Source organism: Streptosporangium carneum (assembly GCF_027922005.1).
Lineage (GTDB): Bacteria > Actinomycetota > Actinomycetes > Streptosporangiales > Streptosporangiaceae > Streptosporangium > Streptosporangium carneum.
In genome coordinates this window covers 283,253-338,336 of the sequence record NZ_BSEV01000007.1, presented here as the reverse complement: position 1 = coordinate 338,336, position 55,084 = coordinate 283,253, and the positions used below count along the sequence as shown (strand labels likewise).

The 55,084-nt window shown below is 72.8% G+C and carries 54 protein-coding genes (2 of these 54 cut by a window edge); 28 read left to right on the top strand and 26 right to left on the bottom strand.

Features of this window, described 5'->3' with window-relative positions; translation table 11 throughout:
* Together PKF00_RS18510 and PKF00_RS18505 are read right to left on the bottom strand one after the other, a co-directional pair.
* Positions 1–588, bottom strand: the 5' end (the start) of a protein-coding gene (locus PKF00_RS18510; protein ID WP_271218795.1) for a diaminobutyrate--2-oxoglutarate transaminase. 810 nt of this gene lie to the left of the window's left edge; only the first 588 of its 1,398 coding nucleotides appear in the window; its start codon is at positions 586–588; its stop codon lies off the left edge, out of view.
* A 201-nt stretch (positions 589–789) separates the two neighbouring features.
* Complete coding sequence (locus PKF00_RS18505) at positions 790–2,028, bottom strand: type III PLP-dependent enzyme domain-containing protein (RefSeq protein ID WP_271218794.1); 1,239 nt, start codon at positions 2,026–2,028, stop codon at positions 790–792.
* Between the two features lie 1,141 nt (positions 2,029–3,169).
* Here PKF00_RS18505 and PKF00_RS18500 point away from each other — a divergent pair.
* A complete protein-coding gene (locus PKF00_RS18500; RefSeq protein ID WP_271218793.1) occupies positions 3,170–3,622 on the top strand; it encodes an Rrf2 family transcriptional regulator in 453 nt (150 codons plus the stop codon).
* A gap of 111 nt (positions 3,623–3,733) precedes the next feature.
* Positions 3,734–4,933, top strand: a complete 1,200-nt coding sequence (locus PKF00_RS18495; protein ID WP_271218792.1) for a globin domain-containing protein — start codon at positions 3,734–3,736, stop codon at positions 4,931–4,933.
* On the opposite strand, the gene PKF00_RS18490 is transcribed toward PKF00_RS18495, so the two are convergent.
* The 8 genes from PKF00_RS18490 to PKF00_RS18455 form a co-directional block, all read right to left on the bottom strand.
* Entirely contained in the window at positions 4,882–7,500 is a 2,619-nt protein-coding gene (locus tag PKF00_RS18490) for a PEP/pyruvate-binding domain-containing protein (protein ID WP_271218791.1), read from the bottom strand. The two genes, PKF00_RS18495 and PKF00_RS18490, sit on opposite strands and share 52 nt — an antisense overlap.
* Complete coding sequence (locus tag PKF00_RS18485; RefSeq protein ID WP_271218790.1) at positions 7,497–8,249, bottom strand: TetR/AcrR family transcriptional regulator; 753 nt, start codon at positions 8,247–8,249, stop codon at positions 7,497–7,499. Before PKF00_RS18485 ends, PKF00_RS18490 begins: the two co-directional genes overlap by 4 nt.
* A 200-nt stretch (positions 8,250–8,449) precedes the next feature.
* On the bottom strand, positions 8,450–11,176 hold the full coding sequence (locus PKF00_RS18480; RefSeq protein ID WP_271218789.1) for a condensation domain-containing protein: 2,727 nt from the start codon (positions 11,174–11,176) through the stop codon (positions 8,450–8,452).
* A gap of 75 nt (positions 11,177–11,251) precedes the next feature.
* Positions 11,252–11,899 (bottom strand): isochorismatase family protein, encoded by a 648-nt coding sequence (locus tag PKF00_RS18475; RefSeq protein ID WP_271218788.1) that lies wholly within the window; start codon positions 11,897–11,899, stop codon positions 11,252–11,254.
* A gap of 5 nt (positions 11,900–11,904) precedes the next feature.
* Positions 11,905–13,410 carry a (2,3-dihydroxybenzoyl)adenylate synthase gene (locus PKF00_RS18470; protein WP_271218787.1) on the bottom strand — a complete coding sequence of 502 codons (1,506 nt, stop codon included), beginning with the start codon at positions 13,408–13,410 and terminating at the stop codon, positions 11,905–11,907.
* Positions 13,397–14,509, bottom strand: a complete 1,113-nt coding sequence (locus PKF00_RS18465; RefSeq protein WP_271218786.1) for an isochorismate synthase — start codon at positions 14,507–14,509, stop codon at positions 13,397–13,399. The genes PKF00_RS18470 and PKF00_RS18465 overlap by 14 nt, the downstream gene beginning before the upstream one ends.
* Positions 14,510–14,524: 15 nt before the next feature.
* A complete protein-coding gene (locus PKF00_RS18460; RefSeq protein ID WP_271218785.1) occupies positions 14,525–15,289 on the bottom strand; it encodes a 2,3-dihydro-2,3-dihydroxybenzoate dehydrogenase in 765 nt (254 codons plus the stop codon).
* Positions 15,290–15,615: 326 nt separating this feature from the next.
* Positions 15,616–16,941, bottom strand: coding sequence for an NAD(P)/FAD-dependent oxidoreductase (locus PKF00_RS18455; RefSeq protein ID WP_271218784.1), 1,326 nt, complete (start codon positions 16,939–16,941; stop codon positions 15,616–15,618).
* 304 nt (positions 16,942–17,245) lie between these two features.
* Here PKF00_RS18455 and PKF00_RS18450 point away from each other — a divergent pair, with 304 nt between their 5' ends.
* The 6 genes from PKF00_RS18450 (at position 17,246) to PKF00_RS18425 (ending at position 22,973) form a co-directional block, all read left to right on the top strand.
* Positions 17,246–18,484, top strand: coding sequence for an amidohydrolase family protein (locus PKF00_RS18450; protein ID WP_271218783.1), 1,239 nt, complete (start codon positions 17,246–17,248; stop codon positions 18,482–18,484).
* On the top strand, positions 18,477–19,004 hold the full coding sequence (locus tag PKF00_RS18445) for a DUF4440 domain-containing protein (RefSeq protein ID WP_271218782.1): 528 nt from the start codon (positions 18,477–18,479) through the stop codon (positions 19,002–19,004). Before PKF00_RS18450 ends, PKF00_RS18445 begins: the two co-directional genes overlap by 8 nt.
* Before the next feature lie 98 nt (positions 19,005–19,102).
* Positions 19,103–19,423 (top strand): TIGR04076 family protein, encoded by a 321-nt coding sequence (locus PKF00_RS18440; RefSeq protein ID WP_271218781.1) that lies wholly within the window; start codon positions 19,103–19,105, stop codon positions 19,421–19,423.
* Positions 19,424–19,507: 84 nt separating this feature from the next.
* Positions 19,508–20,530 carry an LLM class flavin-dependent oxidoreductase gene (locus PKF00_RS18435; protein ID WP_271218780.1) on the top strand — a complete coding sequence of 341 codons (1,023 nt, stop codon included), beginning with the start codon at positions 19,508–19,510 and terminating at the stop codon, positions 20,528–20,530.
* A gap of 145 nt (positions 20,531–20,675) precedes the next feature.
* Entirely contained in the window at positions 20,676–21,566 is an 891-nt protein-coding gene (locus PKF00_RS18430) for a tryptophan 2,3-dioxygenase (RefSeq protein ID WP_271218779.1), read from the top strand.
* 72 nt (positions 21,567–21,638) lie between these two features.
* Positions 21,639–22,973: an FAD-dependent oxidoreductase gene (locus PKF00_RS18425; RefSeq protein ID WP_271218778.1), complete on the top strand. Its 1,335-nt coding sequence runs from the start codon at positions 21,639–21,641 to the stop codon at positions 22,971–22,973.
* Positions 22,974–23,018: 45 nt separating this feature from the next.
* Here PKF00_RS18425 and PKF00_RS18420 read toward each other — a convergent pair whose 3' ends face one another.
* Both PKF00_RS18420 and PKF00_RS18415 read right to left on the bottom strand, forming a co-directional pair.
* Complete coding sequence (locus tag PKF00_RS18420) at positions 23,019–23,636, bottom strand: helix-turn-helix domain-containing protein (protein WP_271218777.1); 618 nt, start codon at positions 23,634–23,636, stop codon at positions 23,019–23,021.
* Positions 23,637–23,776: 140 nt separating this feature from the next.
* Positions 23,777–25,006: an acyl-CoA dehydrogenase family protein gene (locus PKF00_RS18415; protein ID WP_271218776.1), complete on the bottom strand. Its 1,230-nt coding sequence runs from the start codon at positions 25,004–25,006 to the stop codon at positions 23,777–23,779.
* 387 nt (positions 25,007–25,393) lie between these two features.
* Between PKF00_RS18415 and PKF00_RS18410 the strand changes: the two genes are divergently transcribed.
* The 4 genes from PKF00_RS18410 (at position 25,394) to nhaA (ending at position 29,534) form a co-directional block, all read left to right on the top strand.
* Entirely contained in the window at positions 25,394–26,011 is a 618-nt protein-coding gene (locus PKF00_RS18410; RefSeq protein ID WP_271218775.1) for an NADPH-dependent FMN reductase, read from the top strand.
* A gap of 46 nt (positions 26,012–26,057) precedes the next feature.
* Positions 26,058–26,747 (top strand): TetR/AcrR family transcriptional regulator, encoded by a 690-nt coding sequence (locus PKF00_RS18405; RefSeq protein WP_271218774.1) that lies wholly within the window; start codon positions 26,058–26,060, stop codon positions 26,745–26,747.
* Positions 26,748–26,804: 57 nt separating this feature from the next.
* A complete protein-coding gene (locus PKF00_RS18400) occupies positions 26,805–27,521 on the top strand; it encodes a maleylpyruvate isomerase family mycothiol-dependent enzyme (RefSeq protein ID WP_271218773.1) in 717 nt (238 codons plus the stop codon).
* Positions 27,522–27,695: 174 nt separating this feature from the next.
* Positions 27,696–29,534, top strand: coding sequence for a Na+/H+ antiporter NhaA (nhaA, locus tag PKF00_RS18395; protein WP_271218772.1), 1,839 nt, complete (start codon positions 27,696–27,698; stop codon positions 29,532–29,534).
* Here the strand turns inward: nhaA and PKF00_RS18390 are convergent.
* Both PKF00_RS18390 and PKF00_RS18385 read right to left on the bottom strand, forming a co-directional pair.
* Complete coding sequence (locus PKF00_RS18390; RefSeq protein WP_271218771.1) at positions 29,524–29,982, bottom strand: cytidine/deoxycytidylate deaminase family protein; 459 nt, start codon at positions 29,980–29,982, stop codon at positions 29,524–29,526. The two genes, nhaA and PKF00_RS18390, sit on opposite strands and share 11 nt — an antisense overlap.
* Positions 29,983–29,998: 16 nt before the next feature.
* Positions 29,999–30,673, bottom strand: coding sequence for a RibD family protein (locus tag PKF00_RS18385; RefSeq protein ID WP_271218770.1), 675 nt, complete (start codon positions 30,671–30,673; stop codon positions 29,999–30,001).
* Positions 30,674–30,966: 293 nt separating this feature from the next.
* Here PKF00_RS18385 and PKF00_RS18380 point away from each other — a divergent pair, with 293 nt between their 5' ends.
* The gene (locus PKF00_RS18380; protein WP_271218769.1) at positions 30,967–31,344 is read left to right on the top strand and encodes a hypothetical protein; all 378 of its coding nucleotides are present in this window, start codon (positions 30,967–30,969) and stop codon (positions 31,342–31,344) included.
* A 113-nt stretch (positions 31,345–31,457) separates the two neighbouring features.
* On the opposite strand, the gene PKF00_RS18375 is transcribed toward PKF00_RS18380, so the two are convergent.
* A complete protein-coding gene (locus PKF00_RS18375) occupies positions 31,458–31,835 on the bottom strand; it encodes a hypothetical protein (protein ID WP_271218768.1) in 378 nt (125 codons plus the stop codon).
* 203 nt (positions 31,836–32,038) lie between these two features.
* On the bottom strand, positions 32,039–32,986 hold the full coding sequence (locus PKF00_RS18370; protein ID WP_271218767.1) for an endonuclease/exonuclease/phosphatase family protein: 948 nt from the start codon (positions 32,984–32,986) through the stop codon (positions 32,039–32,041).
* Between the two features lie 255 nt (positions 32,987–33,241).
* Here PKF00_RS18370 and PKF00_RS18365 point away from each other — a divergent pair, with 255 nt between their 5' ends.
* The 3 genes from PKF00_RS18365 (at position 33,242) to PKF00_RS18355 (ending at position 35,494) form a co-directional block, all read left to right on the top strand.
* Entirely contained in the window at positions 33,242–33,910 is a 669-nt protein-coding gene (locus PKF00_RS18365; protein ID WP_271218766.1) for an AIM24 family protein, read from the top strand.
* Positions 33,911–34,119: 209 nt separating this feature from the next.
* Positions 34,120–34,302 (top strand): hypothetical protein, encoded by a 183-nt coding sequence (locus PKF00_RS18360; RefSeq protein ID WP_271218765.1) that lies wholly within the window; start codon positions 34,120–34,122, stop codon positions 34,300–34,302.
* Positions 34,303–34,522: 220 nt separating this feature from the next.
* On the top strand, positions 34,523–35,494 hold the full coding sequence (locus PKF00_RS18355; protein WP_271218764.1) for an alpha/beta hydrolase: 972 nt from the start codon (positions 34,523–34,525) through the stop codon (positions 35,492–35,494).
* Between the two features lie 32 nt (positions 35,495–35,526).
* On the opposite strand, the gene PKF00_RS18350 is transcribed toward PKF00_RS18355, so the two are convergent.
* The 4 genes from PKF00_RS18350 to PKF00_RS18335 all read right to left on the bottom strand — a co-directional run bounded on the left by PKF00_RS18350 (position 35,527) and on the right by PKF00_RS18335 (position 38,314).
* A complete protein-coding gene (locus PKF00_RS18350) occupies positions 35,527–36,201 on the bottom strand; it encodes a DUF6766 family protein (protein ID WP_271218763.1) in 675 nt (224 codons plus the stop codon).
* Between the two features lie 95 nt (positions 36,202–36,296).
* On the bottom strand, positions 36,297–36,683 hold the full coding sequence (locus tag PKF00_RS18345) for a hypothetical protein (RefSeq protein WP_271218762.1): 387 nt from the start codon (positions 36,681–36,683) through the stop codon (positions 36,297–36,299).
* 30 nt (positions 36,684–36,713) lie between these two features.
* Positions 36,714–37,697, bottom strand: coding sequence for a glycosyltransferase (locus tag PKF00_RS18340; protein WP_271218761.1), 984 nt, complete (start codon positions 37,695–37,697; stop codon positions 36,714–36,716).
* Positions 37,694–38,314 (bottom strand): D-glycero-alpha-D-manno-heptose-1,7-bisphosphate 7-phosphatase, encoded by a 621-nt coding sequence (locus PKF00_RS18335; RefSeq protein ID WP_271218760.1) that lies wholly within the window; start codon positions 38,312–38,314, stop codon positions 37,694–37,696. Before PKF00_RS18335 ends, PKF00_RS18340 begins: the two co-directional genes overlap by 4 nt.
* 200 nt (positions 38,315–38,514) lie before the next feature.
* On the opposite strand from PKF00_RS18335, the gene PKF00_RS18330 reads away from it, so the two are divergent.
* The 9 genes from PKF00_RS18330 to PKF00_RS18290 all read left to right on the top strand — a co-directional run bounded on the left by PKF00_RS18330 (position 38,515) and on the right by PKF00_RS18290 (position 48,260).
* On the top strand, positions 38,515–40,155 hold the full coding sequence (locus PKF00_RS18330) for a carbamoyltransferase family protein (protein ID WP_271218759.1): 1,641 nt from the start codon (positions 38,515–38,517) through the stop codon (positions 40,153–40,155).
* Complete coding sequence (locus tag PKF00_RS18325; protein WP_271218758.1) at positions 40,152–41,186, top strand: glycosyltransferase; 1,035 nt, start codon at positions 40,152–40,154, stop codon at positions 41,184–41,186. The genes PKF00_RS18330 and PKF00_RS18325 overlap by 4 nt, the downstream gene beginning before the upstream one ends.
* Before the next feature lie 11 nt (positions 41,187–41,197).
* Positions 41,198–42,409: a glycosyltransferase family 9 protein gene (locus PKF00_RS18320; RefSeq protein WP_271218757.1), complete on the top strand. Its 1,212-nt coding sequence runs from the start codon at positions 41,198–41,200 to the stop codon at positions 42,407–42,409.
* On the top strand, positions 42,406–43,599 hold the full coding sequence (locus tag PKF00_RS18315; protein ID WP_271218756.1) for a glycosyltransferase: 1,194 nt from the start codon (positions 42,406–42,408) through the stop codon (positions 43,597–43,599). The genes PKF00_RS18320 and PKF00_RS18315 overlap by 4 nt, the downstream gene beginning before the upstream one ends.
* A gap of 2 nt (positions 43,600–43,601) precedes the next feature.
* The gene (locus PKF00_RS18310; RefSeq protein WP_271218755.1) at positions 43,602–44,153 is read left to right on the top strand and encodes a D-sedoheptulose-7-phosphate isomerase; all 552 of its coding nucleotides are present in this window, start codon (positions 43,602–43,604) and stop codon (positions 44,151–44,153) included.
* Complete coding sequence (rfaE2, locus tag PKF00_RS18305) at positions 44,150–45,508, top strand: D-glycero-beta-D-manno-heptose 1-phosphate adenylyltransferase (protein ID WP_271218754.1); 1,359 nt, start codon at positions 44,150–44,152, stop codon at positions 45,506–45,508. Before PKF00_RS18310 ends, rfaE2 begins: the two co-directional genes overlap by 4 nt.
* A 64-nt stretch (positions 45,509–45,572) precedes the next feature.
* Positions 45,573–46,253, top strand: a complete 681-nt coding sequence (locus PKF00_RS18300) for an SDR family oxidoreductase (protein WP_271218753.1) — start codon at positions 45,573–45,575, stop codon at positions 46,251–46,253.
* Positions 46,254–46,269: 16 nt separating this feature from the next.
* Complete coding sequence (locus PKF00_RS18295) at positions 46,270–47,298, top strand: glycosyltransferase family 9 protein (protein WP_271218752.1); 1,029 nt, start codon at positions 46,270–46,272, stop codon at positions 47,296–47,298.
* Positions 47,295–48,260: a UDP-glucuronic acid decarboxylase family protein gene (locus PKF00_RS18290; RefSeq protein WP_271218751.1), complete on the top strand. Its 966-nt coding sequence runs from the start codon at positions 47,295–47,297 to the stop codon at positions 48,258–48,260. Before PKF00_RS18295 ends, PKF00_RS18290 begins: the two co-directional genes overlap by 4 nt.
* Here PKF00_RS18290 and PKF00_RS18285 read toward each other — a convergent pair.
* On the bottom strand, positions 48,257–48,748 hold the full coding sequence (locus PKF00_RS18285; RefSeq protein WP_271218750.1) for a GNAT family N-acetyltransferase: 492 nt from the start codon (positions 48,746–48,748) through the stop codon (positions 48,257–48,259). The two genes, PKF00_RS18290 and PKF00_RS18285, sit on opposite strands and share 4 nt — an antisense overlap.
* Positions 48,749–49,121: 373 nt before the next feature.
* On the opposite strand from PKF00_RS18285, the gene PKF00_RS18280 reads away from it, so the two are divergent.
* Positions 49,122–49,334: a hypothetical protein gene (locus PKF00_RS18280; RefSeq protein ID WP_271218749.1), complete on the top strand. Its 213-nt coding sequence runs from the start codon at positions 49,122–49,124 to the stop codon at positions 49,332–49,334.
* Positions 49,335–49,404: 70 nt separating this feature from the next.
* On the opposite strand, the gene PKF00_RS18275 is transcribed toward PKF00_RS18280, so the two are convergent.
* Both PKF00_RS18275 and PKF00_RS18270 read right to left on the bottom strand, forming a co-directional pair.
* A complete protein-coding gene (locus PKF00_RS18275) occupies positions 49,405–50,844 on the bottom strand; it encodes a hypothetical protein (protein WP_271218748.1) in 1,440 nt (479 codons plus the stop codon).
* A 319-nt stretch (positions 50,845–51,163) separates the two neighbouring features.
* Complete coding sequence (locus PKF00_RS18270; protein WP_271218747.1) at positions 51,164–52,123, bottom strand: LysR family transcriptional regulator; 960 nt, start codon at positions 52,121–52,123, stop codon at positions 51,164–51,166.
* A gap of 150 nt (positions 52,124–52,273) precedes the next feature.
* On the opposite strand from PKF00_RS18270, the gene PKF00_RS18265 reads away from it, so the two are divergent.
* Both PKF00_RS18265 and PKF00_RS18260 read left to right on the top strand, forming a co-directional pair.
* Entirely contained in the window at positions 52,274–52,489 is a 216-nt protein-coding gene (locus tag PKF00_RS18265) for a DUF6158 family protein (protein ID WP_271218746.1), read from the top strand.
* Between the two features lie 281 nt (positions 52,490–52,770).
* A complete protein-coding gene (locus PKF00_RS18260; protein WP_271218745.1) occupies positions 52,771–53,013 on the top strand; it encodes a helix-turn-helix domain-containing protein in 243 nt (80 codons plus the stop codon).
* Positions 53,014–53,335: 322 nt separating this feature from the next.
* Here the strand turns inward: PKF00_RS18260 and PKF00_RS18255 are convergent, their stop codons facing one another.
* From PKF00_RS18255 to PKF00_RS18245, 3 genes are all read right to left on the bottom strand, one after another.
* Positions 53,336–53,950 carry a P-loop nucleotide/nucleoside kinase family protein gene (locus tag PKF00_RS18255; RefSeq protein ID WP_271218744.1) on the bottom strand — a complete coding sequence of 205 codons (615 nt, stop codon included), beginning with the start codon at positions 53,948–53,950 and terminating at the stop codon, positions 53,336–53,338.
* Positions 53,951–53,955: 5 nt separating this feature from the next.
* Complete coding sequence (locus PKF00_RS18250; protein WP_271218743.1) at positions 53,956–54,780, bottom strand: patatin-like phospholipase family protein; 825 nt, start codon at positions 54,778–54,780, stop codon at positions 53,956–53,958.
* A 92-nt stretch (positions 54,781–54,872) separates the two neighbouring features.
* Positions 54,873–55,084, bottom strand: partial view of a PPOX class F420-dependent oxidoreductase gene (locus PKF00_RS18245; protein ID WP_271218742.1) — the 3' portion only. 187 nt of this gene lie beyond the right edge of the window; 212 of the gene's 399 nt are visible here — the last part of the coding sequence; its start codon lies off the right edge, out of view; its stop codon occupies positions 54,873–54,875.

The window sequence follows — 55,084 nt, the reverse complement described above, 5'->3', positions numbered from 1 at the left end:
CGGGCAGCGGTAGTCGTAGGGGTACGGCAGTCGCGTCACGTCCGCGGCGATCCCGGCCACCGGCTCCTTGACCGCGACGCTGCCGGTGACGGCCAGCGCGCCCGTCGTCATGCCGTGGTAGGCGCCGGTGAAGGCCAGCATGCCGCGCCGCCCGGTGGCGGTCTGGGTCAGCTTCAGCGCCGCCTCGACCGCGTCGGTCCCCGCGGGCCCGCAGAAGTGGACGCGGGCGTGGTCGGCGAACGCGCTGGGCAGGGTGGCGAACAGCGCCTCGGTGAAGTCGTCCTTCTGCGGTGTGGCCAGGTCCAGGACGTGCAGCGGGGCTCCGCTGTCGATCGTGCGCCGGACGGCCTCGGTGACGACGGGGTGGTTGTGGCCGAGGGCGAGGGTGCCGGCGCCGGAGAGGCAGTCGAGGTAGCGGCGGCCGTCGGCGCCCTCGATCGTCATGCCCTGTGCGCGGGCCGGGACGATCGGGAACGAGCGGGCGTAGGTGCGCGCCGAGGACTCCCGGGCGTTCTGCCGCCGCAGGATGGCCTCGGCCTCGACGGAGGGGTCATCGGTGTCGACGAGGTCGATCGGATGCGCGGTCATGGATCGGACTCCAGGTGGCGTGGGGGGACGACGTGGGAAGCGGCCCAGGGCGACACAGCCCGCTGGTCGTGCTGTCTGGCGCGGTGCCGTACAGCCCACGGGCCGTGGGGATGTCATGGAGATCTCGGAGAGACGGCTTCGGGACGTCGTGAGGTCGCGGTGGGACGGGGGCGGGGACGTCTCTCCCGGACGGAGAGACCGTCAGAGCAGGTGGCGTTCGGCGACGGGATGTCCTAGGAAGCGGTGCATGGCGAACTCCCACCCGTAGGAGCCCGCGTAGGGGAAGACGACCAGGTCACCGGCGCGCACGCGGTCCACCCGGACGTCGCGCAGCAGTGTGTCCTCCGGCGTGCACAACTCACCGACGACCGTGACCCGCGCGTTCTCGACGGCCGGGCGCGTGCCCTCCTGCCACCGGTCCACCGGCAGCACCGCCATGTTGTGCACGATGTCCCACGAGGTGGGGAGCTGGAAGTGGTTGATGCCGCCGCGCAGCATCACGAACCACGAGCCGTAGGAGGACTTCACGTCGACCACCTCGGCGGCGTACCAGCCGCAGTCGGCGGCCAGGAAACGGCCGGGTTCCAGCAGCACCCGCACGCCCGCGGGCGGTTCGACCTGCCCCGCCAGCTCGCCGAAGCGGGCGACGTCGAAGGGCTTCTCCCCCTCGAAGGCCACGCCGATGCCACCGCCGACGTCGATGTGGCGGAGGTCGACGCCGTTCTCCGCCGCGGTCCGCGCACTCCACTCCACGCACCAGCGCAGGTAGGCGGCGTGGGAGTCGGCGTCGAGGTTGCCGGAGGCCGCGTGGACGTGGAAGCCGACCACGTCCAGGCCGGGCAGTCGCACGGCCTCGCGCAGCACCTCCGGCACGTCCGGCTCCGCCACGCCGAACTGGGACGGGACGCCGCCCATGAGCAGGGAGCCGGTGACCGGGATCTCGGCGGGGTTCACCCGCAGCGCGACCCTGGCCCGCACGCCCTCGGCGACCGCGATCCGGCTGATCCGGTGGAGTTCGAGCAGGCTCTCGGCGTTGATCGCCTCAGCTCCGGCCCGGACGAGGGCGGTCAGGACGGGGACGGACTTCGCCGGCCCGGCGGCGACGACGCGAGCCGTGCCGTCCAGCGGGGGGCGGACCTCCAGGGCGAGGTCGAGCTCCGTCAGGGAGGCGACCTCGAACCCGTCCACGTGGGGAGCGAGGGCCCGCACCACGCCGGGGAAGGAGTTGGCCTTCATGGCGAAGTAGACGGCCGCCCACCCGGGGAGCGCCGCGCGTAGTTCGCGGGCGCGTTCCGCGGCGACCGATCCGTCGTACACGTACGCCGACACCGGTGTCCCGGCACGGGTCAGGTCGAGGAGGCGGCGCCGGAGCGCCGCGGGAAGCACGTCCGTCGGGTAGGCGGAACGAGGGGCCGCCGAGGGCGGGAGCTGGATGGACACGGGTCTGCCTTTGGGCGAAGGGAACGGGGCGTATCGTCTAAGCCGACGGGTCGCCTGTGGGCGCCGGCCGTACGGGCATGACAAAGGTTCCTGAGTGGTCTTCGGACATCGGAAGATCCGGACATGGGGGCTGATTGAGGTAAGGCTAACCTAATGTCGGATAAAAGCTTTTGCAAGCCGTGAGGCTTTGCCGCCCATGAGGCGTGAAGATCGTAAGAGAGGCGCCGCCCGGCGGGCAATGGCGGGGAGGCGCCGCCCGGCGGACGGCCGTCCTCGCCGGGCGGGGAGCGCGGCGTCACGACATCCGGCTCCGGCGTCATCCGGGCCTCGCCGCGGGCTCGGCCCGCGCTCGCGGTCCCGCGCCGATCTCGCCGCGGTGCCCCCGCGGCCCGGGGGACGCGTGATCCTGGCGGTGGCCGTCCTGTCGGCGCGGGCGGGCGCGCGCCCGCGCGCGACGCTTGTCCGGACGGCGGGAACGAATGCGCCCCCGCTCGTTCCGCCGAACAACTCGGCGCCGATTTCCCGCTCACCGCGCAGGGGTGCGGCGCGGACTCCGTTCATCCCGTCCATGACGGACGCCGGCCGGTGGTGAACGGCAATGGGCGGCGGTTTGTCGCTTGATTCGAGAAGCGACCGCCAATGGTCGTGGTTCGTTCCCTCCTGCCGCGGGGAATTCCCGGGGGCGGTGAGGTGGCCGGTGTGAAGGCCGTCGGGAGGCCGTCGGAGTCAACGATGCCGGGGGCGTTGAGGGTGGACCCTCCGACCGTGCCGCCTTTCAGAAAGCTCTGCGTCGAAGTCTCTCCCCGAGGAGACTGCGCGTAAGCCGGGAACGCCGACGAGGGGCGGCGTCAAGGCGTTCGGAAATGTCGCCTCATGGCGACCTTCGGCATCTTCTTCGCGAACGAGAACCAAGTCGCAGCGGAAAACAGGCCGTACCAAATCTCATTTACTGGAGCTTGTCAGGTTCGTCATTCATCATGGTCGAGGCGATTCGCGTTCGTCGTTGACGGCCTCGCCTGCGCGACGGGCTTCGTGACGCCGTGTGACGGCTCTCGTGCGGGCCGTTCGGGCGTCCTCGCGCGGCCCGCTCGCGTCGCCCGCCCAGGGCTGCGAAAGGGCTCGGCGGGCCTACGGTGAAGACATGCGCCTGACCGCTTTCACTGACATCTCGCTCCGCATCGTCATGCGGCTGGCCGTGGCGGGCGAGGAGGAGCTGCCCACGACCCGCTCGGTCGCCGGGACGCTGGCCGTGCCGTACACCCATGCGGCCAAGGCGGTGGCGCGCCTGGGCGAGCTGGGGCTGGTGGAGACCAGGAGGGGGCGCGGGGGCGGGTTGCGGCTCACCGGCGCCGGTCGTCGGGCGTCGGTCGGCGGCATCGTCCGCACCCTGGAGGGGGAGGGCGACCTGGTCGGCTGCGAGGACGACCCGCCGTGTCCGCTGCGGACCGCCTGCAGGCTCCGCACGGCGCTGGCGCGGGCCAGGGAGGCGTTCTTCGCCTCGCTCGACCCGATCACCGTCGACTCCCTGGTGGCGTCGCCGACCGGGCCCGCGCTTGTCATGCTCCTGCCTCCGGCGAAGGACCTTGGTCCCTAGGGGATGTGGCCTTCGACCCTCAGGAGCATGCCGAGCCGTGGGGTTGAATATGCATATCAGATGCAAATTTGACCGGATCTTCCCCTTCCGCTTCCCATAACTGGAGGTCACGTGCTCTCCCCGGAGTCCGCCGAGATCGTCCGCGCCACACTGCCCGTCGTCGGCGCGTCACTCGACGCCATCACCACGAAGTTCTACGGCACGATGTTCGCCGAGCGTCCCGAGCTCCTCGACGGCCTGTTCAACCGTGGCAACCAGGCGAACGGCGAGCAGCGCAGGGCACTGGCCGGCTCCATAGCGGCCTTCGCGGTCGCCCTGCTGGAGCGTCCGGACGAGCGCCCCGACCGGCTGCTCGCCCGCATCGCCCACAAGCACGCCGCCGTCGGGGTGACCCAGGACCAGTACGTCATCGTGCACAAGTACCTCTTCGGCGCGATCGCCGAGGTGCTCGGCGACGCGGTCACCCCGCAGGTCGCCCAGGCGTGGGACGAGGTGTACTGGCTGATGGCCGGCGCGCTGATCGCCATGGAAGCCCGTGTCTACGCCGAGGCCGGGGCGGACGAGGGACGCACCTGGCGGCGCTGGCGCGTCGTCGGGCGGCGCGAGGAGACGGCCGACGTGGTCTCCTTCCAGCTGAGCCCGCTCGGCGACGACCCGGTCCCGCCGGCGCGCCCCGGCCAGTACGTCAGCGTCAGGGTGCGGATGCCCGACGGCGTTCACCAGCTCCGCCAGTACACCCTGTCGAGCGGCGAGCGGGACGGCCTGCGCAGGATCACCGTCAAGCGGGTGCGCGGCGGCGACAGCCCTGACGGGGAGGTGTCCACCCTGCTGCACGACACCGTGGCCGTGGGCGACGAGCTGACCCTGTCGGCGCCGTTCGGCGAGGTGACCCTGGAGGACGGCGACGCGCCGCTCGTGCTCGTCTCCGCGGGCATCGGCTGCACCCCGATCGCCGCGATGCTGGAGCACCTCGCCGCCACCGGCTCGACGCGCCGCGTCCTGCTGCTGCACGCCGACCGCTCCCCGGTCGACCACGCGCTCCGTCACGAGGTGAACGGCCTCCTCGACACGCTGCCCGGCGCGGAGAGGGTTGTCTGGTACGAGTACGGAGCCTCGGGCGACGCCCGCGAGGGGTGGATGGACCTGACCGGTGTCGAGGTTCCCCCCGGGGCGCTCGCCTACCTGTGCGGTCCCGTGCCGTTCATGCGCCAGGCGCGCTCCCAGCTCATCGGGGCGGGGGTCGCGGCCCGCGACATCCGCTACGAGGTCTTCGGCCCCGACCTCTGGCTGGGCGAGGACGCCGCGGCCTGAGCCGGATCCGGTGCCGCGGTCTGGGCCGGATCCGGCGGAGCGGCCGTCCGGCCGCCCGCCAGGAGCTCGACGGTCCCGCGCTCGCCGTCGACCCTGATCCTGTCGCCGTCGCGCAGACGCATGGTCGCGTTGCCCGTGCCGACCACCGCGGGGATGCCGAGCTCGCGCGCCACGATCGAGGCGTGCGACAGGGGCGCGCCCATGTCGGTCACGACGGCGGCGGCGCGGGGGAACATCGGCGTCCAGCCGATGTTGGTCAACGTCGTCACCAGGATCTCGCCGGGGGCGAGCAGCCCGCCGTCCTCGGGGCTCGCGATGATCCTGGCCACGCCCTCGACGACGCCCGGCGCGCCGGGGAAGCCGGTGACCGTCTCGCTCACCGGGGCGCTGCCGCCCCTGGCGTCGAAGATGTCGCCGCGCCGGTCGGGGGAGGCGGCCCAGCGGACCGGGTCGAAACGGCCGACGATCAGCGTGGGGTAGGCGGGCAGGGCGGCGTACCGCTCGTAGGTCGCACGCCTGACCGCCACCTCGGCCAGCGGGCCCTCGTCGCCGCGCAGGACGGTGAGGATCTCCTGGATCGACAGGAAGAACAGGTCGTCCCCGTGGCCGGTGAGCCGCCCCGCCCGCAGGACGAAGGCGCGCACCGCCCAGAAGGCGCGGATCGACTCGGAGCGGGTCGTCTCCCGGTCGCGGACGATCGCGTTCCACCGCTGGACCCGCGACCGCATCCTGGCGGCCCTGCGGGGGTGACGCCGCTCGAACCGCTCCCAGGCCGCCTCGCGCGCCTCCTCCTGGCGGGCGAACAGCGCGTCCGTGCGGTGCGCGCCGCCGGCCATGGCCGCGAGCTGCGCGTCGATCCACTCCGGGTCCTCGCCGGGCCTGGCGATCGAGATCTCGAACTCGTGCGGCCCCCTGTGCCCGTAGAGGCGGGCGAACGTCTCCCGGTCGATCTCCCCCCGGGCGAGCCTGTCCAGGCCGACGATCGGGCCGAGGCTGGCCAGCTCCCCGTCGGAGCCCGCCCCGGTGAGCATGGCCTCCGCGTCGGCCTCGCCGACCAGCCTGCGCAGCCTGTCGCGGGTCCACACCAGGGAACTGCCGCCCTGGCGTCCCGCCGCCTCCAGCATCCGGCAGGCGTCGGCGAAGTACGGCGCCAGCTCCTCCTCCCACAGCCGGACCAGCTCGGCCGCGGTGGGCGCGGCGGAGGCCCGCTCGCGCAGCTCCGTGCAGCGCTCCTGCGCCGTGGCGAGGAAGCCGGGCATCCTCTTCAGGTTGGCCGCGACCTTCTTGCGGAGGGTGAGGGCGAGCGGCAGCACGCTCCTGATGATCCGCCGGCGCGAGGCGGGCAGCAGCGGCACGTCGAGGCCGGGCGGGAGCTTGCCGAAGACCTGCTCGGTCGCGCTGAGCCTGCCCTGCATGCCCAGGGCCCTGGCTATCGAGACCACGACGCTCAGGTTCATGTAGAACCGGCCGCCGATGTTGCCGACCAGGTCGAAACCGGGCATGGCCGAGGCGGACATGGCCTCGTGGATGAAGGTCCGCACCAGCGACCACGTGCACGGCGTCATCACGTCGGGGATGGCCTCGCCGAGATTGGCGGAGGTCCACAGGTAGTCGCCGCCCAGGCTGTCGTTCCACTCCTCGGTCCGCTGCCCGAGGCCGGTGACGGGGCGCGCCTGCACCACGAAGAAGGCCCCGTCGCGTCTGGCCCACTCGACGTCCACGGCCGTGCCGTACAGCTCCTCGATCCGCGCTCCCAGCTCCGCGAGCCGTACGGCCTGCGCCCCGTCGAGCACGGGACGGCGGCGCAGCTCCTCGGGCGCCGGCTCCTCGCGCGTGCCGCCGGGAGTGCGGACCGTCATGACGGCCTTGTCGCCGACGTGCTCCTCGACGATCTCGTGCCCGGCCTTGCCGACCACGACGGTGTCCGGGGTCACCTGCCCGCCGACGACGGCCTCACCCAGGCCCCAGGAGGCGTTGATCACCGTCTGGTCGCGCGCGCCGCTGACCGGGTTCACCGTGAACAGGACGCCCGCCGCGTCGGCGGGCACCAGCTCCTGGACCACGACCGCCAGGGCCACCTCGTCGTGCGGGACGCCGTTCCCCTCCCGGTAGGCGATGGCGCGCGCGGTCCACAGCGAGGCCCAGCAGCGCCTGACCGCCTCGAGCAGGCCGTCGCCCCTGACGTTGAGATAGGTGTCCTGCTGCCCGGCGAACGACATCTCGGGGAGGTCCTCCGCCGTGGCGGAGGAACGCACGGCGACCGGCACGTCGTCGCCGAGCCTCGCGTGGGCCGCCCGGATCTCCCGCGCGGTCTCCTCGGGAACCTCGTGCCCGGCGAACAGGGCCGAGATCCGCGAGGCGGCCTCCTGCGGGGACTCCTCGGAGACGGCCCGCATGATCAGCTCGTGCAGGCCGTCGCGCGAGACGAAGTCCCGGTAGGCCTCCGTGGTGACGTGGAAGCCGCCGGGAACGGGCAGGCCCGCGCGGGCCAGCCTGGCCAGCGACGCGCCCTTGCCGCCCGCTGTCGCGAGATCGGCCGCCGCGTCGCCGAGGGGGATGATCCTCACGTCGTGTTCTCCTGTGTGCCGAGGGAGAGGGCCAGCTTGCGCCGTGCCGTCTCCAGGGCGAGATCGAGGAAGTCGAGGGTGGCCAGGGAGATCGCGCGGGCGTCGTCCGCCGAGAGCGGCTCGGCGCTCTCCAGCGTCCTGGCCCCCGCGTCGGCGATCAGCTCCGCCAGCCGCTCGTCGGGCGGTCTGTAGTCCGGCGGCATCATCCGCGAGGCGAGCAGGAACCCGTAGAGGATGGAGACGAGCGTGGTCACCCGGTCGGCGGGGGAGAGGTCGGTCCGCAGCCCGCCGTGCCCCGCCAGCACGTCCAGGTAGGTCCCGAGCCCCGTCCGCAGGTCGGCGGCGCCCGCCCCGCCGTCGCGCTTGACGGTGATGAGCTTGCCCATGACCTCCGAGTCGCCCAGGACGCTCGCCCGTGTCAGGGGCCTGCCCATGAGCTCGGAGGCGAGCAGTCTGAGCAGCTCGCCGAGGGTGCCCTGGTCCTCCTGCGCGCGCCGCCGCACCTCGGAGAGCATCTCCACCCGCTCCCGGCGCAGCAGCGCGGCGAACAGCTCCTCGCGCGTCCGCCAGTGCAGGTAGAGCGTGCCCTTGGCGATGCCGGCGCCCTTGGCGATGTCCTCGACGGTGGTCTTGTCGTAACCCCAGCGCAGGATCAGGTCCGTGGCGGTGTCCAGAATGCGGTGCGCCCGCTCCAGCCGGTGCGCGGCGTCCTTGGGGGGTCGCCCCACCTTCCCGGATCGCGGCCTCATCGCCCCGCCTCTTTCGTAAATATCTGACTGGATGACCTCATTTGGTCATTTAATTAGTACCACGTGTCCGCCGTGCGCTGAAGGGGGACGGTCCGATCCGTCACGGGGGAGGGGCGGCGTCGCCGCGAGGCCGCGCGCCGGGCGGCGGACCTTCCGGCCTCGCGGGCGTGCCGCTCGGCCGGTTTTCGACGCTTCGGGGATCAGACGTCGAGGAGGTGGAACCCGCTGATCGGCGTGGCCGGGGCCGTGACGGCCTGGCTCAGCAGGCGGGTCAGCTGTTCCGCGAGGCCCACGGCGGTCGAGCGGTCGAACAGGTCCTTGCTGTACTCCAGGAAGCCCGTGCCCGTCCCGTCGAGGTTCAGGGTCAGGTCGAACTCGGCGGCGCCGGTGTGCACGACCTCGACGCCGTGCGCCGGGGCGTCGCGGTGCACCAGCGTCACCTGGAACGGCGGGCGCCGGTCGTGGGAGCGGGACGGGCCGAGCGCCTCGGTCAGCCGGTCGAAGGGCAGGTTCGCGTGGTCGAACGCGACGAGGTCGGCCTTCCCGACCCGGTCGAGCAGCTCCGTGAAGGACGGGTCGCCCGAGGTGTCCGTGCGCAGCACCAGCATGTCGGCGTAGGGCCCGACGGCGTCGTCCAGCGCGTTGTCCAGCGCGCCGTCGTGCCTGCCGGCGACCGGTGTGCCGATCGGGATGTCCACACCCGCGCCGAGCCGGGTGAGCAGCGCCGCGAGCGCGGCGTGCAGGACGGGGAAGACGCCGGTGCGACTCGCCCCGGCGAGTTCCCCGATCGCCGCGGCGAGCCCGGGCGCCGCCTTGACCGGGACCGTCCCTCCCGCACCGCTCGGGACACGGGGCCTGGGGCGGTCGGCGGGCAGCTCCAGCCGGTCGGGCAGCCCCTCCAGAGCCTGTCTCCAGTGGGAGAGGCCGGGGTCGGGCAGGTCGCGCCGCCAGAGCGTGTAGTCGGCGTACTGCACCGGTGCTCGCTCGAAGGCGGGGGCGACGCCGGACCTCCTGGCCTCGTAGGCGGTGAGCAGGTCGCGTGCCAGCGGCCCGGTGGACCGGTGGTCGGCGGCGATGCGGTGCAGGACCAGCAGCAGCACGTGGTCGTCCGGACCGCGCCGCAGCAGGTGGGCGCGGAGCGGGAGATCGACCCCCAGGTCGAACCCCCGGCGTGTGATCGTCCGCATCGCCACGGCGGGGTCGTCCGGCTGCCAGACCGGCAGGGGCACCGGTCCCGGGGGCAGGATCCGCTGCCGGGGCACGCCGTGCTCCTCGGGGAAGACGGTGCGCAGGATCTCGTGCCTGGCCACGACGTCGCCGAGCGCGGCCTGCAGGGCGTCGCGGTCCATCGGACCCGGCGGGCGGACCGTGAACGCGATGGTGTGGGCCGGGCTCCGGCCCTCGACTCCCTGCTGGGACCACAGCCTCGCCTGGGCCGGTGACAGCGGCATCGGCGTCGGCCTGTGCCTGGGCCGCAGCGGCGGCAGGGCGGGCCGCCCCACGGGCAGCGGGGCCGCCGCCCCGGCCCGCGCCGGCGGGGCCGCGGCCGTACCGGTCGCCGCGGCGCCGCGGGCCCGCCGTCCGCGCCGCGGGGCGGTCGCGGGAGCGGCCTCCTCACCGGCGGGGGGTAAGGCCTCCTCCGCGGGCGGCAGGAGGAGGCCGACGGGGGTTTCCGGCGGGGTGAGGGCCAGGGAGGTCAGGAGCCGTGCCAGCCGCAGGGCGTGCGCGGCCAGCGACTCCTCCGAGTAGAGGGCGACGTTGCCGGTGAGCTCGAGGGTCAGCCGGTCCCCGTCGAGCAGGAGGGTGACGGCCAGGTCCTCGACGGGCCCCGAGGCGAGGGTGCCGACCGTGGCGCGCGCGTCGCCGAACTTCACCTCCGACGCGAAGGGCTTGATGTCGAGCAGCGGCCCGAACAGGGCTCCCCGGGAGTCGGGCAGGCCGAGGTCGCGCCGGAGGTCCTCGATCCGGTAGCGGGAGTGGCGGCGGGCCTCCGCCACCCGCAGCGCGGCCTGTTCGACGAGGCCGCCGAGCGGGACGTCGTGGCGCACGTCGAGCCTGAGGGGAAGCACGTTGGCCGTCAGGCACGGCACCCTGAGGGCGGCTCCGAAGCGGTTCATCAGCGGCAGGCCGATCAGGACGTCGGTGACGCCGGTGAGCCGTCCGAGATACACGGCCAGCCCGGCCGCGGCCACGTCCGCCCAGGTCGCCCGCGCCTGCCGGGCGATCAGGTCCCAGTGCCCCGTGGCGGGCAGGTCCTCACGGCACCTGATCACCTCGCCCGCGGCCCTCGGGGGCGCACCCGCGAGACCCCTGGGCTCCGGCGCGGAGACCAGCCGGTCGAGCCAGTAGGCCCGGTCCTCCGCGTGCCGCTCCGAGGCCCGATACGCCTCCTCCTCCGCCAGCACGGGCAGCAGGCCGCCGAACGGGCTCGGACCCGCGGGAAGCCCCTCCGTCAGCGCGTTGTAGATCTCCGCGACCCGGCCGACCAGCATCGACAGCCCGTAGGCGTCGATCAGGATGCAGTGCATCCGCAGGTACCACACGAACCGGTCGTCGGCCAGGCGGAGCAACGCGTGGCTGGACAGCGGCCCGGTCACCAGGTCGACCGGGGCCGCGAGGTCGGCGCGCATCCACGCGTCGGCGGCGGCCTCGGGGGCGGGCCACTCCCGCAGGTCGAGGAAGGCGGCCGAGCCTCGCAGCGAGTCGCACTCGGGTAAGTACTGGGCGGGTTCCTCGGTGAAGCGCAGGCGGAGCGGCTCGGCCTCGGCCAGGCAGCGCAGCAGGGCGCGTTCGAACAGGACCGGGTCGACGGGGCCACGGACGTCGACCCGGTAGGCGGTGTTGTAGACGGGGTTTCCGGGATCCGGGCGCTGGGCGAACCAGATCCCGGCCTGGGCCCCGGTGAGAGGGAACGTCTCGGCAGTCATCCCCGTGGCTCCGCAGGGACCGCCGGTTCCTGCCGGAGCCGTTCGGCTGTCTCGGCGCGCGGAGGTGGCGCGGCCTCAGACACCGGCCACCTCCGCCGAGAGCGCGCGGCTGACCTGCAGGGTGGTGACGGTGACCGCGCAGCGTTCCGCGGCGTAGGTGAGCGCCATGCGGTGGTGCTCGAGGGAGAAGTCCGCGACGGCGTCGGCGACCACGAACGCCTGGACGTCGCGCATGAACGCCTCACAGGCGGTCATGAGCACGCCGATGTGCGCGTAGATCCCGCAGACGATGAGCTGGTCGCGGCCCTGCTCCGCCATCAGCTCGGCCAGCCCGGTCCGCTGGTAGGCGCTGTAGCGCCACTTGGTGAGCAGCACGTCGCCCCGGCGGGGCGCCAGCTCGTCGGTGATCCTGGCCTCCCACGGGTCCTGCCCGATGCCGTCGCCCCAGAAGTCCAGCAGCAGCCCGCGCTGCTCCGCGCTCTGGGCGCCGGGCTGCGCCGAGTAGACGACGGGCACGCCCAGGTCGGCGCAGCGCTCGCGCAGCGCCAGGACGTTGGACATCAGCTCGACCGTCGGCGACTGACCCGCGGGGAAGGCCCGCAGGAAGTAGTTCTGCATGTCGTGGACCAGCAGCACGGCGCGGTCGGCCTCCGGACGCCACTCGACCCGGTTGGTCGGCAGATCCGACGGCATCGGGTAGGGCTGGATAGAGGGGATCGCCATGGTCGTCATGTCCTCTCACGTAGGTGGCGCTTGCTGACCTTGCCGACCGCGGTCTGCGGGAAGGCGTCGACGAACTCGAAACGGTCGGGAATCTTGAAGGCGGCGATGCCCCGGTCCCTGAGGAACGCCCTGAGCTCGCCCCTGCCCGGGGCCTCGCCCCGGCAGATCACGTAGGCGCAGGCGCGCTCGCCCAGGTAGGGGTCGGGGACGGCCACGACGCTGGCGTCGTGGATCGCCGGATGGGCCAGGAGATGGTTCTCCACCTCCTCGGCGGCGATCTTGTCGCCGCCCCGGTTGATCTGGTCCTTGGCGCGGCCCTCCACCACCAGGTAGCCGGTGGGGGTGCGCCTGACGATGTCGCCGGTCCGGTAGAACCCGTCGGCGGTGAAGGCGGTCTTGTTGTGCTCCTCCGCCCGCCAGTAGCCGCGGATGGTGTAGGGGCCGCGGGTCAGCAGGTGACCGGTCTCGCTCTCGCGGTCCTCGTCGTCCACGATGAGGATCTCGTCGTCCGGGGAGATGGGACGGCCCTGCGTGGAGACGATCACGTCTTCGGGGTCGTCGAGCCTGGTGTAGTTGACCAGCCCCTCGGCCATGCCGAAGACCTGCTGCAGCGTGCAGCCCAGTTCGGGGGCGACCCGCTTGGCCGCCTCCTCGCTGAACTTGGCCCCGCCGACCTGCAGCACCTCCAGGCTGGACAGGTCGTGCGCGCCCGCGCCCGCGGCGTCCAGCCAGACCAGCGCGAGCGGCGGGACCAGGGCGGTGACGGTGACGCGCTCCCGCTCGATCAGCGGCAGGCAGGTGCTCGGGCTGGGGTCGGGTGCCAGGACGGCGGCGGCCCCCGCGCTGAGCGTCCCGAAGACGCCGGGGGAGCTCATGGGGAAGTTGTGCGCGGCGGGCAGCGCGCACAGGTAGACGCTGTCGGGGGTCAGCCCGCAGATCTCCGCGCTCGCCCTGAAGCTGTAGATGTAGTCGTCGTGGGTCCTGGGGATCAGCTTGGGCAGCCCCGTGCTTCCGCCGGACAGCTGGAGGAACGCCACGCCCGCCGGGTCCGGCTCGGGCAGCTCGACGGGGTCGGCCTCGGGCAGCGCGCCCAGCACGAGCGCGGGGGTGTCAGGGGCGAAGGCCCGGTGGTCGTCGTCGGGACAGACGTAGGCCGCGGCCTCGGTGAACTCGCAGAAGTAGGAGATCTCCGCGGTGCGGTGCGCGGGCAGCGCGAAGACCGGCCACGCGCCGAGCCTGAACAGCGCGAAGCAGACCTGGTAGAACTCCGGGACGTTCGGCAGCTGCACGACGACCCGGTCGCCGGGCCCGATACCGAGGCCGAGCAGTCCCGCGGCGAGCCGGTCGGCCCGTTCGTCCAGGTCACGGTAGCTCCACCGGGCTCCCTGGGAGATCAGCGCGGGGCGCGGGCCGTACCGGGCGGCCAGGTCGCGCAGCATGGCCCCGAAGGTCTCGCCCCGCCAGTACCCTGCGGCCCGGTAGCGGGCGGCGACGTCCTCAGGCCAGTGCATCGGCGCTCACCCCCAGCGCCCGCAGCATGGTGCGGAACTTGGCCGAGGTCTCGGCGAGCTCAAGCTCGGGGTCGGAGCCCGGCACGATGCCCGCTCCCGCGTACAGCCGCAGCACGTGCTCCTCGACCGTGGCGCAGCGGATGGTCACCGCCCACTCGCCGTCTCCCGCCGCGTCGGTCCAGCCGACCAGGCCGGTGTAGAAGTCCCGGTCGAACGGCTCCAGCCTCTCGATCGCGCGCCTGGCCGCCGCCTCGGGCGTCCCGCACACCGCGGGGGTCGGATGCAGCGCCGCGGCGAGGGTCAGGGCGGAGACGTCGGGGTCGCGCAGCACGCCGGTGACGCGGGTGGACAGGTGCCACATCGTCTCGGTCGACGTCAGCTCGGGCGCGGAGGGCACGTCCAGGTCCGCGCAGTAGGGGCGCAGGGCGTCGGCGACGGCGTCGACGACCAGGCGGTGCTCGTGGCGGTCCTTGGCCGAGGCGGCCAGGCCCTCAGCGTTGCGGCGGTCCTCGACGGGGTCGGGGAGGCGGGCGGCCGAGCCCGCCAGGGGGTTGGCGACGACCGTCCTGCCTCTGCGGGAGACGAGCAGCTCGGGACTGGCGCCGATGAGCGTCCGGCCGCCGGGCAGCGGCGTGGCGAAGGAGTAGCCGTGGCCGAGAAGGGGGCGCAGGAGCTCACGAACCTCGATGGGCTCGTCCGAGCCGAGTTCGAGGGTTCTGGCGAGCACCACCTTGTCGAGGTCGTCGGCGTCCATGAGCTCGAGTGCCCGCCGTACCGCCTCCGTGTAGTCCTCCGGCGCGGGAAGGGGACGCACCCGCCAGCCGCCGCGCGGTGATCCGACACCGGGTTCCAGCGGTGCCGACCAGGTCACGGCCCGGGGGACGACCAGGTGGGCCGTGCCGTCGAACCCGATCGCCCCGGCCGCGACGCCGTCGCGGCCGAGCGCGGCGGCCACCTTTTCCGGCAGGGCGTCGAGGTCACCGCCGACGACGGTGTCGACGCCGCGGGTCAGCAGCGTGCGGTGGGGTGAGGCGAAGAGCACCGACTCGCCGTGTTCGTATCCGGCGAGCGGATCCACGGCGGTTGTCAGCGGATGCATCGGAGTCCAATCTGGTCAGGCGCGGAGGGTCGCGCCGCCGTCTACGAAGAGATCGTGCATGGTGATGTGCCTGGCCCGCTCCGAGGCGAGGAAGAGCACTGCGTCGGCGATGTCCCCCGGATCGGCGACGCGGCCCAGCGGAATGCCGACCCGGAAGGAGCGGGGGTCGCCGTCGAGCGTGCTGTTCCACGCCTCGTCAGGCTCCCTGTCCTCCCACAGCGCGCGCAGCATGGAGGTGTCGGTCGAGCCGGGGGAGACCACGTTGCAGCGGATGCCGTACGTCGCCAGCTCCAGGCCCAGGCACTTGGTGAACATGGAGGCGGCCGCCTTGGACGCCGCGTAGGCGGCCATGCCGATCCTGGGCACGGAGGCGGCGTTCGATCCCACAGTGATGATCACACCCCGCCGTCGCCGGACCATCCGCCTGGCGACCGCCCGGGAGGTGTGGAACACGCCGTCGGCGTTGACCGCGAAGGTCTGCCGCCACCGCTCGTCCTCGGTGTCCTCGACCCGCCCGGGCAGCAGCACCCCCGCCACGTTGACGAGGATGTCGATCGGCCCGAGATCCCTCTCGACGGCCGCGACCGTCTCCTCGACCGTCCGGGGGTCCCGCACGTCCAGCGGGTACGGCACCGCGTTCCCGAGCTCTCCCAGGTGCTCGAAACGCTTGTCGGCCGCGGCGACCTGTGCCCCGGCGTCCGCCAGAGCATCGCGGACCGCGGCTCCGATGCCTTGCGCCGCTCCGGTGACCAGGGCGACCCGGTTTCCGATCCCGTCCACTTCCCACGCCTTCCCGCCGGCCCGGTATGTATAGATTAGGTAAGGCTTGCCTAATTTTAGGTAAGCCTTACCTAATTTGATACGAGTGTGGTGATCTGTCAAGTGCCGGCGTCGTAGTCGGAGACGATCTCTTCGGATCGGCCGGCGCGGGGCTCGAAACGCCTCGGGCCGCGGGGGCCGGAAAGGCCTCAGGGCGCGGGGGAGGCGGCCACGGGGGAGGCGTCCGGCGGCGACGGGAAGGGGGCCCGGGAGGCGTGGGAGAGATCGGACGCGCGGTGGGGCGGGGGCGGTCCGGTGGAGAGGCCGGCCGCCCTCGCGGGCGGGCCTCAGCGCCCGTTCGCGTCGTCCGCCTGGGACGTGCCGTTCTCCGGAGAGGAGCTGGCGAGGGGGACCGCCTGGCCGCGCACCAGGTCGAGCTGTACCGTCTGGCGTGGCAGCAGCGCGTCCAGCAGCCAGTTCCCCGCGATGCGCGCCCTGCCGCCGGGCACGGCCAGCAGGTGGTACCCCCGGGTGACCACCTTGGCGGGAAGACCGGAGAGCGGCACGCCCAGCGGGTTCGCCGCGGCCTTGAGCCCGCCCAGGTCGACGACGAACCCGAGGTCGTTGTGCCGGTACGGCCTGCGTTCCCCCCTGCCGTACGAGGCGGCGACGTTGTGTGCGACGCGCTTGCCCTGACGGCTGGCGTGCTGGGCGGTCATCGCGGTGTACCGGCCAGGACTGGTCAGGTCCGGCACCGCGGCGGCGTCCCCGCAGGCGAAGATCTCCGGGTGCCCGGGCACGTTGAGGTACTCGTCGACCAGCAGCCTGCCCTTCTCCGTCGGCAGCCCCAGCGACTGCACGAGCGGGTCGGGCCGTACGCCGACGCACCAGATCAGCGAGCGGGTCGGCACGAACTCCCCGTCGGAGAGCCTGACCCCCGCCGAGGTCGCCTCGGCCACGCTGGTGCCGGTGCGGATCTCCACTCCGCGCTCGGACAGGGTGTGGTGCGCGGTCTGTGAGAGGCGTTCGTCGAGCTCGGGCAGGATACGCGGGGCCAGGTCGGCCAGGATCCAGCGGACCGGCTGGTCGCGCAGGCCGTGCCTGCGCTTTCGCGCGTCGAGGGTCAGCAACTGCCCCTGCGCCGCCACCTCGGTGCCGGTGTATCCGGCGCCCACGACGACGAACGTGCAGCGCGCCTCGCGCTCCTTGGGGTCGTCCGAGGCGTCGGCCAGCTCGATCTGGCGGATGAGGTGGTCGCGAAGGTAGAGGGCCTCGGCGATGCTGCGGAAGCCGTGCGCGTGCTCGGCCACCCCGGGGACGGGCAGCAGCTTGTTGACGCTGCCGACCGCGAGCACCAGGCGGTCGTATCCGAGGTCGCGACGGCCGCCCTCCGCGTCGGTGTAGCTCAGCCGCCTGTTCTCCGCGTCCACGGAGTCGACCGTGCCCAGCAGGTGCCGCACTCCGGAGCAGGCCCCGGACAGCGGGATCGCGACCTTGCGCGGGTCGAGGATCCCCGCCGCGACCTCGGGCAGCAGCGGCAGATAGAGGAAATAGTCGGTCGGGTTGATCAGAACGATCTCGACCGCTCCCCTGGCGAGCCCGGAGAGGGTCCGCGCCGCGGTGAAACCCGCGAAGCCGCCTCCCACGATGACGATTCTCTGCCGCTTGGTCATGTCCGCACGTCCTTCCCGATCGTGGAACTCCTCCGTGTGTCGCGTGCCCTGTTCGCGCGACGTCAAGCCTCGGGACGGGGGCGGGGTGTCCCTTGAGGCTCGCCGCCACACGATGCCCCTGTGAAATTCGGTGAACAAATTTTTCCGAGAAGGCGGGAAGTACGGCTCAGAAGCAGCTTCAACAGGTGGTTTGCGGGTGAACAGATTTTCATGCCTTGTTCACCAAACTCGCGTCTGATAGAACAAACGGCACACGCAGGTCAGGTGGGCCGTGAACGGAAGCGAACGGAACGGAGGGCGGACGATGAGCGACGTGGTCGTCGTCAACTGCACCGTGGTCGACGGCCGGGCCGTCGACGGTGTGGGGCCGGTCGCGGACGCGGCCGTGCTGGTGAGGGGCGAGCGGATCGCGCTCGTGGGGCCTCGCGAGGACGTCCTGCGACAGGCGGACGGCGCGACCGAGATCGACCTGGGGGGCGCGTACGTCACGCCGGGTCTGGTCAACATGCACACCCACCTGTCGCTGTCGCTGCCGGGCAAGGGCGGGGAGAGCGTCAAGAGCCTCACCTCCCACGAACTCGCCCTCTACATGGCCGACGGCGCCCGGCGCACCCTGCACTGCGGCGTCACCACCGTGCGCTGCGTCGCCGAGAAGGACCACGCCGACTTCGCCCTGCGCCGCGCCATCGAGGCGGGCATGGCGACGGGGCCGCGCATCTTCACCGCGGGGCAGGCGCTGGTCTGCACCGGCGGCCACGGCCACGAGGGGTCGGACACCCTGGAGTGCGACGGCACCGACGGGTTCAGGCGCGGCGTCCGCACCCAGATCAAGGCGGGCGCGGACCTCATCAAGGTGATGATCTCCGGCGGGATCGCGGGAGAGCACGAGCGCATCGACACCCCGCAGCTGTTCGCCGACGAGATGGCCGCGGTGCTCGCCACCGCGCACGCCTGGGGGCGCAAGGTCACCGCGCACGCGGGACCCGCCTCGGTGATCGGCGAGGCCGTCGAGCTCGGCCTCGACTGCGTCGAGCACGGCTATCAGCTCACCCCGGAGGTCGCGGCGAGGATGGCCGAGCGCGGCACCGCCCTGGTGCCGACGCTGCTCGTCACCAGGTGCAAGGAGTTCTTCGACGAGCTCGGCGTGCCCGAGTGGATGCAGTGCCGTTCCCTCGGCGCGGGCCCCCGTCACCTGGAGAGCTACGCCATGGCCCTCGCGGCGGGCGTCGAGGTGCTGCTGGGCAGCGACATGCCGCCGTTCTGGGACTTCGAGGGGACCAGTGCCACGGTGCGAGAGCTGGAGTACATGTCGGAAGGCGGCCTCGGCCCCGCCCGCGCGCTCCACGCGGGCACCCTCGGCCCCGCGCGCTGGCTCGGCGCGGAGGAGGACATCGGCGCCGTCGAGGCGGGGCGGTACGCCGACCTCGTCGCCATGGACGCCGACCCGCTGGCCGCGACCTCGGCCTTCCGCACGATCCGCTGGGTGATGAAGGGAGGCCGGGTCGTCCGCGACGACCGGGCCGGAGGGGGGAACCGTGCCTGACGCCAACACCGACGCCGACGCCGACGCCGCCGTCACAAGCGCCGCAGGGAGCGCCGTCACGAGCGCCGTCACGAGCACCGACGTGAGCGCCGTCACGAGCACCGACGTGAGCGCCGACGTGAGCGCCGGCGCCGCGCAGGCCGACGCCGAGGCGATCTCGGCGGGCATCGACGACATGTACGACGCCTTCCTCAGGGCCGACCGTGCGCGCTTCGACGGTCACCTGCACGCGGAGGTCACCACCTGGGAGAGCCATCTGCCGGGGCCGTTGCGCACCCGCGCCGAGCTGGACGCCTATCGTGACGAGCGTGACCGCTCCGGCGCACGCCCCGCCCTCGCCGGGCTGAGCGCGTGGGACAAACGGATCGACGTGTGGGGGGACACCGGGGTCGCCCGTTACGTGCTCGTCGCCGAGCCGCACGACGGTCCCGCCGAGCACAGCCGGGTGACCGACGTGCTGCGGCGCGCCGACGGCGTGTGGCTCATCGTCCACCACCACTCCGAACTGCTCGGATCATGACCCGGGACGGAACGGCTGGCGAGGAGTTCGGCGAGGCGCGGCCCGTTCCCGGCCCCGCCGCGGCACGGCGGGAATCACGGCCTGAAGGAGGCGCGACCGTGGAAGACGGCGACATGGAGCTGTACGACCTGCGGGTCGTGGTCGACCGCATCGAGGGCAGGTCCGTCTGTGGAATGGAGGTCGGCGACTGCTTCGTGCTGGAGAACAGCGCGCACCTGCGGCTGCCCGACGGCAAGCACTTCTGCGTGTACGCGCTCGCCTCGGTCCTGCCGTTCCTCGCCGCCAAGCAGCGTGACCTCGCCGAGGGCGACTGGCTGGCGCAGGACTCCCTGTTCGCCTGTCCCGACCCCGAGGAGCGGCTGGTGATGCGGGTCGAGCGGACCGGCCGCCGCCGGATGAACTCCGCTGACCTGACCTGACCTGAGCCGAGCCTGACCTGAGCCTGACCCGAGCCGAGCCGAGCCGAGCCTGACCCGAGCCCGGTCCGACATGGAGGAGCCCCGATGACCGTTGCCGAGATCGGCCTCGGCCTGCAGAGCGACAAGCGGGCGGGCGACTACGCCAGGCTCGCGCGTCGCGCCGAGGAGCACGGCTTCGACGTGCTGAGCGTGTTCGGCGACCTGATGTACCAGCCGCCTGTCTTCCCGCTGCTGGAGATGGCGGCGGCCACCGAGCGGGTACGGCTCGGCGCGGCCTGCCTCAACCCCTACTCGGCGGCGCCGTACGAGATCGCGGGGCAGCTCGCGGCCCTCGACCTGGCCTCGCACGGCAGGGCCTACCTGGGGCTGGCGCGGGGCACCTGGCTCGGCGCGGTCGGCATCGCCCAGCCCAGGCCGCTGACCGCGCTGGCCGAGGCGGTGGAGGTGGTCTACCGGCTGCTGGCGGGCGATCCCGGGGGGTTCGAGGGGAAGGTGTTCCGCCTGGCTCCCGGCACCGTGCTGCGCTACGCCGTGCACAGGCCGCGCCCCCCGCTGCTGCTCGGCGCGTGGGGGCCGAAGGGGGCGGCGCTGGCCGGGCGGATCGCCGACGAGATCAAGGTGGGCGGCAGCGCCAATCCGGCCATGGTCCCGGTGGTCCGCGAGCGGGTCGCGCGGGGGGCGGCCGAGGCGGGACGCGACCCCGAGGAGATCGGCGTGGTGCTCGGCGCGGTGACCGTCGTCGACGCCGACGGCGCGGCGGCCAGGGCCAGGGCCCGCACCGAGGTCGCCATGTACCTCGCGGTGGTCGCCGACCTCGACCCGACCGCCGAGGTCCCCGCCGACCTGCTGGCCCGGGTCAAGGAGCTGGTCGACGCGGGACGGCACGCGGACGCGGGACGCCTGATCCCCGACGACCTGCTCGACCTGTTCGCCTTCTCCGGCGACCCGGAACAGGTCGCCGCGCAGGCTCAGGCGCTCATCGACGCGGGGGTGCGGCGCGTCGAGTTCGGCACGCCGCACGGCCTCACCGACGACGGCGGCGTGGAGCTGCTCGGCGCCGCCGTGCTCCCGATGCTCGACCGTTCCCCACGCGCTGTGAACCGGTGAGCAGGGCGAGGTGACGCTCTGTCACCTCAAAGCCTGATCCGCCAAGAACCTTCCGCACCAAAGGCGAAGAGCCTGAATCGCCTCGTACTCCTGATTTCAGAAAAGTTCCATAGGCGTGAACATGGAACCGAACGAAGGAGACGACATGACGACAAGGCGCATGAGAGGCCCGGTGGCCAGGAAGGTCAGGGCGATCGGCGGGATGGAGCGCGCGGACCGCGCGGCCGCCAACCACGGCCTGCCGACCCTGGAGTTCGAGACCGGGACCCCCTATGACGACTACGTCGGCACCGCGGTCCTGCACGACCTCCAGAGGCCGATCACCGACGCGCCCGAGGAACTGGCCTTCCTGGTGACCACCCAGGTCATGGAGCTGTACTTCGGGCTGCTCCGCGCGGAGTGGACGCTCGCCCAGCGGCTGCTGGACGAGGACGAGGTGACCGGGGCGACCACGGCGATCAGCAGGAGCGTGCGCCACTTCGAGGCGCTGAACGCGGCCTGGGCGGCGCTCGGCTGGATGACCCCGGCCCAGTTCAACTCCTTCCGTGACGAGCTGGGCGAGGCCTCGGGGTTCCAGTCGGCGATGTACCGGCACCTGGAGTTCCTGCTGGGCAACAAGTCTGAGTCGCTGACCCGCCCGCACCGGCGGGACCCGAAGGTCTACCAGGGGCTCCTCGACGCGCTCGGCAGGCCGAGCCTGTACGACAGCGTGCTGTCCCTGCTGGCCAGGAGGGGCTTCGAGATCCCCGGCAGGGGGGACCACTCCGCCGAGTACGTCTCCAGCCCGCTGGTCGAGGCGGCCTGGGTCAGGGTATACGCAGAGCAGGGGTCCGGTGACGAGCTGTGGACCCTCGGTGAGGCCCTCACCGACCTGTCGGAGCGGTTCTCCGACTGGCGTTACCGGCACCTCATGGCGGTGCGCAGGTCCATGGGGGCCAAGCCGGGTTCTGGCGGCTCCAGCGGCCTCAGCTGGCTCGAACGCAGCCTGCGCCGTGAGGTCTTCCCCGAGCTGTGGTCGGCCAGGACGGCGATGTGACGACCTTGTCCTCGACACCTTCTTCGACTGCCGGCGAGCGGCTGCCGTCCTCGCCGGGGAGATGAGCCATTCATGAGATCCCGTCACGAGGTCGCAGTGGTCGGCGCCGGTCTGGTCGGCTGCCTGACGGCCTGTTACCTGGCCCGCCGTGGATACGAGGTCACCCTGTACGAACGCAGGCCCGATCCGCGAGAGGCCGCCCCCGAGCGGGGGCGGTCGATCAACCTGGCGATCTCGGAGCGCGGGATCGACGCGTTGCGCAGGGTGGGCCTGGACGAGGTCGTCATGAAGGCCGCGCTGCCGATGCCGGGCCGGATGATGCACGCTCCCGACGGCACGCTGAGCTTCCAGCACTACAGCGCGGACGGGTTGCGGTCGATCAACTCCATCAGCCGTTCCGACCTGAACCGCACCCTCCTCGACGCGGCTCTGGCGATGCCCGGCGTGCGGGCCTGCTTCGAGCACCGCCTCACCGGACTCGACGTCGACTCGGGACGGATGGACTTCGAGACCCCCGACGGGCCCGCGACCGCCTCCGCCCCGGTCGTGCTCGCCGCCGACGGGGCCTACAGCGCGGTCCGCGGCAGGCTCCAGTTCCTGCCCGGGTTCGGCTTCAGCCAGGAGTACCTCGACTACGGCTACAAGGAACTCACCATCCCGGCGCGCGACGGCGAGTACGCCCTCGACCCGGGCGCCCTGCACATCTGGCCGCGCGGCCAGGCCATGATGATCGCCCTGCCGAACCCGGACAGGTCCTTCACCTGCACGCTGTTCTGGCCGAAGTCGGGACCGGGCAGCTTCGAGGCCCTGGACACCGTCGAGCGGTTCGAGGAGTTCTTCGCCGCCAACTACGCCGACGCCCACGCGCTCATGCCCGACCTGGCCGACGACTACGCCCACAACCCGATCGGCCACCTGGTCACGATGCGGACCGACCCCTGGCAGGTGCGCGGGGCCCGCGCGGTCGTCGGCCTGCTCGGCGACGCGGCCCACGCCATTGTCCCCTTCTACGGCCAGGGCGCCAACTGCGGCTTCGAGGACTGCGTCGAGCTCGACCGCTGCCTCGAGGAGACCGGCGACGACTTCCCCGAGGCGCTCGCCAGGTACGGCTCCCGCCGCAAGGAGCACGCCGACACCATCGCCGAGCTGGCGCTGACCAACTTCGTCGAGATGCGGGACAAGGTGGCCTCCCGGTCGTTCCTGCTGCGCAAACGCCTTGAGCACGGCCTGGAGCGGCTGCTGCCCGGCCGTTACGTGTCCCGCTACGAGCTGGTCTCCTTCAGCACCATGCCGTACGCCGAGGTGCAGCGGCGGATCACCCGCCAGAACGTGGCGGTCGCCGCGGGCGCGCTGGGCGCGCTGGCGGCCGCCGTCGCGGTGACGGCGAGGCTGGCGCGGCGACGCTGAGCGAGGACGGCGCGCGCCCGGCGGGAGGTCGGAACAGGCCGAGGATCAGAACAGGCGAGGGGTCACCACCGACACGACCGTGGTGACCCGGTCGGTGTCGTTGTACATGCTGTGCGGGACGGTCGAGCGCAGGTGCACGCTGTCGCCCGGGCGCAGGCGGTGTTCGACGCCGTCGACCTCGTAGAGCAGCTCGCCCTCCAGCACGAAGGCGAACTCCTCGCCCGCGTGGCCGTAGGCGTCCTCGCGCCTGCCTCCCGGGGCGATGTGCACCAGGAGCGGTTCGAGGACGAGGTTCTGGCCGCGCGCGGAGAGCATGCGATAGGTCTGCTGGCCCGAGATGTACTCGGTGGCCGCGGTCGCCGAGCGGGTGAGGGTGAAGTGGGTCGGCAGCGGGGGGACCGTGGCCCGCCGCTCCTCCTGCGGCTCCTCGTTGAAGAAGTCGGCGACGCTCCGGTCGAGGGCCGTCGCCACGCCGTTCAGCGCGGTCAGGCCGATGGCGGAGATGCCCCGCTCGACCTGGGACAGGAACCCGATCGACAGTCCGGAGGCGGTGGCCAGGCCGCGCAGGGTCAGGCCGCGTTCCTTGCGGAAGCGCCGCATGCGGGCGCCGACGCCGTCGTGGAGGTCGGGTCCCGCGGCGCCCTGCTGCTCCGATGTGCCCACCGTGATCCTCCTCCGTCGAGCGCGGCGCCGTTTTGTTCGCTCCAGCCAAACATATTTCACAGCACTGTCTCTTGGGACGCCAACCGCGCGCCGCCGCCCCGGAGGAGACGTCTCGAAGGAGGCGTCTCGAAGGAGGCGTCTCAGACGCGGAGCATCGCCGCCATCGGCGGCTCCTTGCCGCTGAGGTGCCAGTCGCCGATCCAGACCTCCTTGGCGTCCGTCGGGTCGTGGGTGGCGAACGTGCGGGCGTTGCGCCAGAAGCGGTCGAACCTGTAGCTGTTGGCGGTGCTGCGCGCTCCCGTGAGGTCGAAGATCTCCTGGGTGACGGTCAGCGCCGCCCGGATGCAGGCCGCCTTGACGGCGAACGACTCGACGAACAGCTCCGTGGTGTCCCCCTCGGGACCGCACCGCTCGATCTTGCGGGCGCTCTGCAGGAGGAAGGCGCGCGCCGCCTCCAGGTCGACCGCGCAGCGGCCCACGCGGCGGCGCACCAGGACGTCCTCCGTCGCGCTCTCGAACTCGGGAAAGCTCGGCCGGTCCATCTTCCTCACGTAGTCCAGGGCGGCGTCGAACGCGCCGAGACCGGGGCCGAGCATGATCGTCGCGTGCATGAGGAACACGTAGGACAGGTAGAGCGGGGGAATCCCGTTCCCGGTGAAGTGGTAGCCGTCCGGGACGAACACCTCGTCGTAGACGATGGTCTGGCTGTGGGTGCCCCGCTGGCCCATGACGTCCCAGTCGTGCTTCATGGTCACGCCTGCCTGGTCGAGGGGGAGGAGCGCGTGGTAGCGGCCCTTCCTCCCCTCCAGCGCGAGACCGACGTTGGCCCAGCCGCCCCCGCCGCTGTTGGTGTTGAACGCCTTCGTGCCGTTGACGACGATGCCCCCTTCGACGCGCCTGGCCGTCACGGGGCCCGGCGCCCCCGCCTCCGAGTTCGAGGCGCAGAGCCTGACGCCCTCGTCGAGGATCAGGCGGGCGAGTTCCCGCTTCGTGGTCTCGGGCAGGGTGTTGCCCTCCTTGAAGACCTCCATCGTCGAGAGCGCCTGGACCACGAAGTTCATCCCGGTCGAGGAGTCGCCGGCCATGATGTCGAGGATGATCTTGACGAAGGCCTCGGTGTGCAGCTCCGGCCTGGCGTCGTTCACTCCGCCGAACCTCCGGGGGAGGCAGAAGGCGAACAGGCCCTCCTCCCACAGCCGCCGCATCCCGAAGGCCGTGTCGGTGTTCTCCGCGTCGCTCTCCACGGCGCCTGCGGGCAGTTCCCTGCGCAGGGCCGCCGCCCTGCGGGCGAGATCCTCGAGGCGTCGTCCGGTCTCGTCTCCCGCCGCCCCGTGGTCGCCCGGGGGTGTCCCGTGTTCCTGAACACTCATGACCTCTCCTGTCCTGCGGTGGAACCGCCACCGAGCATTCGGGTCCGGGTCTCCGGCCCGCTTCGCCGCGGGGCCGGGACGTCGCGCACGGGGCCGCGCCGCCCGTCCGGCCTCTCTCGTCGGGGTGGAGCCGGTCGTCCCGCCGGGGCCTGGCAAGGAGGAGTCGTCCCTCGCGCGCCGACACAAGTAAAATCCGTATTCGGATTCGAAGTCAAGGCTTGGTGATCACTGGAGGCGGCCTTGACGGCGGCGGAGGAGCGCCGGATACTCGAAGAAGAATATGGATTCGAATTGACTGAAGGGCGCCTCGACGCCCGCGGACCGGCCAAGTCCACCCCTGCCCCGTACGACCGGCCGAAATCCCTCCTGAGCGAGGAGACAGTGAAGATGCAGCCCTTTGTCGTCGGGCTCGGGGGCACCCTCCGCGCCTCCTCCTCCAGCGAGACCGCCCTCCGCATCGCCCTCGACGCCGCCGAAGCGGCCGGCGCCCGTACGGAGCTGTTCGGCGCGGACTATCTCGCCCGGCTGCCCATGTACGACCCGGAGCGGCCCGCGAGGGTCTCAGGGCGGCGTCTCGTCGAGGCGTTGCGCGCGGCCGACGGGGTGATCGTCTCCTCTCCCGGCTATCACGGGTCGGTCTCCGGACTGGTGAAGAACGCCCTCGACTACGCCGAGGAGCTCAGGGACGACGTGCGCCCCTACCTGACGGGCAGGGCGGTCGGATGCGTCACCACGGCGTACGGCTGGCAGGCGGCCGTCACGACGCTGCAGGCCCTGCGGACCATCGTGCACGCGTTGCGCGGCTGGCCGACCCCTCTCGGGGCCGCGATCAACTCGGCGGAGTCCCGCCTCGGCCCCGGCGGCGCGGACGCCCGCGTGACGGCCCAGCTGCGGACGGTCGGGCTCGAGGTCTGCGGTCAGGGAGGAGTTCCCAGGCCCGCCGGGGTGCGCGGCGCACATCAGAACGCGGCTTCGGATACTGATACCGTGTTGAGGATGTTCTGAGGGTTGACGACGACCCTCGCGTTTCGCGGGGGCGAAGGGGATCGGCATGTCGGGAGGCTCGGCGACCGTCCGAGAGGGCGACGGCCACGAGGGGCACGCGGGAGGCTCCTGGCTGCCCGGCCTGCACGAGGGCCTTCTCGAGCAGCCCCAGCAGCGCCGCAGCCGTCGCTCCGCCCTGCAGATCCTCGAGGCCGCCAGAGCGGTGCTGGCACGTGACGGGGCGGACGGGTTCACCATGGCGGCCGTCTCCGAGGCCTCCGGGATCTCCATCGGCGGGATCTACGGCCGTTTCGACGGCAAGCAGGGGTTGATGCGGGCCGTCGGGGACCTCGTCCTCACCCATCTGGAGGAGGAGCTGGCCGAGCGGCTGCGCGATCCCGGCATGACCCTGGCGGACGTGGTGCGCGCGTTCGTCACCTGCCTGTCCGAGGACGTCGCCCGCCAGGCCGTGCACCCCCTCGCCGGGCACTCGACGGACGACGAGCACGTCAGGGCGCGCAAGCTCCGCGCGCGTGAGCGGCTCTTCGTCTCGTTCAGGGAGGCCGTGTTCCGCAACAGGGACGAGATTCGTCACGAGGATCCCGAGGCGGCCCTGCTGACGGTGTTCCACATGTCCCTCGGCAGTTTCCTCACCGCTCAGGGCCTGGGCGGCGGGGAGGGGCTGCCGAAGTCGGTCGAGCAGCTGAGGGGCGAGGTGTCCAGGGCCTGCCTGGCATATCTCACCTCGCCTCGCTGACCCCTCCGGCGTTCCGTCCGCTGTTGCGCACGATGTCCGCGGGGTACCGCTCATGACATGAGCTCATCATCGAAGGATCCCCTGGCGGATCTCGACCCTTTCGACATCTTCGACGCCGAGGCGGACCGTCTGGACCGCTACTTCTCCCAGCTCGACGAGGAGGGCTGGAACCGCCCCTCCCGGGCGGCGGGCTGGTCCGTCAGGGACGTCCTGGGACACCTGGCGGGGGAGGAGCTGTACAACCACGCCTGCCTCGACGACGACCTCGACGGGTTCTCCGCGACGCTCAAGCGCGAGGGCGTCGAGGGCGGTTTCAACGCCTTCAACGACTGGTGCGTGCGCCGCCGCAGAGACCTGCCCGTCGAGCGGGTGCTCGAGGAGTGGCGGGAGGCGAACGGCGAGACGCGCAGGCGCATGCGGGCGCTCGGCCGCGACGCGGGGCTGCAGACCCTGGCGGGGCCGTACCCGGTCGGGCTGCAGACCTTCCACTACGACTCCGAGTACGCCACCCACGCCGACGACGTCGGGGCGCCCGTGTCCGAGCAGGAGGAAGGGGAACGGGCCTGGTGGCGGGCCAGGGTCGCGACGTTCGTGCTCGGCGAGCAGGGGTCGCACGCCCAGGTCGAGCCGACCGCGGAGCGGATCTGGGTGCACGTGAACGACACGAGCGAGCAGCTGCCCGTCCCGGTGTTCGTCGAGGCGACCGTCGGCAGGCTCCCCGACGACTACCCGATGGACCGCAGGGTCAGGGCCGCCCTGCGGTGCCTGGCCTGAGGGGCCGGACGGAGGCCTCGCCCGGCGACTCGGCCTGAGCGCCGGACGCCCTGTGCGCGAAGGCCGGACGGGGGAACGGAAGCCACCCTCCGGCCCGCTTCTCGGGTGGGAAAGAATTACCGGATGACGGGATCGCAAGAACCCAGATCATCCTTTTCCGGACGAACAGCCTGGGTGCGTAATCTCCAGACACCGCTTCGCGAGTTCCTGCGCACCGAGACCGGCAGCGCCGCGGTCCTGCTGGCCGCGACGCTCGCCGCGCTCGCCTGGGCGAACCTCGCCCCGTCGTCGTACGAGGGCCTCTGGCGGACGCCGCTGGCGGTCAGCGTCGGGGACGCGGTCGTGTCGCAGGACCTGCGCGGCTGGGTCAACAGCGGGCTGATGACGTTCTACTTCTTCGTCGTCGGGCTCGAGGCCCGTCGCGAGTTCGACATGGGCGACCTGCGCGAGCGGCGCAGGGCCGCCCTGCCGGTGCTCGTCGGGATCGGCGGCATGGTCGTCCCCGTCGTGGTCTACCTCGGCGTGAACGCCGGTCTTCCCTCCGCCTACGGCTGGGGCGCGGCGATGTCGACCGACACGGCGTTCGCCCTCGGAATGCTCGCCCTCGTCGGGGCGCGCTTCCCCGACCGCCTGCGCGTCTTCATGCTCACCGTCACCGTCGTCGACGACATCGTCGCGCTCGTGGTGATCGTGACCGTCTACAGCGGCGACATCACGCTGCCCCCGCTCGTGGCCGCGCTCGGGACGTTCGCCGTCGTCCTGGTCGTGCGCGCCCTCGGGGTGCGCCACGGGCTGGTGTACGTGCTGCTCGGCGCGGCGGCGTGGGTGGCGCTCTTCGTCTCGGGCGTCGACCCGCTCGTCGTCGGACTGGCGATGGGGCTGCTTACCTACGCCTATCCGGCGGCCCGCACCGACCTCGAACGCGCGAGCGGCCTGTTCCGGCTGTTCCGCGAGCAGCCGACGCCCGAGCTCGAACGGTCGGTGCGCGTCGGCCTGGCGTCGGCCATCTCGCCGAACGAGCGGCTGCAGCGGCTGTACCACCCGTGGACCAGCTACGTGATCGTCCCGCTGTTCGCGCTCTGCAACGCCGGGATAAAGGTCGACGCGGACCTCCTCGGCCGCGCCCTCGCCTCGCCGATCACGCTCGGCGTCCTGCTGGCCTACGTGCTCGGCAAACCGGTCGGCGTCGCGGGCGCCGCGTGGCTCGTCGCCCGGCTCAGCGGCGGACGCCTGCGCCCCCCTGTCGGGTGGGCCGCCGTCGTGGGAGGCGGCGCGATCGCGGGCATCGGCTTCACCGTGTCACTGCTCGTCGCGACCATCGCCTTCCGCGGCCTGGAACTGGAGGAGGCGAAGGTCGGCGTGCTCTGCGCGGCGGTCTGCGCCTCGGCCCTGACCTGGGTGCTCTCCCGCGCCACCGCGTTCCTGCCGAAGCCCCTGCGGATCCGCGCGCTGCTGGGGACGGCCGAGACCGTCGTCGACCTGGCCGTGCCGGTCGACCCTGGCCGCGACCATGTGCGAGGGCCGCGGGAGGCGCCGGTGACGATGGTCGAGTACGGCGACTTCGAGTGCCCGTACTGCGGCAGGGCGGAAGCCGTCGTCCGTGACCTGCTGGCCGACTTCGGCGACCTCCGCTACGTCTGGCGGCACCTGCCGCTCAACGACGTCCACCCGCGCGCGCAGCTGGCCGCCGAGGCGGCGGAGGCCGCGGCGGGGCAGGGCGCGTTCTGGTCGATGCACGACCGGCTGCTGGAGAGCCAGGACGACCTCAAGCCGTCCGACCTGGTGCGCCACGCGGAGGAGCTCGGGCTCGACGTCGACCGGTTCCGCCGCGACCTGCGGGCGCGCGCGGGAGCGGCCAGGATCGCCGAGGACGTCGACTCCGCCGACCTGAGCGGCGTCTCCGGCACGCCGACGTTCTTCCTCAACGGGCGACGGCACCAGGGCGCCTACGACATCGACACGCTGTCCTCCGCGGTACGGCTCGCCCGCGCGCGGGCCGCGATCAGGTCGTAGCCGGCCCTCCTGACAGGAGGTGCGCGTTCGGCTCCCGCGCGGCCTCGGCGAGCTCCGGGATCTCCACCACGGTGACGCCCGCGGCCGCGAGCTCCTCCGCGCCGTGGCAGTCCACGAAGAGCAGGGGCTCCCGCCAGGCCATCACGACCCGTGGGACGCCGCTGTCCACGATCAGACGGCTGCAGGGGCGCGGGCGGGAGCGGCGACGACTGCAGGGTTCGAGGCTGCTGTAGACGGTGGCGCCCGGCAGCCGGGGGTCGTCCGGGGCGATCTTGGCGAGCGCCGACTCCTCCGCGTGCACGTGGGGATCGCTCTCCCGTGAGTATCCCCGGGCGATCTCGCGCCCGTCGGCGTCGACCACCACCGCGCCGACGGAGAAGGCGGTCGGGGACGGCGGGCAGAGCCGGGCCAGCTCGCAGGCGAGCCGCAGCCAGTCGTGGTCGTTCATCGGTTTCCTGAGGTTCTCATCGCAGTAGGTAACGCAGGAGGACGACGTCGCCGATCCGCCTGACGTCCGCCAGGTCCATGCGCCTGCGGAAGTCCCGGGGGAAGTCGCCGTCGTGGACGAAGCGCGGCGCACCGGGATCCCCGACGAAGAACGGCGCGACGACGAGCTGCAGCTCGTCGACCAGGTCCCCGCTGAGGAACGCGGTGTGGACCGAGCCGCCGCCCTCGACCATCAGCCTGCGCACCCCCCGCCCCGCCAGGTCGGCCAGGACACGGTCGAGGTCGGGGGGATCCCCCGCGTCGACCACGGACGAGATCGCGCCGAGGCGGGCGGTGAGCCCGTCCACAGCGGGCGACGCGGCGTAAACGATCTTTTCGGCGTCGCCGGCGGTGAAGAAGCGGCTCGCGGGGTCGAGGTTTCCCGTCGTGCTCAGCGTCACCTTGACGGGGGAGGACGGCAACCCCCGCGCGAGGCGTTCCTCGCGCCTGGCCGGTGACCTGACCAGCAGCCGGGGGTCGTCACGGCGGACGGTGTTCGCCCCGACCAGGATCGCGTCACAGCCGGCGCGCACCGCGTCGACGCGGTCGAAGTCCTCCTCGTTGGAGAGCATGAGCCTGTCCCGCGTGCCGTCGTCGATGTATCCGTCGACGGACATCGCGCAGCTGAGCAGCACATAGGGGCGCTCGCCCATGTCGCCTCCCGCTCGCTCTCCCCGGTCCTGCCGGCGTGTGCCCGTCCTCTTCGCCCCGCAGGTCTCCCCGGCCCGCCCCCCGGGAGCGAGCCTCCCGCCGGACGGGCGCTCCTCGGGGACGGGCGTCCGGTTTCCGTAAACCCTACGTTCCCCCGTGAGAGCTCGCACGCGCGGCCGTGCCCCGGGCGGGAGCGCTCCGTCGGGCAGGACGAGCCCGTCTCCACGCCCCCGGAATGTCCTTTGCCTTGCGCCGGATACTGTTGGTTCAGGGGGCTGGTTCAGGGGGGGCCGTCATGAAACGCATCATCGCCGCCGCGGCGCTACTCATGATCACCACGTTTGGGCTCGTCGCCACAGGGACCACGGCGCAGGCGCAGCCGGCAAGGGGCGCCAAGAAGACGCCGGTGAGCGAGTCGCAGTACCAGACGCTCCTCAACCAGTGCGAGTACGCGGACACCGAGCGGCGCCGCGCCGCCTGCCGCGCCATGGTCAGCGAGAACTACCAGGTGACCGGTGAGGAGAACCCGGGCCTTGACTGCCGAGAGTACGCCGGGGTGGCCGTGTGCGGCCCGCTGGATCTCAGCCCTGCGGAGCGCCGCTGCGTGAAGAGCTCGGTGGACGGCGGCCTGACGTACCGGCGCGCCGAGGTCGAGTGCTACGCGTTCTCCTGACGCGCCTGCCACGCGATCCTCGGCGCGCCGGGGCCGCTCACCACACCGGCGGGGCGACGGGCCGGTCCCGGTGAACGTCCTCGACGGGCGTCAGAGGGGTGGGGAGCCGGGGGTCAGGGCTTCCACTCCTCCTTCCAGCCGGGACGGAAGCGGTAGCCGTACGCGGTCTCCGTGATCGCCTCGGACAGCACCTCGTCCTTGATGGCGGCCACGGCCAGGAGATGGGCGTCGTCGGCCGTGAGGCTCTCGCCCTCGCGGATGCGGTCCTCCAGCCCGTCGATGACGGCGCGGTTCCTGGTGAACATCTCGACGATTCTGATCTTCGCCTCGCTGTTGGACCTGATGTGGTCGATGAACCTCTTGCCGCCCCCGGGCCCGAGGGTCTTCTCACCGAGAACGGTGACGAGGTCGGTCTCCGCTGCGAGGGCTTCGGCTCCGGCGACCTCGTGATTGATGGTGCGGAACAGCCAACCGGCGATCTCGACGGTCACATCGTCTCCTTGGGCAGGGCGCTGCCCTGATGGCAGTCGCGATTATTTACGATCATTAATCGCGGTTCCGGCCCTGTCGATAGGCGCGCGTCATCGTCTCGGCCGTACGGCACGCGCCTCGACCTGCGCCTCCGGCGAAACGCGCTGGACGTGTGCCGTATAACGCCGCTTTTCACCGTTCAACGGGGCAGGGTGAGCTCGCCTCAACGAGGCAGGGTGAGCTCGGCGAAAACGGGACGGTGGTCGGTGCCGGGAAGGGCGTGCACGCTGAAGGCGTCGACGGCGATCCGCGAGTCGGCGAGCACGTGGTCGATCGTCACGCCGGGAACGGACTGCCACCCCTGCTGCGGCCAGGTCGGAGTCAGTCCCCGCCCGGTCACGTCCGCGGCGTCGCGGTAGCCGCCCTCCAGCAGGGCGCGCATCGGCGGATGGTCGAGGGTGGCGTTGAAGTCGCCCGCGAGCACCCGCAACCGGTCGCCTCCCCTCGGGAGCGCTTCCAGCCCGTCGGACCAGCACGGCACCTTGGAGTCGTAGCGCAGCGCGCACGGGTGCACGGAGACGACCTCGATCTCACGGCCGCCGGGATGCCTCAGCACGGCCCGCGCCTGCCGGAACCCACCCTGCTCGATCATGGGATTCTCGGAGAGCGGGTGCTTCGAGTAGATGCCGGAACCCCGCCCCCCGCCCCTTGACCGGTCGACGGCGTACGGCATGAGCTCGCGGAGTCCCGCCCTCTCCAGACTCTTGAGCGCGTCCGGGGTGAGCTCCTGCAGCGTGAGCACGTCGGGGTCGAGGGCGCGCACCAGCTTCATCAGCGACGCGGTCTCACCCGCGCCCACCGCCAGGTTCGAGGCGAGCACCCGCAGCCGCTGGTCGCCCGCCGGGGGGTTGCCGTCGGTGAAGTGCCTCGGGAGCACGACCGCCGCGAGCGTCACGCTCGTGGCGAGGGCGACGGCCGAGGCCGCCCAGCGGCGCAGCCCCAGCGCGAGGAGCAGCGGGACCGCGGAGGCCGCCGCCACGTAGGGGGTGAAGGCGATCAGCGCGATCCACTGCCACGTGGGGATCCAGGTGGTGATCCGGAGCGCGGCCCACGCGGTGAACGGAGCGAGGAGTAACCAGACCAGTACGCTCATCCATGTCGACTTGATCATGGAGCGGCAGCGTAACGAACCTTCGTGCAGATCCTGTGGAGATTCGCCTGGTTATCCGAGGACATGTGGGCGTTCTCGCCGCGCCTCTGCCCCACTCCTGCCCCGCCCGCGCCCGGCCGGGACACCGGGTTCCCCGCTCCCGCGGGCAAGGTCCCGGGACGGCTCCTGTATCCGGGCGCTTCGCGGAACGGAACCCTCACGCCGTCCCGTTCGTCACATCCGCTGTACTCCCTTCGACGCTGAAAGGCAGCTTCCGTGCGTAGCTCGTTCTTCGGAAACCTGGACCAGGGGCAGGTCCCCGGCCACTTCGCCCTGCAGAACTCCAAGATGCTGAGGGTGCATCTGAACGGGGAGGTGCTGGCGCGCCAGGGGTCGATGGTGGCGTTCCAGGGCCAGATGGACTTCGACTACGAGGGGTCGGGAGGCGTCGGGCGGTTCCTGAAGAAGATGGTCACCGGTGAGGGCGCGCCCCTGATGCGGGTCAAGGGGCAGGGACTGCTCTTCCTCGCGGACAACGCCGACGACGTGCACCTGTTCTATCTGGAGAACGAGGCGATCACCGTCAACGGGACCAACCTGCTGGCCTTCGACCCGCAGCTCACCTGGGACATCCAGCGTGTGCAGGGCGCGGGCGTCGCCACCGGCGGCCTGTTCAACACCACCGTCCAGGGCACCGGCTGGGTGGCCGTCACCGCGCACGGCGCGCCGGTGCTGCTCGACGCCTCCCGGGCTCCCACCTTCGCCGACAGTCAGTCCGCGGTGTGCTGGAGCGCGGGCCTGCGGGTGGGGGTCAACCGTACCTTCAAGGCGGGGGCGCTCATCGGCAGGGGGAGCGGCGAGGCGGCGCAGCTCGCCTTCCAGGGGCAGGGCTTCGTCCTCGTCCAGGCCAGCGAGGGACCGGTCCTTCCGCAGAACAACGGCTGACCCTCGGGAACGTCGCGGGGAGGGGCCTCCCCGGGGTGTTCGGCCGCCGAGGTGGACCCCCTTTGAGGAGATGTTTACCGGCGAGTGCTTTAAGTCGCCACATGGAGGATATGTCAGTCTCGTACGTCGATGATCACGGCCCCCGCCGTACGGCGCGCCGCGTGCTCTCGCGCGGCGAGGGGGCCTCGCGGACGAGGAGGAGGATCCTCATGACCGAGACCGATCCGGAGAGCACGCAAGGCGAGCCGCCTGCCCAGGTGCCGGACGACCGGGAGGACTCGGCGGGCGCGGACGCCCCGGCGGGCATAGATCCGCAGGGCCCGGAGCCGCAGATCCCCGACGACCGCAAGGGGGTCGCGGACTCCGGGGATTCCGGTCCTGAATCCCGATGAATTCCCGGAGTGCCATATCTTTCGCTGGTTTTTAAAGCTCCATTTAGTTTTGGCATGCTTTCTAGGCGTGTGAGATAAAGATGGTGTTTTGTCCGGTTTTCGATGTTCGGGCGGGGTAACCAAGCGCATGGCGCCGTTCCCGGCGGGAGGCGCCCGCGCCCTCGTGGCGGGGCGTGGAGCGGCGGGCCCGCACGCAGGACACACCGGAGGTGGAAGAACCGTGACCAGCACCGTCAGCAGCAAGAAGGTCGTGCTCGAGAAGGCGGCCCAGGACTTCGCCGACGCCAACTCCAAGCACCCGTTCATCTACGAGCTTCCGCCCGAGCAGGGCCGCGAGATCCTGGAGAAGCTGCAGTCCGACGACAGCGTGCCGAAGCCCGAGGTCGACGAGGAGTGGATCCAGGTGCATGGCGGTCCGACGGGCGTCGTGCCGGTCCGCGTCGTCAAGCCCAGGGGGGCCACCGGCACGCTGCCGGTGATCTTCTACATCCACGGCGCGGGGTGGGTCTTCGGGTCGGCCCACACCCACGACCGCCTGGTGCGTGAGCTGGCCGTCGGCGCCGGCGCGGCGGTGGTCTTCCCCGAGTACGACCGCTCGCCGGAGGCGAGGTACCCCACCGCGATCGAGCAGAACTACGCCGCCGCCCAGTGGGTGACGCGGCACGGCGACGAGAAGGGCCTGGACGCCTCGCGCATGGCGGTCGTCGGCGACTCGGTCGGCGGCAACATGTCCGCCGTGCTGACCCTGATGGCCAAGGAGCGCGGCGACGTGAGCCTGGTGGCCCAGGTCCTGTTCTACCCGGTCACCGACGCCGACTTCGACACCGAGTCCTACCAGCAGTTCGCCACGGGGTACTACCTCAACCGCGACGGCATGCGGTGGTTCTGGGACCAGTACACCACCGACCCCCGCCAGCGCGCCGAGATCCACGCCTCGCCGCTGCGCGCGAGCGTCGACCAGCTCAGGGGCCTGCCGCCCGCGCTCGTGCTCAACGGCGAGGCCGACGTGCTGCGCGACGAGGGCGAGGCCTACGCGGCCAAGCTGCGTGAGGCCGGGGTCGAGGTCACCGCCGTACGGCTCGCCGGGATGGTGCACGACTTCGCCATGGTCGACCTGCTGCGGGACACCCACGCCAACCGGGCCGCCATGGCACTGGCCGTGCACACGCTGCGCGAGGCGCTGCACGGCTGACGGCCCGCCGAGGGCTGAGGGCCCCGCGCCTGTCAGCCCTCGGCGGCGGTCTCCCCGTGAGGCGCGCCGACGGGCTTGGACTCGGGTGAGCCGCGCTGGCGCAGGTAGACGGAGAGCACCACCATCGACAGCACGGCGAGCAGCTCCGACTGCCAGTTCTGCAGGGTGCGGTCCCAGAAGTCGGGGGACATCACATAGCCTCCCCAGCTCACCGGGTCCTGCAGCTGCGACAACTGCTGCTCGTTGTAGCTCGCCGTGCCCGCGACCGACTGGGCCAGCCACGACAGCACGAAGATCGTGCCCATGACCAGGCCGAGGGAGTTGCCGTACAGCGTCTGCCTGAGCCCGGTCGCCCTGGCCCACTCGGGGCTGCCGGGCGTCGCGTGCCGCCCCGTCCTCTGCTCGGCGTCGCTCTCCCCGCCCTCCTCGCCCGGTTTCTTCGACTCAGGGGAGCCCCGCTGCACCAGCCAGACCGTGGCGAGGATGAACAGCAGGAACTGGAGGTACTCCGACTGCCAGTTCTCCGCGACGTCGACCGCGAAGTCGGAGGAGGTGACGTACTGCGACCAGGAGATGGTCGCCCCGCCGTCGGCCAGCCGCCTGTCGTTGGCGTCGGCCGTGCCCGCGACGGACTGGCCCGCCAGCGCGATCAGGAACGTGACCAGGAAGAACAGGCTGAGGGCGTTGTCTTTGACGAAGCGTCTCATGAACCCTCCCTAGCGGCGCAGAAGACCGATGGCGAAGAAGTAGACCAAGCCGACCGCGATGACGGTCACCGTGATGACGAACATGGTGCGCATTTCTAGGACCTCACCTCGCATCTGTACGGCAGGTCGCCCCGCGGCCTGCAGCCCGCGCCCCGCACCAGCCAGCCCCGGGGGAAACGGTGCAGGAAGACGGTGTCCCGTGTGAGCCGTACCTGGGCCTCGTCTCCCCAGACGGCGGCCTCACGCACCTGGCCGCCCGGCAGGTCGAGCTCCAGGACGGTCTTGGCGCAGCTCTGGCCGCCGACGCTCAGCCCGTCGGCGGCCTCGGGGGTCAGCAGCGAGCAGGCCCGCGACCCGTCCCGGTCGTGCACCGCGGCGTAGAAGCGCGTCACCGCCTGCTCCGCCGGGGACCTCTCCTCGGAGGCGCAACCGGAGAGCGCCACCGCCAGGACTGACACGACCAGCACCGCTCGAACCCTCATCGGCCCCCCCTACCCCGGAGATCGCACACGTCACCTTCGCGATCCGGCCCCGGCCATGTCGTCCGTGGCCAGGGCGAACACCCGGTCCCAGTCGGACAGGAACCGTCCGAGGCCGTAACGGGCGAGCGCGGCGGCGCGGGCGGCCTCCCCCGACCTGCGGGCCAGCACGGGGTCGGCGACGAACGCCCTCAGCGCGTCGGTCAGGGTGGCGACACGGGTCGAGATCACCCCCGCCTCGGGGGGGACCGCCTCGACGGCCTCGGTCGTGGCCAGCGCCACGACGGGCATGCCGAGCGTCATGGCCTCGATCAGCGACAGGCCGAGCGAGGTCCACCGGTAGGGGTGCAGGTAGACGCGCCGCCGGGCGAGCTCGGTGTGCATCGCGCGCTGGGGCATGTCCTCGAAGGTTCCGGCGGTCACGCCCAGCAGGTCGGGCAGGCCGGTGACCTTCATGCCGAAGACGTCGAGCGGGGCCGCCGCGGCGAACCTCGGCAGCAGGTCGGTGCCCGCGACCCGTTCGCGCCTGACCGGCTCGTTGACGACGACGCCCACACGTGGGAGTTCGCCCGTGTAGCGGTGCCCGGGGTCGACGACGCCGTGCTCGACCACGAGGGCGGGAGCCCTGCCCGAGTCCCAGAACAGCTCGTTGAAGTGGGTCACGTGGACCAGCGGGATGTCGTCGCGTTCCGCCAGCGGGTGCCGGGTGCGCGGGACGTCCCCGGGAGGGGCGTTGTGCTCGACGTAGACGGCGGGCACGTCCCGTCCCGGACGCCTGCGCAGCCAGCGCCCGGCGAGGTCCAGTTCGTGGGGGCGCTGCAGGACGACCAGGTCGACCTCCTCGTCGCCGAGCCGGTCCCACGGCACCTCGCGCACCGTCCCCGGCCAGGGGTAGGTCCGCGCCCGGCCGCGCCCGTCGGGGCCCCGGTCGGGCACGAGCGGCACCAGGTACTCGTGGGTCCCCTGGACGAACGCCGTCGTCCACGACCCGTGCACGTGCCAGAGCAGGATTCTCACGGAAGTGCCTCCGATTCCGGACGCGCGGCCCTCTCACGTGCCGCCCTCGCCGCTGCGGCCCTCTCGCGGGCCGTCCCCGACGCCGGAGGGCGGGGGCGCAGCGCCCTGTCGACGGCGTCGGCGAGGTCGTGGGCGACCTCCTGCGCGTCCTGGATCTCCCGGGCGAGGGTCTGCGCGGTCGGCACGAGGATTCCCCGCGCCCCCGCCGCGCGGGCGGCCTCCACGTCCCGCCCGATGTCCCCGATGAGCACGCAGTCGCGGGCGCTCACCCCGAGGACGGCCGCCGCCCGGAACACGAGCCCGGGGGCGGGTTTGCGGCAGCCGCATCCGTCGTCCTCGTCGTGGGGGCAGACCGCCCACACGTCGAACGGGCCGAGGAGCTCCTCTACCCGGGCGTGCACCCGGCGCAGCTCCCGCGTCTGGATGAGCCCCCTGGCCACCCCCGACTGGTTGGTGACCACCCCCACCGGCACGCCCGCCCAGCGCAGCCGGTCCAGCGCGTGGCGGGCTCCGGGCAGGGGGGCGACGAGGTCGGGGTCGCGGTTGTACGGGACGTCCGCGATCAGTGTGCCGTCCCGGTCGAACAGGACGGCGGCCGGGCGGTCGCGGTTCGGCACGGGCGCCTCCGGAGTGCTTGTCCAGCCCGCTTCTCGCGGGCGGGGCGGGTGGTCCACGGTGAGGCGTACAGCCCGCCGTGAAAATCACAGAGAGTGATATTTGGTGATATTCAACGCTCTTACCAGGACTTTTCCCTCATCTCCAGTTTTGAGAACCGCTTCTCTCGGTAGTTATCGAGTTACACACGAGAGGCGAGTCCATGAGATTTCTCGGGATAAACGCGATCTTTCATGATCCGGCCGCCGCGCTGGTCGTCGACGGGGAAGTGGTGGCCGCGGCGGAGGAGGAGCGCTTCAGCCGCCGCAAGCACGGCAAGCGCCCGGTTCCGTTCTCCGCCTGGGAGCTGCCGGAGCAGGCCGCCGCGTGGTGCCTGAAGCAGGCGGGGCTGCGCCCCGAGGACCTGGACGCCGTCGCCTACTCCTACGACCCGGACCTGGTGCGCCCGGGACAGGGCGGACTGGACGAGCGCTGGGAGGAGCTGCGCACCGCCTACGCGCGGCGGGCCCCGGCCTTCCTGGCCACCGCGTTGCCGGGGCTGGACCCGGCCCAGGTGCGGTACGTGCCGCACCACGTGGCGCACGCGGCCTCCGCGGGGCTGGCGGCGCCGTACCGGGACTCGGCCGTCCTGGTCTGCGACGGCAGGGGCGAGGCGGTCTCGCACCTGGCCGGGCACTACCGCGACGGCGAGCTGACCGTGCTGGCCGCCCAGGAACTGCCGCACTCGCTCGGGCTGATGTACGAGGAGGTCACCGCGCACCTGGGATTCCTGCGCTCCAGCGACGAGTACAAGGTCATGGCCATGGCCTCCTACGGGCGGCCGCGCTTCCTGGCGGAACTGCGCGAGCTGATCCACCCCACCGGCGACGGAGGCTTCCGCGTCGAGCCGATCGACTGGGGCGGCTACGCCAAGGCGCTGCGCCCCGGCCAGGCATGGAACGGCGAGCACGCCGACCTGGCCGCCAGCGTGCAGGCGCGTCTGGAGGAGGTGCTGCTGGAGCTGGCCCGCTGGCTGCACGCCCGCACCGGGGAACGGTTCCTGACGATGGCGGGCGGGGTCGCGCTCAACTGCGTGGCCAACACCCGGCTGCTGGAGCAGGGTCCGTTCGAGGACATCTGGGTGCAGCCCGCGGCGGGGGACTCGGGGACCGCGCTGGGCGGGGCGCTGCACCTGGCCCAGGCCCACGGCGAGCCCGCCGCGCCGATGCCCGGCGCGGACCTGGGCAGAGCCTGGGACGACGGAGAACTGGCCGCCTGGCTGGAGGTCGCGCGAGTGCCGTACGAGCGGCCCGCCGACCTCGCCGCCGCGGTCGCCGCCGAGCTGGCCGCCGACCGGATCGTCGCCTGGTTCCAGGGACGGGGGGAGTACGGCCCGCGCGCGCTCGGCCACCGCTCGCTGCTGGCCCACCCGGGCAGGGCGGGCAACACCGAGCGGCTCAACGACGTCAAGGGGCGCGAGCAGTTCCGTCCTGTCGCCCCGATGGTGCTGGCGGAACGCGCCTGCGAGATCTTCACCCGGGGACCGGCGTCGAGCCCGTACATGCTGTTCGTCCACGACGTGCGCCCGGGCTGGCGCGAGCTGATCCCGGCCGTGGTGCACGTTGACGGCACCGCCAGGATCCAGACCGTCGACCGGGCCGTCGATCCGCTGCTGGCCCGGATGCTGGAGGAGTTCGAGGCCCGCACCGGGATTCCCGTGGTGGTCAACACCAGCCTGAACACCGCGGGGCGGCCCATGGTCGACGACCCGCGCGACGCCCTCGAGTGCTTCGGCTCCGCGCCGGTCGACGTGCTGGCCCTTGGACCGTACCTGGTCCGCAGGGGGGAGGCGTTCGCTTCATGATCACTGTGGTGATTCCCACGATCGGCAGACCCAGCCTCGCGGAGACCCTGGCGGCCCTCGACGCCGATCTGGACGTCGTCGTGGTCGACGACCGAGGGGGAGGCGAGGCGACGGGCCGAGGCGCGGGACCGCGCGGAGCCGCAACACCCGGCCTGCCGGGCCTGGAGGCCGCCGGGCCCCCCGTTTCCCCCGGCGGGACGGGGCGAGGGATCCGGGTGGTGCGTTCCGGCGGGCGGGGGCCGGCGGCGGCGCGCAACGCCGGATGGCGGGTCGCGGAGACGCCGTGGGTCGTCTTCCTCGACGACGACGTGGTGCCCGCCCCGGGATGGGGGCGGGCGTTGCGCGAGGATCTCACGGGCCTGCCGGAGGACGTGGGCGGCAGCCAGGGACGCATCGAGGTGCCCCTGCCGGAGGGCAGGAGGCCCACCGACGCCGAACGCCACACCGCGGGGCTGGCGAACGCCGAGTGGATCACCGCCGACATGGCCTACCGGCGTGCCGCGCTGGAGGCGACCGGCGGGTTCGACGAGCGTTTCCCCCGCGCCTACAGGGAGGACGCCGACCTGGCGCTGCGGACGCTGGCGGCCGGTTACCGGCTCGTCAGGGGAAGGCGCGTCACCAGGCACCCGATCCGTGACGACGGTCCGTGGGCCAGCGTCCGCAGGCAGCGCGGCAACGCCGACGACGCGCTGATGCGCCGCGTCCACGGCCCCGGCTGGCGCGCGGCCGTCGGCGGCGGCCGGGGACGGCTGCGCGGGCACGCCCTGACCACGGGCCTCGGGCTGCTGAGCCTGCTCGCGGGAGGTCTGGCCGTGAGCGGAGGACGAGGCCGCGGCACAGGAGGCCTGCGCGCCGCCGCGGCGGTGGCGGGGGCGGGCTGGCTGGCCCTCACGGCCGAGTTCGCCTGGTCCCGCATCGCCCCGGGGCCGCGCACGACCGAGGAGATCGGGTGGATGACGGTCACGAGCGTTCTCATCCCTCCGGTGGCCTGCGCGCGCCGCCTCGGCGGGGAACTGCGGGTCCGCCGATGAGGGGCCTCCTCATGGCGGACGCCTTCACCGCACCCGTCATCGGGCCCGCCACCGTGACGGGCGCGCTGAAGGCCGTCGTCGGAGCCGCCGTCGAGGGCACGGTTCTGGTCACGCGCACCGACAACGCGGGCGACGTCCTGCTGGCGGGCCCCGCGATCAGGGCGGTCGCCCACGGCGCGAAGGAGGTCGTGCTGCTGGCGGGGCCGAACGGCAGGGCGGCGGCGGGGCTGCTGCCCTGCGTCTCCAGGGTGCTGGAGTGGCGGACGCCGTGGATCGACCCCGAGCCGCCGCCGATGACCGGCGGGCACGCCGCACGGCTGATCGAGGCGGTTCGCGCGACGGCCCCCGAGACGGCGTTGATCCTCACCTCCTTCCACCAGTCGCCGCTGCCGCTCGCCCTGCTGCTGAGACTGGCGGGAGTGCCGGTGATCGCCGCGATCTGCGCCGACTACCCCGGCTCGCTGCTGGACGTGCGGCACGTCGTCGACGAGACCGTGGACGTGCCCGAGGCCGAGCGCATGCTGAGCCTGGCCCGCGCGGCGGGATTCGAGCTTCCCCCCGGCGACGACGGGAGGCTCGCCGTACGGCGTCCGCTGCCCGCGGTCGAGCACCTCACCGGGCCGCCCGGCTACGTGGTCGTGCATCCGGGAGTGTCCGCCCAGGCCAGGGCCTGGCCCGCGGACAACTGGACGCGGGCGGTCCGCGACCTGGTCCGCGCCGGATGGCGGGTCGTGGTGACCGGCGGCTCCGACGAGCGCGCGCTCACCGCGAGGGTGGCCTGCGGCGCGGTACGGCCGGGCCCGTTCCACGACCTCACCGGCCGGGGATCGCACGACCTCGCCGGCGCGGGAGCCGCGGCCGGGACCGGTGACGGCGGACCCCGGGGGCCGGTCACGGATCTGGGCGGAAGGACGACCTTCGCCGAACTCGCGGCGGTGCTCGCCGGAGCCGACGTGGTCGTCGCGGCCAACACGGGGCCCGCCCACCTCGCGGCGGCGGTCGGCGTCCCCGTGGTCAGCCTCTTCGCCCCCGTGGTCCCCGCGGGCCGCTGGGCTCCCTACGGGGTGCCCTTCGTCGTGCTCGGCGACCAGCGCGCCCCCTGCCGGGACAGCCGGGCCAGGACATGTCCGGTTCCCGGCCATCCCTGCCTGTCGTCCGTGCCGAGTGCCGCCGTCGTCGAGGCGGTCGGCCGCCTGGCGTTCGCGAAGGAGGACGTCCATTGAGGATCGCCATGGTGTCGGAACACGCGAGCCCTCTCGCGGCCGTCGGCGGGGTCGACGCGGGCGGGCAGAACGTCCACGTCGCGGCCCTGGCCGCCGCGCTCGCCGAACGGGGGCACCAGGTCACCGTCCACACCCGCCGCACGGCCGCCGCCCAGCCGGACACGGTCCGCGCCGGACCCGGGCTGACCGTCGAACACGTCCCCGCGGGTCCCGCCGCCGAACTGCCCAAGGACGAGCTGCTGCCGTACATGGCCGACTTCGGCGCGCACCTCGCGCGGAGGTGGGCGGACAGGCCGCCCGACGTGGTGCACGCCCACTTCTGGATGAGCGGGCTGGCGGCGCTGGAGGCCGCCCGTGACCTGGGTGTCCCGGTCCTGCAGACCTTCCACGCCCTGGGCACGGTCAAGCGGCGCTGGCAGGGCTCGGCCGACACCAGCCCGCCGGAGCGGATCGCCGCCGAGGCGGGCATCGGGCGGCGGGTCTGCGCGGTCGTCGCCACCTGCCGCGACGAGGTGACCGAGCTGCTGCGGATGGGGGTCGCCGTGGACCGGATCGCCGTGGTGCCCTGCGGCGTCGACCTCGACCTCTTCAGCCCCGACGGACCCGTCGCTCCCCGCGGGCCCAGGCCGCGTGTGCTCAGCGTCGGCCGCGTCGTTCCCCGCAAGGGCCTGGAGACCGTCGTGCAGGCCCTGAGCCGGGTGCCCGACGCCGAACTCCTCGTCGCGGGGGGCACGCCGCAGGACGACGAGGCGAGGCGGCTGGTCCGCATGGCCGCGGCGTACGGCCTGGCGGACCGGGTCCGGCTGCTCGGCAGCGTCGGCAGGGCCGAGGTCCCCGCGCTCATGCGCTCGGCGGACGCGCTGGTGACCGTGCCCTGGTACGAACCGTTCGGCATGGTCCCGGTCGAGGCGATGGCCTGCGGGGTCCCCGTGGTCGCCTCCGCCGTCGGCGGTCACCTCGACACGGTCGCGGGGTGCGGGGTGCTGGTGCCTCCGCGCCGTCCCCACGTCCTCGCCCGCGCCCTGCGCGACCTGCTGGAGCGGCCCGACCTGCGGGCGTCGCTCGCGGCCTCGGGCGAGCGGCGCGCCCGGTCCAGGTACGGCTGGCCGAAGGTGGCGGCGCGCACCGAGTCCGTCTACCTGGCCGCGCTCACGGGCCGCAGGGCCGGGATCGCCGTGGTGGGAGGCTGACCGTGCACCCGCATCTTTCGCGACTCAGCGCCGCCCTGTCCGCGGTGGACGCCGACGCGGCGGTCGTCTCCACGTGGGGCCGCAAACTCGCCGCCGTGCTCACCGGCGGCGGCAGGCTGCTCGTCTGCGGCAACGGCGGCTCCGCCGCGGAGGCCCAGCACCTGACCGCCGAGCTGGTCGGCCGCTACCGGGCCGACAGGGAGCCCTACGCGGCGATCCCGCTGCACGCCGACACCTCGACCGTCAGCGCGATCGGCAACGACTTCGGGGCCGAGGAGGTCTACGCCCGCCAGGTGCGCGCCCACGGCAGGCCGGGTGACGTCCTGATGTGCCTTTCCACCAGCGGGGCGAGCCGCAACGTCCTGGCCGCCGCCGACGCCGCGAGGGAGTGCGGCGTCGCGACCTGGGCGCTGACCGGTCCCGCGCCCAATCCGCTCGTCGCGTGCTGCGACGACGCCCTGGCGGTTCCCGCGGAGGAGACCGCCACCGTGCAGGAGGTGCACCTCGCCGTGATCCACATGCTCTGCGACGCCGTGGAGGAGGCCCTCCGATGAGTGCCAGGCCGATCGTCGTGGTCGGGGACACGTTGCTCGACGTGGACGTCGAGGGCGAGGCGGAACGACTGTGCCCCGACGCCCCGGTCCCCGTCGTCGTGGGCGGGCGGGAGCACCGCCGCCCGGGCGGAGCCGGTCTCGCGGCGGTGCTCGCCGCCCAGGCGGGCGCGGAGGTGGTCCTGGTCACCGCCCTCGGGGACGATCCGCAGAGCAGGAGCCTGCTGGGGCTGCTCTCCGGACGGGTCGAGGTGGTCAGGCTGCCGACGGCGGGGACGACCTGCGTCAAGACCCGGATACGCGCGCGCGGACAGACCCTGTTGCGGATCGACACCGGCGACGGGCGGGCCGCGACGGTCGCCGAGGGCGACCGGACCCGCCGGGTCGCCGGCCTCCTGCGGGACGCGGGTGCGGTGCTGGTGTCCGACTACGGTCTCGGGGTCGCGCAGGTGCTCGGCGGAGTCCTGCGGGAGGTGTCCGCGCCGCTGGTCTGGGACCCGCACCCGCGAGGCCCCGCGCCGCCGCCGGGGTGCTCGCTGGTCACGCCGAGCGAGGCGGAGGCCCGGCTGCTGGGCGGCAGGCCGTACGTCTCGCCCGACCAGGCGGCCCGCCACCTCGTGTGCTCCCTGCGGGTGAGGGCGGTGGCCGTCACGCTGGGCGCGCGGGGAGCCGTGCTCGCGCGGCGGGAGGGCCGGTCGGCGCGGGTGCCGCCGCCGTTCCGCTCGACGGGCAGGGACGTCTGCGGCGCCGGTGACCGGTTCGCCGGGGCCGCGACGCTCGCCCTGAGCGAGGGCGCGACCGTCGAGGAGGCCGTCCTGTCCGGGGTCGGGGAGGCGACGCGCTTCGTCGAGGGCGGGGGAGCGGCGGCGCTCAGGCTGCGCGCGTCGCCGCTGGCGGACAGGGCGCGCACGGCGCTGGAGGTCGCCGAGGTGGTCCGCGCGACCGGGGGCAGGCTCATCGCCACCGGAGGCTGCTTCGACCTGCTGCACGCGGGCCACGTCAGCCTGCTGCGCCGGGCCAGGGCGCTGGGCGACGCGCTGGTCGTCTGCGTCAACTCCGACGAGTCGGTGCGGCGCCTGAAGGGGCCGGGCCGTCCCATGGTCGGGGAGCAGGACCGGATCGAGGTGCTCCGCGCGCTGGAGTGCGTGGACGCCGTCGCGGTCTTCGAGGAGGACACCCCCACTGCGATGATCGAACGGCTGCGTCCCTCCGTGTGGGTCAAGGGCGGCGACTACGCGGCGGCCGACCTGCCGGAGGCCGAGGCCGTGCGCGGGGCCGGGGGGAAGGTCGTCGTCCTGCCCCAGGTGTCGGGACGGTCCACGACCAACCTGATCGCCGCGGCCAGGGCGGCGATGTGACGGGGACGGCCGGAGCCGTGGGTGAGGCGTTGTCAATGAGATGGTGTGAACTGGGGGAACAGTCATGGTGGGGAACATTCTGATCACCGGCGGCGCGTCCGGGCTGGGGCTGGCCACGGCCGTGGCGGTGGCCAAGGCGGGCGGCAGGCCGCTGGTCGTGGACGTCAATCCGCCCGAGAACGGCGGAGACCACGTGGTCGCCGATCTCGCCGACCGCGCGTGCGCCGAACGGGCGGTGACCGAGCTGGCCGAACGCGCCGGCGGTCTCGACGGCGTCGTCACCGCCGCGGGCGTCGACGCCTGCGGACGGCTGTCCGACGTCGCCGCCGACGCCTGGGACCGGGTGGTCCAGGTCAACCTGCTCGGCACCGCCGCCGTGATCCGGGCGGCGCTGCCGTACCTGCTGCTCTCCCGGGGCAGGGTGGTCACCTGCGCCTCCACCCTGGGCCTGCGCGCGGTCGGCGACGCCACCGCCTACTGCGCCTCCAAGTTCGGCGTGGTCGGCTTCACCCGTGCCCTGGCCGCCGAGCTCGCCGGGCAGGTCGGGGTGACGCTGCTGGTGCCCGGCGGCATGCACACCCACTTCTTCGACGACCGCGACGAGCGGTACAGACCCGGCCCCGACGCCCAGCTCAACCAGCCGGAGGACGTGGCCGCGACCGTCCTGTTCGCCCTCGCCCAGCCCGTGGGCTGCGAGATCAGGGAACTGGTCGTCTGCCCGTCCACCGAGACGTCATGGCCGTGACGGCGCGGGAGCGGCCATGACCACGAGGCGAAGGCCCGCCATGGTGGTGCTGCGCGGCCTCGGCCTGGGAGACCTGCTCACCGCGGTTCCCGCGCTGCGCGCGTTGCGGCGGGCCCATCCGCGCCACCGGATCGTGCTGGCCGCGCCCGCCTCGCTGGCGGGCCTGGCGTCGCTGATCGGAGCCGTCGACGAGATGCTCGACGTCTCAGGGACCGGTCCCGTGCCCTTCGAACGTCCCGAGATCGCGGTGAACCTGCACGGCAGGGGCCCGCAGAGCGTGGCCGCGCTCCGCCGCACCGGCCCGGCGCGGCTGTTGAGCCACGCGCACCCCGACTTCCCCGACGTGCCCGGCCCGTCATGGCGGGACGACGCGCACGAGGTCCGCCGCTGGTGCGACCTGCTCGCCTGGCACGGCGTCGCCGCGGACCCGGCCGACCTCGCGCTGGAGATCCCCCGGGACCCGCCGTGGACCTCCCCGGCTCCGGAACCGCCCCCGGTCCCCGGACGGGCGAGCCCGGCCGAGGCCACCGGTCCGGCGGCCGAAGGCGCCCCGGCTCCCGGCCGGGGGCCCGTCGTCGTCCATCCGGGGGCGGCGCGTCCGGCGAGGCGCTGGCCGGCGGAGCGGTTCGCCCGGGTGGCCGCCGCGCTGCGACGCGAGGGCCACGAGGTGGTCGTCACCGGGAACGCCACCGAGCGGTCCCTGGCCACGCGCGTGGCCGCCGCCGCCCGCCTGCCCGAGACGTGCGTGCTGGCCGGCAGCACCGGCCTGCCGGAACTGGCCGCGCTGGTGGCGAGGGCCTCGCTGGTCGTCTGCGGCGACACCGGGGTGGCGCACCTGGCCACCGCGTTCGCCACCCCCTCGGTGGTGCTGTTCGGGCCGGTCTCACCCGCTCTCTGGGGACCGCTCGGCGGGCCGCACACGGCCCTGTGGGCGGGACGTTCCGGCGACCCCCACGGGGACCTGCCCGATCCGGGCCTGCTGGAAATCGGCGTCCTGGAGGTCCTCGACGCCGCCGCCGATCTGCTGGAGGTAAGCGTCCGATGATCAGTCGACGGGTGGTGGTGACCGGCGGCGCCGGTTTCCTCGGTTCGTACCTCTGCGAACGCCTGCTCGCCCGGGGGGCGGAGGTGGTCTGCATGGACAACTTCCTGACCGGTTCGCCCCGCAACGTCGAGCACCTGATGGGGCGGCCCGCGTTCCGGCTCGTCGAGTGCGACCTCACGGGGTTCGTCCACGTGCCGGGGAGCGTGGACCTGGTGCTGCACTTCGCCTCCGCGGCCTCGCCCGCCGACTACCTGCGCCACCCGATCGAGACCCTCAAGGTGGGCAGCCTCGGCACGTTGCACGCCCTCGGGCTCGCCAGGGAGAAGAACGCCAGGTTCGTGCTGGCCTCGACCAGCGAGGTCTACGGAGACCCGCTGGAACACCCGCAGCGCGAGACCTACTGGGGCAACGTCAACCCGGTCGGCCCGCGGAGCGTCTACGACGAGGCCAAACGTTTCGCCGAGTCGCTGACCACGGCCTATCGCAACTCCAACGTGACCGACACCGCGATCGTGCGGATCTTCAACACCTACGGGCCGAGGATGCGTCCCCACGACGGCAGGGCCATCCCGACCTTCATCCGGCAGGCGCTGTGCGGGGAGCCGATCACCGTGACCGGCGACGGCGAGCAGACCAGGTCGATCTGCTACGTGGACGACACCGTCGAAGGCGTTCTCGCCCTCGCCGACAGCTCCTTCGAGGGCCCGGTCAACATCGGCAACCCGTCGGAGCTGAGCATGCTCGAACTGGCCGAGACGATCCGCGACCTGACGGACTCCGACTCGCCGATCGAGTTCGTCGAGCGTCCCGTCGACGATCCGGCCATCCGGCGCCCCGACACCTCGCTGGCCGCCTCCCGGCTGGGGTGGCGGCCGAAGGTCGAGGTCGTCGACGGGCTGCGCCGTACGATCTCCTGGTTCGCCGAGGAACTGCGCGAACCGGGAGAGCTGCTCCGGGGCTAACGGGACGGCGGTGATCTCCAGACGACCTCGCCGTCCACCCGGTCGTCGGTGGGGACGAGGCCGAGACGGCGGGCCACCGCCGAGGAGGCGGCGTGGCCGGGGTGGATCGTGGCGACGATCTCGGTCACGCCGTGTTCGCCGAGCCAGGCGACGAGGGCGCGCGCGGCCTCGGTCGCGATCCCCCTGCCCTGCCACGGGACGCCGACGACCCAGGCCACGGCGGCCCGTCCCGAGGTCACGGTGGCCTGCACGCAGCCGACCGCGCGGTCGAGCCGGACCACCCAGTTGAGCCAGGCGTCGTCGCCTCCGGGCGGCGGCCCGGCGGCCATGCGGGCGTAGCGGGAACGCAGCTCCTCCTCCGTCGCGGGGGAGCCGCCGATGAACTCGTGGAGCGCGGGGTCGCGGAGGGCTCGCGCCATCTCGGCGGCGTGTCCGGCCGTCAGCGGTTCGAGGATGAGACGCGATGTCGTGATCGTTTCAGCCCGCATGGTCGGACCAGTGTCCCACGGCCGTACGGCGTCGTCCGAGCCCGAGCGGGGGAGGGAGTCCGTGCGGAAGGGGGATCACGCCGTGACGATCTACCGGGAGATGTCCTTCCCGGCAGGGACGGAACCTCAGGTGTGAAGGCCCGCGGCGGAGGGAGGTGGCCCAGGGTGATCGGGCGATCATTCTCGGTTTCCCTCCCGGGGTGAAAGGTAATCCGCCCGAACAGATGCCTTTGGTCTCTCTGGGACGACCGCCGCACCTCCCCCAACTAACGTGGTATTCGTGTTCGCCCTGTTCGGGCGTCCTCTGATACCGACTCGGCGTCACGCGGGCCCGGGGCCACCCGGCGCAACCGACTCGACATGGAGTGATCTCATGACCGGTCTCAGAAACGTTCTCGCCGCCGGTGCGCTGGCGGCCTCCGTTCTCGCGACCCCGGCGACGATGTCGGCCCAGCCCGCGGCCGCCGCACCCCTGCCGCAGGGGACCGTCGCCTCCGTCCACGTCCCCGTCATGAAGCCCTGCTGGGAGTACAGCGATCCGATGACCAGGCGGCAGTGCTACAGGTGGCGGGGCGGGGGTTACTAGCGATCGGTGAAGGCGTCGCCGCACGGCCCGCGACCGGACGATCCGGGCGCGGGCCGTTCCCGGGGCGGGATCACCGGGGAGGCGTGGGCCTGGCGGCGCGCCTGAAGAAGGCCGCGATCTCGTAGGGGTCGACGGGATCGGTGAGCAGCGCGAGCATCTCGTCGCCGCGCGCCGGATCCACCTTGAAGGGGTGGCCGAACACGTGCGGCCCCTCCCCGTCGTCCAGCAGCCTGGTCAGCATCAGGTCGCCGACCTCGGCCTGGCTCGGCAGCAACTCGTCGGCCAGCGTGATCGGCGCGTGCTCCCCGGGGCCCGCCTCGCGCAGGGTGATCTCGTCTCCGGACACGCCGAGGACTCTCCACAGGCGCAGCGGCGTCCTGCGCCACGACTCCAGCAGCCGCACCTCGTCGTCGCGGAGCCACTCGCTCCGCGCGTCCAGGAACTCGCCGACGACGTCGTTCTCGAACAGCGCCAGATCGGCCAGGGCGGGTTCGGCCACCCTGACGCTCAGCGCGACCAGATCGTCGATCAGGCGGCGGCGGGCCGGGCGGTGGCCGTAGGCGAGAAGCTGGCGGAACAGGTGGGCCGCCCGTGCGGGCAGCGGGTCGTCCGGGTTCGTACGGCACGCGGCGTACTCGGCCGCGTCCCGCTCGGCGGGGGCCAGGCCGGGGGAGAGAGCCAGGGCCTCGGCGATGATCCCGGAGGCCTCGAAGGAGCGCCCCTCGCCCTCGGCGGACCTGGCGACCAGCAGCAGCGCGGCGGGTTCGGTGCGGGGCAGCGCCCCGGCCAGACCGGGTGACAGCGGCTCGCGCTCCACCTCGTCGGCGATCCGCGTGAGCACCTCCTCGGAGCGGGACAGGTAGGTGATCGCCTTCGACAGGTCGGCGCCGTCGTCGTAGGTCCGCAGCGCGCTGCGGACCAGGGCCAGCCTGACGATGTCCAGCGGGGCCAGATCCGCGACCGACTCGGTGTCCCACGGCGCGCCCACGATGCCCACCCGGCCGCCCCGCACCTCGAGCGAGGCCTCACGCAGCAGGGGGGCCAGAGGCGGCAGCGGGTCGGCCAGGGTCTCCGGGGCCTTCATCAGCAGCTCCAGGAGCACGATGTCGATCGAGACGCCCGGGCTCGGCTCGAGACCCTCGGCGAAGGCGCGCAAGGCGTCCAGCGCCTGCTGCGCGAACTCCTCGGTGACCCGGATCGCCCGCTGGGCGGGGAAGTCCGCCAGGGTCGTGGTGGACAGCTCCAGCCTGCCTCCGCGCACGCGCAGCGCGACCACGTCCTCGGGCCGCACCCCGGCCAGCCAGCCGTCCGGGCCGGTCAGGCTCGGCTCGCCCGCCTCGACCGCGGTCCGCACCACGCCGCCCCCGGCGAACGGCACCCCGTCGCCGTCGGCGAGGCGGGCCCACAGCCGCAGGTCGTCGACGGCCGTCAGCGCACCGGCCGCCAGCTCGGCCCGGGTGGCCAGGTGCGTCAGCACCGCGCCCTCGCTCAGCGTCAGAAGCTCGCTCATCCATCCATTCTTCTCGACTTCCGGACATGACGGCGCCGTTTTCGGACACGACGCCTCCGGCTTCCGGAACCGACGGCCTCAGGAGCGGGCCGTCTCCGTCGGAGGCGGTCCCGGGACGCGGACGGTCTCACGGGCCGGTGGCCTCCGGACGTGATGACGCCGCCGACCCTCCGGAGAGGGGCGGCGGCGTTCGGTCGTCGGGTGAATTCGGGCATCGGGTGAAGAGGTGGTGTGCCCGGCCGTTCGGGCCAGGCGGTGGTGGTGAACGCGGATGAGACGGGATCGCCGCCAGGTCCGCGCCGAACGCTTCATCGCCGGGTCAGGGCGAGGTGCCGAAACGGGGGTTTTCGGCCAGCCATGTGGCGTACCGCGTGCTTCGCCGTACCGCGTCGGCGTGGGCGGCCTTCGCGTGCTCGACGATCGAGGCGGCGGCTCGGGCGCCCGGTCCCTCCGGGTGCCAGCCCAGCAGCTGCCGCCAGCGCAGCGGCGCGTCCGCGAGCGGCACCATCGCCACTCCCGGCGCGGGCTGGAAGGTCGCCTGGCACAGCACCGCGGCGCGGCCGACCTGGGCCAGATGCATGCAGGTCGCCACGTCCGTCTCGTAGATCGTCTGGGGCGTGAAACCCGCACGCGCGCACGCCGTGGCGAAGCAGTCGCCGAAGCAACTGTCGCCGGGTGTGACCGCCCACCGTTCGCCGGCCAGCTCGGCCAGTGTCACCTCCTTTCGTTCCACCAGTGGATGGTCCTCGTTGAGCAGGACGAAGACCGGGTCCATTCCCACGGTCAGCCACACCACCGGCCCCTCGACCGGTGGTGCGCTCTCCCCGCAGGCGCCGATGAGCGCGAAGTCGATCCGGCCCAGCATGACCATGGTCGTCAGTTCCCTGGCCGACCATGAGGTGTAGGTGCTCACCGGTGTCGACGGCCACGCCGTGGCCAGCCGGTCGACAAGACCGCCGAGGATGGGCCCGTTGGTGGCGCCCAGCCTGTAGCGGGGGATGTCGCCGTTGGCGTTGGCGAACCGGACGGCCTCCTCCTGGAGTTCCCGGGCGGCTGGCAGCAACACCATCGCCCTGGACAGCACCAGTTCCCCGAGAGGTGTGGGCCGCGCGCCGTTGTGGTCGCGTTCGAAAAGAGCTCCCCCGAGCACTCGCTCAATCCGCTTGAGCTGCGCGGTCAGCGCGGGCTGTGCCAGCCCGAGATGGCTGGCAGCTTTCGTGACGCTCCCGGCCTCGGCGACCGCGCGCACGATCCTGAGGTGTCGGAGCTCGAGATCCATACCGGGAAGGTAAGGCTAAGACGTTATGGCCGCAATGCAAACGTGTCACGAAATCTGACTCAATTTCGTGAAAGCGTTCCAATGCGACGCAAGTGAGGAATGCGAAGAGGTGCGGCGAAGCCCTGACGGGGTAGGCGGTCCCGTATGACGATGGGAATCGATCCGAGGGATCTCGCCGAGGAAGACCTGCTACGTGAGCTGCGGCATCTGCACGTTACCCGTACTGAGACGCTTCTGCACGGCTCCGCCGAGGCGCTCGCCAATCACACCACGCGAACCGAGGAGCTGGAGCAGGAGTACCTCCGCCGCCATCCGGAGCGGGACGTCGACCCGGAACGCCTGCGCGCGGGCGCGCGACGCCGTTAGGAAGGCTGTCAGGGAGTCCCGGCTGTCGGAGGGTTGTCAGAGGGCTGTCAGGGGGGGCGCGACGGCTCGGGGGAGGCCGGGGGAACGCCTGGGGAGCCGGCAGGAGAACCGCGGAGGAACCGCAGCGGAATCACGGGAGAACCGCGGGAGAAGCGCCGGGAGGGCGCGGGAGGTTCTCGGCGGAGTCGTGGGAGGGCGCAGGAGGGCACAGCAGGGTCCGGGAGGGCGGGACGGAGATCGGGACGGGCGGCCGGGACGGCCGCCGGATTGGAGGCATGGCCATGAGCGAGGAACGGTCGCCCGACGTCCAGGCGCTGTCCGACGCGGACACCCGCGTCTACGAGGCGGTGGCCGGGCTCGCGGTCGACGGCCGGACCGCCACGGTCGAGGAGGTGGTCCAGGCGACCGCGCTGCCGGAGGATGCCGTACGGCGGAGCGTCGCGACCCTGGCCGAGGCCGGATGGCTGGAGGAGGACGGCGGCGCGTACGCCCTCGGCCCCCACGACTGGGGAGTCGATCGCTGACGCGGGCCGCGGGCGGTCCGTTCGCGGCCCGTCCTGCCGGCCCCCGGTCTTGCGGGCTTGACCGGACCCCCTGACGCCGCCCGGGGCGGGCGCCTCGTTGTCAGCCCGCGCGGCGGCCTCCCGGGCGGACGTCCGCGCTCTCCTCGCGGGGCGGTTTCCGGCGGACGCCCACTGTCGCCTTGTGGGAAAGTTTCCGTGCGGATAATCTTCCGTCAGCTCGCGGGGCGACTTCCGCGTGGACGGTCCGCCGTCGACTCGCCGGGAGACCTCCTGGCGCGTGCTCCGCCGTCGCCCCACGGGGCCGTCGAGGCGTGCCCCGACGTCATCCCGGCCTGAGCCCGCGCGCCGCCGCGTCCAGCGCGGTCGCGATCTGGTCGCCGACCCGGGGGGCTCCCAGCCGGTTGTCGATCTCCCAGTACGGCACGGCGGGCGGCTCGTCCACCCGGATCGCCCGCAGATACTCCTCGAAGCGGGCCAGTTTTCCCGCGTCCCTGGCCAGTCCCCTGCTCCGCAGCCGGGCGGCCAGGGTGGGGCCGTCCGACCTGACCCAGACCAGCCGTACCGGCGGCCCGCCGAGCTGGGTCACCCAGCGCGCCCACAGCGCCGCGTCGTGCACCTGGGAGGTGAAGGGGCCGTCGAGCATCACCGGGCACCCGTGGGAGCGGATCTCCCCGGCGAGCCTGGTGAGTCCGGCGTACTCGTGGCGCTTGACGTGCTCGTCGTACCACGGCCCCTCGCGTTCGCCCGCGTCGCGCCCGTGCGCCTCCAGTGTCGCCTCGACGAACCCGCCGTAGACGGTGTCCTTGTCGAGCAGGGCCGGGACCGGGGCCAGCCGGGCGAGCAGGGCCGCCGCGACGGTCGACTTGCCCGCCCCCGGCGGCCCGCTGACCACCCACAGCGGCGCCGGGCCCGCGGGGGGCCGCTCGTCCCCTCCCACGGCCGTCAGTCCCGCCAGACCTTGGCCACGCTCTCGACCACGTCGGGCGCCTGGGCGAGACCGGCGGCGAAGGCGGGACGCCACAGGGCGGGGTCGAGGATGTCGGAGCCGAACACGGTGACCGACGCCTGGTCGGGCGTCACGTGGGCGACCGCGGCGTCCCCGAGCGTGGCGATCTCCGCGTCGATGCGCCGCCTGGTCTCGAGGTGCGCCAGCGGCTCCACGACGACGACCGCCGAGCTGCCCGCCGCCAGGTCGGCGTTCGTCACCGAGCGGACCCCGCCGTCCATGTAGCGGCGTCCGTTGATCGCCACGGGCGGGAAGACGCACGGCACCGCGCAGCTGGAGGCGACGGCGGACGCCAGCGGGACGCCCGAGTGGCGGTCCCAGACCACGAACTCCCCGGTCCCGGTGTCGACCGCCGTGACCAGCAGGCGACGGTCGGGCCACTCCTGCACGGGCAGCTGCTCGCCGATCCTCTCCGTCCTGGCCCCGGCGCCCCCGACCCGGAGGGCCAGCGCGCCCACCCGCCTCCTGGCCTCCTCCGGCTCCAGGGACGGGTCGTTGAGCAGACCGAAGACCTCTATCACCGCCTGCAGGTCGACCGAGGGAGCCGCGGCGGCCGGTTCCGCGTCCGCCTGCGCGCCGACCGCGCCCTCCAGATCGACCCCGGTGGCGATCAGCGTTCCCACCACCGATCCCGCGGAGGTGCCGACCAGGAGATCCGCCTCTCCCAGGTCCAGGCCCGCCCGTCGCAGGCCGGTCACGATCCCCGCCTCCCACGCGATCCCCGCGATACCGCCGCCGCCCAGCACCAGTGTTCTCGTCATGTGCCCATTGTGACCGGACACGCCCGACGCCGCCGGGTATGTGCCTTCCCGGTCCTCTCCCGGACACGGGGGAGGGCGGGACGCCGCCCGGGTCAGACGTCGCGGCCCCTCATCCCCTCCTGGCCGGGGTCGACGCCCCAGGAGACGATCCGCGTGGGGCGGATGCGGATGACCTCTCTGCTCAGGTACGGCTCGGGCGGATCCTGGTCCTCGAGGGCCTGCGCCACCCCGCGGATCTCCACCCCCCTGACCTTCCAGGGGGTCCGGGAGGCGATGTCGTCCACGACGAAGGCCACCCGGCCGT

Excerpts from the sequence above, each read along its gene's own strand:
- PKF00_RS18500 (WP_271218793.1), top strand. The coding sequence starts at position 3,170 with ATGCGCCTGACCGCTTTCACTGACATCTCGCTCCGCATCGTCATGCGG.
- PKF00_RS18485 (WP_271218790.1), bottom strand. The coding sequence starts at position 8,249 with ATGAGGCCGCGATCCGGGAAGGTGGGGCGACCCCCCAAGGACGCCGCG.
- PKF00_RS18480 (WP_271218789.1), bottom strand. The coding sequence starts at position 11,176 with ATGACTGCCGAGACGTTCCCTCTCACCGGGGCCCAGGCCGGGATCTGG.
- PKF00_RS18475 (WP_271218788.1), bottom strand. The coding sequence starts at position 11,899 with ATGGCGATCCCCTCTATCCAGCCCTACCCGATGCCGTCGGATCTGCCG.
- PKF00_RS18470 (WP_271218787.1), bottom strand. The coding sequence starts at position 13,410 with ATGCACTGGCCTGAGGACGTCGCCGCCCGCTACCGGGCCGCAGGGTAC.
- PKF00_RS18465 (WP_271218786.1), bottom strand. The coding sequence starts at position 14,509 with ATGCATCCGCTGACAACCGCCGTGGATCCGCTCGCCGGATACGAACAC.
- PKF00_RS18455 (WP_271218784.1), bottom strand. The coding sequence starts at position 16,941 with ATGACCAAGCGGCAGAGAATCGTCATCGTGGGAGGCGGCTTCGCGGGT.
- PKF00_RS18450 (WP_271218783.1), top strand. The coding sequence starts at position 17,246 with ATGAGCGACGTGGTCGTCGTCAACTGCACCGTGGTCGACGGCCGGGCC.
- PKF00_RS18435 (WP_271218780.1), top strand. The coding sequence starts at position 19,508 with ATGACCGTTGCCGAGATCGGCCTCGGCCTGCAGAGCGACAAGCGGGCG.
- PKF00_RS18430 (WP_271218779.1), top strand. The coding sequence starts at position 20,676 with ATGACGACAAGGCGCATGAGAGGCCCGGTGGCCAGGAAGGTCAGGGCG.
- PKF00_RS18425 (WP_271218778.1), top strand. The coding sequence starts at position 21,639 with ATGAGATCCCGTCACGAGGTCGCAGTGGTCGGCGCCGGTCTGGTCGGC.
- PKF00_RS18415 (WP_271218776.1), bottom strand. The coding sequence starts at position 25,006 with ATGAGTGTTCAGGAACACGGGACACCCCCGGGCGACCACGGGGCGGCG.
- PKF00_RS18410 (WP_271218775.1), top strand. The coding sequence starts at position 25,394 with ATGCAGCCCTTTGTCGTCGGGCTCGGGGGCACCCTCCGCGCCTCCTCC.
- PKF00_RS18405 (WP_271218774.1), top strand. The coding sequence starts at position 26,058 with ATGTCGGGAGGCTCGGCGACCGTCCGAGAGGGCGACGGCCACGAGGGG.
- PKF00_RS18400 (WP_271218773.1), top strand. The coding sequence starts at position 26,805 with ATGAGCTCATCATCGAAGGATCCCCTGGCGGATCTCGACCCTTTCGAC.
- PKF00_RS18390 (WP_271218771.1), bottom strand. The coding sequence starts at position 29,982 with ATGAACGACCACGACTGGCTGCGGCTCGCCTGCGAGCTGGCCCGGCTC.
- PKF00_RS18385 (WP_271218770.1), bottom strand. The coding sequence starts at position 30,673 with ATGGGCGAGCGCCCCTATGTGCTGCTCAGCTGCGCGATGTCCGTCGAC.
- PKF00_RS18380 (WP_271218769.1), top strand. The coding sequence starts at position 30,967 with ATGAAACGCATCATCGCCGCCGCGGCGCTACTCATGATCACCACGTTT.
- PKF00_RS18370 (WP_271218767.1), bottom strand. The coding sequence starts at position 32,986 with ATGATCAAGTCGACATGGATGAGCGTACTGGTCTGGTTACTCCTCGCT.
- PKF00_RS18360 (WP_271218765.1), top strand. The coding sequence starts at position 34,120 with ATGACCGAGACCGATCCGGAGAGCACGCAAGGCGAGCCGCCTGCCCAG.
- PKF00_RS18350 (WP_271218763.1), bottom strand. The coding sequence starts at position 36,201 with ATGAGACGCTTCGTCAAAGACAACGCCCTCAGCCTGTTCTTCCTGGTC.
- PKF00_RS18345 (WP_271218762.1), bottom strand. The coding sequence starts at position 36,683 with ATGAGGGTTCGAGCGGTGCTGGTCGTGTCAGTCCTGGCGGTGGCGCTC.
- PKF00_RS18330 (WP_271218759.1), top strand. The coding sequence starts at position 38,515 with ATGAGATTTCTCGGGATAAACGCGATCTTTCATGATCCGGCCGCCGCG.
- PKF00_RS18325 (WP_271218758.1), top strand. The coding sequence starts at position 40,152 with ATGATCACTGTGGTGATTCCCACGATCGGCAGACCCAGCCTCGCGGAG.
- PKF00_RS18320 (WP_271218757.1), top strand. The coding sequence starts at position 41,198 with ATGGCGGACGCCTTCACCGCACCCGTCATCGGGCCCGCCACCGTGACG.
- rfaE2 (WP_271218754.1), top strand. The coding sequence starts at position 44,150 with ATGAGTGCCAGGCCGATCGTCGTGGTCGGGGACACGTTGCTCGACGTG.
- PKF00_RS18300 (WP_271218753.1), top strand. The coding sequence starts at position 45,573 with ATGGTGGGGAACATTCTGATCACCGGCGGCGCGTCCGGGCTGGGGCTG.
- PKF00_RS18295 (WP_271218752.1), top strand. The coding sequence starts at position 46,270 with ATGACCACGAGGCGAAGGCCCGCCATGGTGGTGCTGCGCGGCCTCGGC.
- PKF00_RS18290 (WP_271218751.1), top strand. The coding sequence starts at position 47,295 with ATGATCAGTCGACGGGTGGTGGTGACCGGCGGCGCCGGTTTCCTCGGT.
- PKF00_RS18285 (WP_271218750.1), bottom strand. The coding sequence starts at position 48,748 with ATGCGGGCTGAAACGATCACGACATCGCGTCTCATCCTCGAACCGCTG.
- PKF00_RS18280 (WP_271218749.1), top strand. The coding sequence starts at position 49,122 with ATGACCGGTCTCAGAAACGTTCTCGCCGCCGGTGCGCTGGCGGCCTCC.
- PKF00_RS18275 (WP_271218748.1), bottom strand. The coding sequence starts at position 50,844 with ATGAGCGAGCTTCTGACGCTGAGCGAGGGCGCGGTGCTGACGCACCTG.
- PKF00_RS18270 (WP_271218747.1), bottom strand. The coding sequence starts at position 52,123 with ATGGATCTCGAGCTCCGACACCTCAGGATCGTGCGCGCGGTCGCCGAG.
- PKF00_RS18265 (WP_271218746.1), top strand. The coding sequence starts at position 52,274 with ATGGGAATCGATCCGAGGGATCTCGCCGAGGAAGACCTGCTACGTGAG.
- PKF00_RS18260 (WP_271218745.1), top strand. The coding sequence starts at position 52,771 with ATGAGCGAGGAACGGTCGCCCGACGTCCAGGCGCTGTCCGACGCGGAC.
- PKF00_RS18250 (WP_271218743.1), bottom strand. The coding sequence starts at position 54,780 with ATGACGAGAACACTGGTGCTGGGCGGCGGCGGTATCGCGGGGATCGCG.